Annotated in this window: 47 protein-coding genes, 1 pseudogene and 1 riboswitch (1 of these 49 running past the window's edge); of the genes and pseudogenes, 32 read left to right on the top strand and 16 right to left on the bottom strand. The window is 62.6% G+C overall.

What is annotated here, in order from left to right; genetic code table 11:
• The 12 genes in view from P9M14_06510 to P9M14_06455 are tightly spaced (at most 34 nt apart) and all read left to right on the top strand, a layout consistent with a single transcriptional unit that may run on beyond the window.
• Positions 1–116, top strand: partial view of a cytidine/deoxycytidylate deaminase family protein gene (locus tag P9M14_06510; protein ID MDP8255383.1) — the 3' end only. The gene continues 364 nt to the left of window position 1, outside the view; only the last 116 of its 480 coding nucleotides appear in the window; its start codon lies beyond the left edge, outside the window; it ends in the stop codon at positions 114–116.
• A complete protein-coding gene (gene nrdR, locus P9M14_06505) occupies positions 113–595 on the top strand; it encodes a transcriptional regulator NrdR (protein MDP8255382.1) in 483 nt (160 codons plus the stop codon). The genes P9M14_06510 and nrdR overlap by 4 nt, the downstream gene beginning before the upstream one ends.
• Before the next feature lie 10 nt (positions 596–605).
• Entirely contained in the window at positions 606–1,730 is a 1,125-nt protein-coding gene (gene ribD / locus P9M14_06500) for a bifunctional diaminohydroxyphosphoribosylaminopyrimidine deaminase/5-amino-6-(5-phosphoribosylamino)uracil reductase RibD (protein ID MDP8255381.1), read from the top strand.
• A 4-nt stretch (positions 1,731–1,734) separates the two neighbouring features.
• Positions 1,735–2,385, top strand: coding sequence for a riboflavin synthase (locus P9M14_06495; GenBank protein ID MDP8255380.1), 651 nt, complete (start codon positions 1,735–1,737; stop codon positions 2,383–2,385).
• Positions 2,386–2,397: 12 nt separating this feature from the next.
• Entirely contained in the window at positions 2,398–3,603 is a 1,206-nt protein-coding gene (locus P9M14_06490) for a bifunctional 3,4-dihydroxy-2-butanone-4-phosphate synthase/GTP cyclohydrolase II (protein ID MDP8255379.1), read from the top strand.
• A 34-nt stretch (positions 3,604–3,637) separates the two neighbouring features.
• Complete coding sequence (gene ribE, locus P9M14_06485) at positions 3,638–4,102, top strand: 6,7-dimethyl-8-ribityllumazine synthase (GenBank protein ID MDP8255378.1); 465 nt, start codon at positions 3,638–3,640, stop codon at positions 4,100–4,102.
• A 15-nt stretch (positions 4,103–4,117) separates the two neighbouring features.
• Positions 4,118–4,543: a transcription antitermination factor NusB gene (nusB, locus tag P9M14_06480; GenBank protein MDP8255377.1), complete on the top strand. Its 426-nt coding sequence runs from the start codon at positions 4,118–4,120 to the stop codon at positions 4,541–4,543.
• Positions 4,544–4,559: 16 nt separating this feature from the next.
• Positions 4,560–5,081, top strand: coding sequence for a M17 family peptidase N-terminal domain-containing protein (locus P9M14_06475; protein MDP8255376.1), 522 nt, complete (start codon positions 4,560–4,562; stop codon positions 5,079–5,081).
• Entirely contained in the window at positions 5,078–6,442 is a 1,365-nt protein-coding gene (gene trkA, locus P9M14_06470; GenBank protein MDP8255375.1) for a Trk system potassium transporter TrkA, read from the top strand. Before P9M14_06475 ends, trkA begins: the two co-directional genes overlap by 4 nt.
• A gap of 2 nt (positions 6,443–6,444) precedes the next feature.
• Positions 6,445–7,920: a TrkH family potassium uptake protein gene (locus tag P9M14_06465; GenBank protein ID MDP8255374.1), complete on the top strand. Its 1,476-nt coding sequence runs from the start codon at positions 6,445–6,447 to the stop codon at positions 7,918–7,920.
• The gene (locus tag P9M14_06460; GenBank protein ID MDP8255373.1) at positions 7,917–8,621 is read left to right on the top strand and encodes an HAD hydrolase-like protein; all 705 of its coding nucleotides are present in this window, start codon (positions 7,917–7,919) and stop codon (positions 8,619–8,621) included. The genes P9M14_06465 and P9M14_06460 overlap by 4 nt, the downstream gene beginning before the upstream one ends.
• Positions 8,622–8,629: 8 nt before the next feature.
• Complete coding sequence (locus tag P9M14_06455) at positions 8,630–10,438, top strand: phospho-sugar mutase (GenBank protein MDP8255372.1); 1,809 nt, start codon at positions 8,630–8,632, stop codon at positions 10,436–10,438.
• Between the two features lie 136 nt (positions 10,439–10,574).
• On the opposite strand, the gene P9M14_06450 is transcribed toward P9M14_06455, so the two are convergent.
• From P9M14_06450 to P9M14_06435, 4 genes are all read right to left on the bottom strand, one after another.
• Positions 10,575–11,645: a tetratricopeptide repeat protein gene (locus P9M14_06450; protein MDP8255371.1), complete on the bottom strand. Its 1,071-nt coding sequence runs from the start codon at positions 11,643–11,645 to the stop codon at positions 10,575–10,577.
• A 122-nt stretch (positions 11,646–11,767) separates the two neighbouring features.
• Positions 11,768–13,378 (bottom strand): hypothetical protein, encoded by a 1,611-nt coding sequence (locus P9M14_06445; protein ID MDP8255370.1) that lies wholly within the window; start codon positions 13,376–13,378, stop codon positions 11,768–11,770.
• 9 nt (positions 13,379–13,387) lie between these two features.
• Positions 13,388–14,593, bottom strand: a complete 1,206-nt coding sequence (locus P9M14_06440; protein ID MDP8255369.1) for a neutral/alkaline non-lysosomal ceramidase N-terminal domain-containing protein — start codon at positions 14,591–14,593, stop codon at positions 13,388–13,390.
• A gap of 14 nt (positions 14,594–14,607) precedes the next feature.
• On the bottom strand, positions 14,608–16,005 hold the full coding sequence (locus tag P9M14_06435) for an MFS transporter (protein ID MDP8255368.1): 1,398 nt from the start codon (positions 16,003–16,005) through the stop codon (positions 14,608–14,610).
• A 112-nt stretch (positions 16,006–16,117) separates the two neighbouring features.
• A riboswitch (SAM riboswitch) is annotated at positions 16,118–16,229 on the top strand.
• Positions 16,230–16,331: 102 nt separating this feature from the next.
• Between P9M14_06435 and P9M14_06430 the strand changes: the two genes are divergently transcribed.
• From P9M14_06430 to P9M14_06420, 3 genes are read left to right on the top strand one after another with little or no spacing between them, the layout of a single operon-like run.
• Positions 16,332–17,492 (top strand): homocysteine biosynthesis protein, encoded by a 1,161-nt coding sequence (locus tag P9M14_06430; protein MDP8255367.1) that lies wholly within the window; start codon positions 16,332–16,334, stop codon positions 17,490–17,492.
• The gene (locus P9M14_06425; protein ID MDP8255366.1) at positions 17,492–18,229 is read left to right on the top strand and encodes a UPF0280 family protein; all 738 of its coding nucleotides are present in this window, start codon (positions 17,492–17,494) and stop codon (positions 18,227–18,229) included. Before P9M14_06430 ends, P9M14_06425 begins: the two co-directional genes overlap by 1 nt.
• 3 nt (positions 18,230–18,232) lie before the next feature.
• A complete protein-coding gene (locus P9M14_06420) occupies positions 18,233–18,673 on the top strand; it encodes an NIL domain-containing protein (protein ID MDP8255365.1) in 441 nt (146 codons plus the stop codon).
• 74 nt (positions 18,674–18,747) lie between these two features.
• On the opposite strand, the gene P9M14_06415 is transcribed toward P9M14_06420, so the two are convergent.
• The 7 genes from P9M14_06415 to P9M14_06385 all read right to left on the bottom strand — a co-directional run bounded on the left by P9M14_06415 (position 18,748) and on the right by P9M14_06385 (position 29,172).
• Positions 18,748–20,808: a TonB-dependent receptor gene (locus P9M14_06415; protein MDP8255364.1), complete on the bottom strand. Its 2,061-nt coding sequence runs from the start codon at positions 20,806–20,808 to the stop codon at positions 18,748–18,750.
• A gap of 205 nt (positions 20,809–21,013) precedes the next feature.
• Positions 21,014–21,322 carry an RNA-binding protein gene (locus P9M14_06410; GenBank protein MDP8255363.1) on the bottom strand — a complete coding sequence of 103 codons (309 nt, stop codon included), beginning with the start codon at positions 21,320–21,322 and terminating at the stop codon, positions 21,014–21,016.
• Positions 21,323–21,529: 207 nt separating this feature from the next.
• On the bottom strand, positions 21,530–22,252 hold the full coding sequence (locus P9M14_06405) for a hypothetical protein (GenBank protein ID MDP8255362.1): 723 nt from the start codon (positions 22,250–22,252) through the stop codon (positions 21,530–21,532).
• Positions 22,224–23,705, bottom strand: a complete 1,482-nt coding sequence (locus tag P9M14_06400) for a CoA-binding protein (protein ID MDP8255361.1) — start codon at positions 23,703–23,705, stop codon at positions 22,224–22,226. Before P9M14_06400 ends, P9M14_06405 begins: the two co-directional genes overlap by 29 nt.
• Positions 23,706–23,766: 61 nt before the next feature.
• On the bottom strand, positions 23,767–25,437 hold the full coding sequence (locus P9M14_06395) for a hypothetical protein (GenBank protein MDP8255360.1): 1,671 nt from the start codon (positions 25,435–25,437) through the stop codon (positions 23,767–23,769).
• 331 nt (positions 25,438–25,768) lie between these two features.
• The gene (locus tag P9M14_06390) at positions 25,769–27,292 is read right to left on the bottom strand and encodes an amidohydrolase family protein (GenBank protein MDP8255359.1); all 1,524 of its coding nucleotides are present in this window, start codon (positions 27,290–27,292) and stop codon (positions 25,769–25,771) included.
• Between the two features lie 173 nt (positions 27,293–27,465).
• Complete coding sequence (locus P9M14_06385) at positions 27,466–29,172, bottom strand: hypothetical protein (protein MDP8255358.1); 1,707 nt, start codon at positions 29,170–29,172, stop codon at positions 27,466–27,468.
• Positions 29,173–29,364: 192 nt separating this feature from the next.
• Here P9M14_06385 and P9M14_06380 point away from each other — a divergent pair, with 192 nt between their 5' ends.
• Positions 29,365–30,117: a hypothetical protein gene (locus tag P9M14_06380; GenBank protein ID MDP8255357.1), complete on the top strand. Its 753-nt coding sequence runs from the start codon at positions 29,365–29,367 to the stop codon at positions 30,115–30,117.
• A gap of 16 nt (positions 30,118–30,133) precedes the next feature.
• Positions 30,134–31,324, top strand: a complete 1,191-nt coding sequence (locus tag P9M14_06375; protein MDP8255356.1) for a M28 family peptidase — start codon at positions 30,134–30,136, stop codon at positions 31,322–31,324.
• A gap of 3 nt (positions 31,325–31,327) precedes the next feature.
• On the opposite strand, the pseudogene P9M14_06370 reads toward P9M14_06375, so the two are convergent.
• The 3 genes and pseudogenes from P9M14_06370 to P9M14_06360 form a co-directional block, all read right to left on the bottom strand.
• Positions 31,328–31,939: pseudogene (locus P9M14_06370) on the bottom strand (peptide-methionine (S)-S-oxide reductase).
• 12 nt (positions 31,940–31,951) lie between these two features.
• Positions 31,952–32,182: a hypothetical protein gene (locus P9M14_06365; protein MDP8255355.1), complete on the bottom strand. Its 231-nt coding sequence runs from the start codon at positions 32,180–32,182 to the stop codon at positions 31,952–31,954.
• Positions 32,179–32,433 carry a hypothetical protein gene (locus tag P9M14_06360; protein MDP8255354.1) on the bottom strand — a complete coding sequence of 85 codons (255 nt, stop codon included), beginning with the start codon at positions 32,431–32,433 and terminating at the stop codon, positions 32,179–32,181. The genes P9M14_06365 and P9M14_06360 overlap by 4 nt, the downstream gene beginning before the upstream one ends.
• A 128-nt stretch (positions 32,434–32,561) precedes the next feature.
• Here P9M14_06360 and P9M14_06355 point away from each other — a divergent pair, with 128 nt between their 5' ends.
• Positions 32,562–33,317 carry a nitroreductase gene (locus tag P9M14_06355; protein MDP8255353.1) on the top strand — a complete coding sequence of 252 codons (756 nt, stop codon included), beginning with the start codon at positions 32,562–32,564 and terminating at the stop codon, positions 33,315–33,317.
• On the opposite strand, the gene P9M14_06350 is transcribed toward P9M14_06355, so the two are convergent.
• Positions 33,310–35,592 carry a hypothetical protein gene (locus P9M14_06350; GenBank protein MDP8255352.1) on the bottom strand — a complete coding sequence of 761 codons (2,283 nt, stop codon included), beginning with the start codon at positions 35,590–35,592 and terminating at the stop codon, positions 33,310–33,312. The two genes, P9M14_06355 and P9M14_06350, sit on opposite strands and share 8 nt — an antisense overlap.
• Before the next feature lie 421 nt (positions 35,593–36,013).
• On the opposite strand from P9M14_06350, the gene P9M14_06345 reads away from it, so the two are divergent.
• From P9M14_06345 to P9M14_06285, 13 genes are all read left to right on the top strand, one after another.
• On the top strand, positions 36,014–40,528 hold the full coding sequence (locus tag P9M14_06345) for a PAS domain S-box protein (protein MDP8255351.1): 4,515 nt from the start codon (positions 36,014–36,016) through the stop codon (positions 40,526–40,528).
• Positions 40,529–40,742: 214 nt separating this feature from the next.
• Positions 40,743–42,587 carry a putative metal-binding motif-containing protein gene (locus tag P9M14_06340; GenBank protein MDP8255350.1) on the top strand — a complete coding sequence of 615 codons (1,845 nt, stop codon included), beginning with the start codon at positions 40,743–40,745 and terminating at the stop codon, positions 42,585–42,587.
• Positions 42,588–42,692: 105 nt separating this feature from the next.
• Positions 42,693–43,628 (top strand): hypothetical protein, encoded by a 936-nt coding sequence (locus P9M14_06335; protein MDP8255349.1) that lies wholly within the window; start codon positions 42,693–42,695, stop codon positions 43,626–43,628.
• Between the two features lies 1 nt (position 43,629).
• Complete coding sequence (locus P9M14_06330) at positions 43,630–44,490, top strand: hypothetical protein (protein MDP8255348.1); 861 nt, start codon at positions 43,630–43,632, stop codon at positions 44,488–44,490.
• Positions 44,487–45,479: a hypothetical protein gene (locus P9M14_06325; GenBank protein ID MDP8255347.1), complete on the top strand. Its 993-nt coding sequence runs from the start codon at positions 44,487–44,489 to the stop codon at positions 45,477–45,479. The genes P9M14_06330 and P9M14_06325 overlap by 4 nt, the downstream gene beginning before the upstream one ends.
• A gap of 52 nt (positions 45,480–45,531) precedes the next feature.
• Positions 45,532–46,992, top strand: a complete 1,461-nt coding sequence (locus tag P9M14_06320) for a hypothetical protein (protein ID MDP8255346.1) — start codon at positions 45,532–45,534, stop codon at positions 46,990–46,992.
• Positions 46,989–48,023, top strand: a complete 1,035-nt coding sequence (locus P9M14_06315; GenBank protein MDP8255345.1) for a hypothetical protein — start codon at positions 46,989–46,991, stop codon at positions 48,021–48,023. Before P9M14_06320 ends, P9M14_06315 begins: the two co-directional genes overlap by 4 nt.
• Positions 48,010–48,795 (top strand): MotA/TolQ/ExbB proton channel family protein, encoded by a 786-nt coding sequence (locus P9M14_06310; GenBank protein ID MDP8255344.1) that lies wholly within the window; start codon positions 48,010–48,012, stop codon positions 48,793–48,795. Before P9M14_06315 ends, P9M14_06310 begins: the two co-directional genes overlap by 14 nt.
• A 9-nt stretch (positions 48,796–48,804) precedes the next feature.
• A complete protein-coding gene (locus tag P9M14_06305) occupies positions 48,805–49,416 on the top strand; it encodes a biopolymer transporter ExbD (protein ID MDP8255343.1) in 612 nt (203 codons plus the stop codon).
• A 31-nt stretch (positions 49,417–49,447) separates the two neighbouring features.
• On the top strand, positions 49,448–51,139 hold the full coding sequence (locus tag P9M14_06300; GenBank protein MDP8255342.1) for a PKD domain-containing protein: 1,692 nt from the start codon (positions 49,448–49,450) through the stop codon (positions 51,137–51,139).
• 120 nt (positions 51,140–51,259) lie between these two features.
• On the top strand, positions 51,260–51,982 hold the full coding sequence (locus P9M14_06295) for a carotenoid biosynthesis protein (protein MDP8255341.1): 723 nt from the start codon (positions 51,260–51,262) through the stop codon (positions 51,980–51,982).
• 18 nt (positions 51,983–52,000) lie between these two features.
• Positions 52,001–52,249 carry a hypothetical protein gene (locus P9M14_06290; GenBank protein ID MDP8255340.1) on the top strand — a complete coding sequence of 83 codons (249 nt, stop codon included), beginning with the start codon at positions 52,001–52,003 and terminating at the stop codon, positions 52,247–52,249.
• A 215-nt stretch (positions 52,250–52,464) separates the two neighbouring features.
• Positions 52,465–53,847 carry a DUF2079 domain-containing protein gene (locus tag P9M14_06285; GenBank protein ID MDP8255339.1) on the top strand — a complete coding sequence of 461 codons (1,383 nt, stop codon included), beginning with the start codon at positions 52,465–52,467 and terminating at the stop codon, positions 53,845–53,847.
• Between the two features lie 94 nt (positions 53,848–53,941).
• On the opposite strand, the gene P9M14_06280 is transcribed toward P9M14_06285, so the two are convergent.
• Entirely contained in the window at positions 53,942–55,459 is a 1,518-nt protein-coding gene (locus P9M14_06280; GenBank protein MDP8255338.1) for an ADP-ribosylglycohydrolase family protein, read from the bottom strand.
• A 504-nt stretch (positions 55,460–55,963) separates the two neighbouring features.
• Here P9M14_06280 and P9M14_06275 point away from each other — a divergent pair.
• On the top strand, positions 55,964–57,550 hold the full coding sequence (locus P9M14_06275) for a diguanylate cyclase (protein MDP8255337.1): 1,587 nt from the start codon (positions 55,964–55,966) through the stop codon (positions 57,548–57,550).
• Positions 57,551–57,671: the final 121 nt, after the last annotated feature.

The following is a 57,671-nucleotide window of genomic DNA, read 5'->3' as shown; positions in this document are numbered from 1 at the left end:
GCATTGTTTACGAGGCGCAGTACGCTGACGAGCTGTCCGCGCAGATGTTGCAGCAAAGCGGGATCGAGCTACTGCGCTACCAGCCGTCGGCCGTGGCCCAAAAGGAGGACGCATGAGGTGCCCTTACTGCGGAAGCATGGACAACAAGGTGCTCGACTCTCGCTACCGCCGGGACGGCAACGTGGTGCGTCGCCGCCGCGAGTGCGACAAGTGCCTGCGGCGCTTTACCACCTACGAGCGGGTCGAAGAGGTGCTGCCGCTGGTAATTAAAAAGGACGGCACGCGCCAGGCCTTTGACCGCAAGAAGCTGCTCTCCGGCGTGCGCCGGGCCTGTGAGAAACGGCCGGTGAGCATCGAAGAGATGGAAGGACTGGCCGACAGAGTGGAGCAGCACTTCCAGGATCTGGGCGAGCGCGAGATCGACTCGCAGGCCATCGGCGAACTGGTGATGCAGCGCCTGGCCGAGCTGGACAAGGTGGCCTACGTGCGCTTCGCCTCGGTCTACCGCGACTTCCAGGACGTCAACGAGTTCATGGAGGAGATCCGCGGACTGTTGGGCGAGGGCGGCCGCGGCTCGGACAAGGCCGGGTCCTGAGGCTGCGCAAATGTCCCGAATTGACGAAGCCGATTGCCGCTGGATGCGCCGGGCCCTGAGCCTGGCGCGCCGGGGCGAGGGCACGGTCTCACCCAACCCGTTGGTCGGCGCGCTTGTCGTGCGCGATGGCAAGATCGTGGCCCAGGGCTATCACCGCCGAGCCGGCGAGCCCCACGCCGAGCGCATGGCATTGGAGCGCGCCGGGGAACTGGCGCGCGGCGCAACCGTCGTGGTCAACCTCGAGCCGTGCTGCCATCAGGGCCGCACCCCGCCGTGTACTGAGCTGATCATCCAGAGCGGAATACGACGGGTGGTGGCCGGGATGCGCGATCCCAACCCGCTGGTCGGCGGCTGCGGATTCGACGCGCTGGAGGCCGCCGGCATCGAGGTAGCGCGCAACGTGCTCGAGGCTCAATGCCTGGAGCTCAACGAGGCATTTTCAAAACACGTTGTCAGCGGCATGCCCTTTGGCGTGCTCAAGGCCGCGACGAGCCTCGACGGCAAGATCGCCACGCGCACCGGCAGCAGTCGCTGGATCAGCAACGAGCGCGCGCGGCGCATGGCCCACGGCCTGCGACGGCGTTGCGACGCGGTGCTGGTGGGCATCGGTACGCTGTTGGCCGACGACCCGGAGCTGACCTGCCGCCTGCGCGGAGCGGTCTCGCCGTTGCGGGTGGTGGTCGATTCGCGGCTGCGCATTCCCCTGGACGCAAAGCTGCTGGACCCCAAGCTGCCGTCCCATACGCTGGTGGCCTGTCTGGACGCGGCTGACGAAGATAAGGCCGCGCGCCTGGGCGAGCGCGGCGCGCGCGTGTTGCGCTGCCCGGACGACGGCCGAGGCCGGGTCGATCTGCGCTACTTGTTCCGCGCCCTGGGCTCGGACGGGATCTGCTCGGTACTGGTTGAGGGCGGATCGACGATCCACTATTCTTGCCTCGAGTCCGGCCTGATCGACAGGGTGCATTTTGTGATCGCACCGCTGATTATCGGCGGCCAGGGGGCTCCCACGGCCGTGGGCGGCCAAGGCGTGGCCGAGCTGTCGCAGGCCTTCAGGCTGCGCGATGTCAAACAGCGTCGGCTGGGCGACAACCTGCACCTCAGCGGGCTGATCGCCGACCGTTCGCAAAGGGAGTAGCGCGATGTTCACCGGCTTGATTCAGGATCGCGGAGCGGTGGTCAGGGCCCAGCGCAGCGGCAAGATGCTGCTGCTGGGAGTGCGCAGCTCGCTGCCCGTGCACAGCTTCGAGATCGGCGAATCGATCAGCATCAACGGCGTTTGCCAGACCGTGGTCCGCACCGAGAACGACGTGTTTTTCGTCGAGGTCTCGCCCGAGACTCTGGAGCGCACGACCCTGGGCAAATTCAATATTGGCCGGGAGGTCAACCTCGAGCGGGCGCTGCTCGCCACGGACCGCCTCGGCGGCCACTTTGTCCAGGGGCACGTGGACGGCCGGGGAGTGGTGCGGCGCGTGGACAAGTCCAGCGCATTTATTGTAGTCTCCGTGCAAGTTTCAGCCGAGCTTGCGCCATATCTGGTGGAAAAGGGCTCGGTGGCGGTTGACGGGGTGAGCCTGACCGTCAACGCAGTGGACGAGCAGGGTTTCAGTGTGGGGCTGATTCCGCATACAGCCCAGTCCACTTGCCTTGTAAATCTGGAACCGGGCGACGATGTGAACGTGGAAACGGACCTGATAGCCAAATATATCGAGCGCTTCCTGGCCCTGCGCCAAGGCGGGGAGCCGGGCAAGATCACTATGACGAGCCTGGCCGAGGCCGGGTTCCTCAAATAAAGAAGGGCACGCATGCCGTTTGCCAGCATTGAAATCGCCATCGAGCGCATCCGCGAGGGTCGGATGGTGATCCTCGTCGACGACGAGGACCGCGAGAACGAGGGCGACTTGACCATGGCCGCCGACAAGGTCACCCCCGAGGCGATCAACTTCATGGCCAAACACGGCCGCGGACTGATCTGCCTGACCATCGACGAGCAACGGGCCGAGCAGCTCAACCTGCGGGCGATGGTCCAGGACAACCGCAGCCGTTTCACCACCAACTTCACGGTGAGCGTCGAGGCCCGCACCGGCGTGACCACCGGCATCTCGGCCTACGACCGCTCGCGCACGATCGAGGCCGCGATGGCCGCGGAGGCCACGCCCGACGACCTGGTCAGCCCGGGGCACGTTTTCCCGATCGTGGCCAAGCCCGGCGGTGTGCTGGTGCGCACCGGCCAGACCGAGGGTTCGGTCGACTTGGCGCGCCTGGCCGGATTGACCCCGGCGGGGGTGATCTGCGAGGTGATGAAGGACGACGGCACCATGGCCCGCATGGCCGATCTGGAGCTGGTGGCCGAGGAGCACGATCTGCCGATCGTCTCGATCGCCGACCTGATCGAGTACCGGATGCGCAACGAGCGGCACGTGGAGCGGGTAGCCCAGGCGCACCTGCCCACGAGCTTTGCCGGGGCCTGGGAAGTCATAGCCTACCGTTCGCAGATCGACGGCGCCGAGCACGTGGCGTTGGTCAAGGGCGAGATCGATCCGGAGCGCTCGATGCTGGTGCGGGTACACTCGATGTGCCTCACCGGCGACGTATTGGGCTCCAGCCGTTGCGACTGCGGCAACCAGCTGCACGCGGCCATGCGCCAGATCGACGCCGAGGGCAGCGGAGTGTTGCTCTACATGTTCCAGGAGGGGCGCGGCATCGGACTGGCCAACAAGATCGCTGCCTACCACCTGCAGGACGAGGGGCTGGACACGGTGGAGGCCAACGTCGAGCTCGGGTTCAAGCCCGATTTGCGCGACTACGGCATCGGCGCGCAGATCATGGTCGAGCTGGGGCTGCGCAAGGTGCGGCTGCTGACCAACAACCCGCGCAAGATCGTCGGCGTCCACGGCTACGGCCTGGAAGTGGTCGAGCGTGTTTCGATCGAGATCACGCCCACGGAGAGCAACGTGGACTACCTGCGCACCAAGCGTGATAAAATGGGGCACATTCTAAAGAAAGTCTGAGGCCGGCCGTGTGGGCCGGGCATTGGAGGGGACCATGCCCAGGACGATAGAGGGAAAGATCGACGCCAAGGGGCTGAAGTTCGGCATCATTGTCAGCCGCTTCAACTCGTTCATCACCGAGCGGCTGCTCGAGGGGGCCCTCGACGCCCTGCTGCGCCACGGCGCGGCCGACGACGATGTTACCGTGGTCAAGGTGCCCGGCTCGTTCGAGATCCCGGGAATGGCCCGACGGCTGGCCGACACCGGGCGTTTCAACGCGGTGATCTGTCTGGGCGCGGTGATTCGCGGCGGCACGCCGCACTTCGACTACGTGGCGGCCGAGGTCAGCAAGGGCTTGGGCCAGCTCACGCTCAACCACGAGGTGCCGGTGGCCTTCGGCATTCTGACCTGCGACACGATCGAGCAGGCCATTGAACGCGCCGGCTCCAAGGCCGGCAACAAGGGTTACGACGCCGCGTTGTCGGCGGTTGAGACTGCCAACCTGATACGCTCGCTATAGCTTGGACCGACAACCATGGGTAACCGCCATCGGGCACGCGAATGCGCCTTACAGCTGCTTTACCAGCTGGACTACAACAACTCCGATTCAGAGGAGCAGATCGAGCTGTTCTGGCGCTCGCACAGCGTGCCCACCGAGCTGATGACCTTTGCCAGCTCCGTGGTGCGCGGAGTCGTGCAACGCCGTAGCGAGCTCGACCTGCTGATCGCCGGGACCTCCGAGAACTGGACCCTGGAGCGGATGTCGACGGTGGACCGCAACATCCTGCGGCTGGCGGTGTTCGAGCTGCTGCACGTGCCCGACGTGCCGCGCAACGTCACACTGAACGAGGCCGTGGAACTGGGCAAAAAGTTCGGCACCGAGGACTCCGGCGCGTTCGTCAACGGCATTCTGGACCGCATCGCCAAAGAGCACGTGCGGCCGGACAAGGGGAACAGGTAGGCCGATGGATTTCCGGGTGACCGCGGATCCGATCGACGCTCTGGACGTCGAAACGGTAGTGCTCAGCGCGTTTAGCGAGGAGCGCCCGCTCAAGGGCAGCTCGGGCCTGATCGACTGGCGGATCTGCGGCCGTTTAAGCCGCTTGGTAATGGCAAAACGTTTCTCGGCCGAGCGTTTTGAGACGCTGCTTTTCCCCTCCGAGGGCCGGATCGGTCCAAGCAAGGTGATAATAGTCGGCCTGGGCCCGCTCAAGGAGTACGACTTCGAGGTCTACTGCAAGGTGCTGGGCTACATGATGCAGTCGCTGGTCAAGATGAACATCTACGAATTCGCCCTACCGCTGCCCGGCGTCGGGTTGGCCGGCCTGGAGTACACCATGGCCACCGAGCGGCTGATCGAGGAAGTGATGTTCAAGTACCGCCAGCGCAAGACACGTCTGGAAGACGTCAGCGTGACGATCGTCGCCGGCAGACACCGGCTGCGCGAGGTCGGGGCGGTGCTCAATAAGCACAGCCGGGCGATGAGGGATGCTCCATGAGAGTGATCATCATCGGCGGCGGCGAGGTCGGATTCCACATCGCCGAGCAGCTGGTCGAACACGAGAAAAAAGATGTGGTGCTGATCGACGTCGATCCCGAACGGGTGCGGCGCGCCCAGGAGAGCTTCGACGTCCAGGTGCTGTGCGGCTCGGGCTCGTCGCCGGCGCTGCTCAAAGAGGCCGGCATCGCCGAGGCCGAGATGGTCATCGCGGTCACCGCCTCGGACGAGACCAACATGATCGCCTGCCTGATCGCCCAGGCCGACAGCCCGTCCTCGGTCAAGATCGCCCGCGTGCGCAACCTGGAATACTACAACCTGACCTCGGTGCTCGACCGCGATCACCTGGGGATCGATCTGGCGATCAACCCCGAGCGCGAGAGTGCCGAATACCTGCACAAGCTGTTGCTGATCCCCGCGGCCAAGGCGATCTACGACTTCGCCGAGGGCAAGCTGCGGCTGGTGGGGTTCAACGTCCCCTCGGGCTGCAAGCTCACCGGGCAGGAGCTGCAGCACCTGTCCTCGCTGCAGCCGAGCAACGGCGCGCTGGTGGCGGCGGTCGAGCGCGGCGACGAGCTTTTAATCCCCCGCGGCGACACCACGCTGGAGTCCGGAGACTTCGTTTGGATCTCGACCACCCCCGACCGGGTGCAGGAGATCCTCAGCCTGTTCGGCAAGCCCGCGCAGCCCTGCCGCCGGGTGTTCATCAGCGGCGGCGGACAGGAGGGTTTCTTGCTCGCCCAGCTGTGCGAGGCCACGGGGATGAAGGTCAAGCTGCTCGAGCGCAACTACGAGCGCTGCACCTGGCTGGCTCAACAGCTCAACCAATCGGTGATTTTGCAAGGTGACGTGCTCGATCCGGACCTGCTCTACGACGAGAACATCGACGATGTCGACGCCTTCGTCGCCCTGGGCGAGGACGACGAGGAGAACGTGATCGCCGGGTTGCTGGCCAAACGCATCGGCGTGCCCAAGGTGATCGCGATGCTCGAACGCTCGGCCTACATCAACGTGGTGCCGGTGATCGGCATCGACAACGTGATCAGCAAGCGGCTGCTGGCGGTCAACCGCATCCTGCAGTTCATCCGCCGCGGCAGCGTGATCAGCGACACGCCGCTGACCGAGAACACCGAGGTGCTCGAGTTCAAGGCGCTGGAGACCAGCGACATCGTCGGTCGGCCGCTGTCCAAAATGAACTTTCCCGCAGGCTCGATCGTCGGCGGACTGGTGCGCGGCAATCAGGCGATCATCCCCCAGGGCGGCACCGTGATCGAGGCCGGCGACCGGGTGGTGATCTTCGCCCGCAAGCGGATGATCCCGCGCATCGAGAAGCTGTTCACCGTTAAACTAGATTACTTCTAATCATGCACATCAGGGTCGTACTGCGGACGCTCGGAGCATTCGCCGTGATCCTCGGCTGCTGCATGCTCGCGCCGATGGTTGTCGGGCTGATCTACGGCGAGCTGGACAGCGCCCTGAGCTTTGCGCTCAGCGCGGGGATCGCCGTGGTGCTCGGCGCGGTGTTGATTTTGCCGCTGCGCTCCGCGCCCAAGGAGATCGCTCAGCGCGACGGCATCGCGCTGGTGGCCTTCGCCTGGGTGCTGGCCTGCCTGCTCGGCGCGCTGCCGTTTTACCTCAGCGGTGCGATGACCAGCTGGACCGACGCGGTGTTCGAGTGCGCCTCGGGGTTCACCACCACCGGGGCGAGCATCCTCACCGACGTCGAGACCGTCGATCATGCGATTCTCTTCTGGCGCGCGCTGACCCACTGGCTGGGCGGGATGGGGATCATCGTGCTCTCGATCACGATCCTGCCGCTGCTGGGCATCGGCGGGATGCAGCTCTATCGCGCCGAGGTTCCCGGACCCAGCGCCGATAAACTCACTCCGCGCATCGCCCAGACCGCCAAGGCGTTGTGGGGCGTCTACGCGCTGCTGACGGTGCTCGAGGCCGGACTGCTGATGCTCGGCGGCATGAACCTGTTCGAGGCGATCTGTCACGCCTTTGCCACCATGGCCACCGGCGGCTTCTCCACGCGCAACGGCAGCATCGGTGACTACGGGCCGTTCATCCAGTACGTGGTCAGCGTGTTCATGGTTCTTGCCGGGATCAACTTCGCGCTGCACTACCTGATGCTCAAGGGCAAGTTTCGCCGCGTGTTGCGCGATACCGAGCTGCGGGTCTATTTGGCGATCTTTGCGCTGGCCGTGATTTTCATCTGGGCCGGACTGTGGTTGACCACTACGATCTCGGTGGCCCAGAGCTTTCGCCTGGCCGTGTTCCAGGTGCCGACGATCCTCTCCACCACCGGATTTTCCACCGCAGACTTCGGCACCTGGCCGAGCTTCCTGCAGGTGTTCCTGCTGTTCCTGATGTTCGTCGGCGGCAGCGCGGGCAGCACCGCCGGCGGCATGAAGGTCGCGCGGTTCATCCTGCTGACCAAGCACGCCTACCAGGAGCTGTTTCAACTGCTGCACCCGCGGGCGGTCAACCCGGTCAAGTTCGGCCGGCGCGCAGTGCCCCGCGAGACGATGCGCGGAGTGTGGAATTTCTTCTTCCTCTACGTCGCGCTGTTCGTGGTCTCCACCGTGCTGCTGGGGATAATGCTCGAGCCGCATCTGCAGGGCGAGACGTCCGCCGCGATGACCACGATCTCGGCCGCGGTGGCGAGCATCGGCAACATCGGCCCGGGTTTGGGCCTGGTGGGTCCGGGGCAGAACTACGCCTGGATGCCCTCCGCTGCCAAGTGGCTGCTGATCGCGTTGATGTTGCTGGGCCGCCTTGAGATCTACACGATCCTGATCCTGCTGGTCCCCGCGACCTGGAGACGCTACGTATGAGTGACAATTTTCGGCTGCTGCTGTTCGACCTCGACGCCACGCTGATGCTCTCCGGCGGGGCCGGGATGCGCGGCATGGCCCAGGCGTTTCACGATGTCTACGGCGTGGAGAACGCCTTCGAGGGAATCCATCCCGACGGCAAGGTCGACCCGATGCTGTTCCGCGAGATGGCCGCGTTGCACAATGTGGAACTCGGGCCGGACGAGGCCGCGACGCTTTGCCGGCTGCGCGATCGCTATTACGAGCACCTGGCGTATGAGATGCCGCGCAGCGAACAGGCGTTGCTGATGCCCGGCTTGCCCGCGTTGCTCGACGAGCTCGCAGCGTTGCCCGCGGTGGCGCTGGGGCTGGTTACGGGTAACTACGAGCGCACGGCGCGGATCAAGCTCGCGCGTTTCGAGCTCAACCGTTACTTCGATTTCGGCGCCTTCGGCTCGGACCACGAGGTGCGCGAGAACCTGCCGCCGCTGGCGGTGCAGCGCGCCGAGCGAGCGCTGGGGCGCAGCATCGGCCTGGGACCCCGTGTGGTGATCGTCGGCGACACGCCGCGCGATGTGGACTGCGGCAAGGCCCACGGCATGCGCGTGGTGGGAGTGGCCACGGGCAGCTACAGCGCGGCGCAGCTGATCGCGGCAGGGGCCGACGCGGCGCTGGATGATTTTGGCGACGTGCAACGCGCGATTGCCACGATCATCGGTTAGGAATACTCATGAGCGATTTTCTGCAACAGGCGACTGGGGCGCAGGAGCGCGGTGAGTTGCTGGCGAGCACGCTGGAAAATTTGAAACTATGGCTCGAGCAGCCCGAGTACGAGCAGTACAGGCCGCAGATCGAACAGTTGATCCAGAGCGGCGAGTGGACCGAGCTCGATGACTGCTTCTACATACAGATTCCGTTCGGCACCGGCGGCCGCCGCGGCACTGAGGGCGTGGGGCCCAACCGGATCAACGAGCGCACCATCGGCGAGTCCGCGGCCGGGCTGGCCGACTACCTGCTGAGCAAGGGCGAGCAGGTGCGGGAGCAGGGGGTGGTCGTGGCCTGCGACACTCGCCGCAACAGCCGACTCTATTCCGAGCTGACCGCCGAGGTGCTCGCGGCCCACAAAATTAGAACCTACCTGTTCGATTCTTTTCGGCCCACGCCCGAGCTGAGCTTCGCCGTGCGCGAGCTGCGGGCCGCGGCCGGAGTGGTGATCACCGCCAGCCACAATCCGCCGAGCGACAACGGTTTCAAGGCCTACGGCGCGGACGGCGGCCAGGTTGTGCCGCCGGACGATAATGGGATCATCCAGTGCGTCAGTGCAGTGCGGCAGATCGAACGCATGCCGTTGCAGCAGGCGATCACGGCCGGATTAGTGCGGATCGTGGGCAGCCAGATCGACCAGGCCTACCTCGATCGCGTCTGCGGCCTGAACCTGTGCGACGAGCGCGATCTCGATTTCGTGTATACGCCGCTGCACGGCGCGGGCGCGGTGGCCGTGGTCCCGGCCCTCGAGCGACTGGGCTTTGGTGGCCTGCATTTGGTCGAACGTCAGGCAGTGCCCGATCCGATGTTCAGCAGCGTGCCCGGCGGCAAGCCCAATCCCGAGGAGACCGCGTCGATGGGCTTGGCGGTGGAACAGGCCGATCGCATCGGCGCGGCGCTGGTCATGGCTTCGGACCCTGACGCCGACCGGCTGGGCGTAGCGGTCAAACATCACGGCCAATGGGTATTTCTCAAAGGCAACCAGGTCGGCGCGCTGCTGTGCTGGTTCGTGCTCGACCGCCTCAGCGAGCAAGGCGCGTTAAGGCCCGACGGAGTGGTGATCGAGACTCTGGTTTCCACCGATCTGGTCAAGCGCATTGCCCAGGGTTACGGCCTGGAGGTGATCGACCATTTGCTGGTCGGTTTCAAGTGGATCGGTCGGACCATCGGCAGCCTGGACGACAGTTCGCGTTTTATCTTCGGCTTTGAGGAGAGCCTGGGCTACCTGATGGGCGACTTCGTACGCGACAAGGACGCGGTGATCGCAGCACTGCTGCTGGCCCAGTGCGCCGCGCACCTGCAAGCCCGTGGTCGGGGGCTGGTCGATCAACTCGACGAGCTGATGCGACAGCACGGCGTGTTTGTCGAGCTGCAACGCTCGATTTTCCTTGAGGGCGCCCAGGGCTCGCTGAAGATGCGACGCATCATGGACGCGTTGCGCAACGATCCGCCCACACAGCTCGGCGCGATGCCGGTCCATGCAGTGACCGACCGCCAGACGCTGCTGCGCAAGTTCAGCGGCGGCAGGGTCGAGTCCCACCCGGATTGGGACAGCGGCGACGTGCTGACCTTCCACCTGAGCGAGGATCTGTCCGACCGCATCACCGTGCGCCCCTCGGGCACCGAGCCCAAGATCAAACACTACGCCCAGTTCTCATTGCCCTTTGATAAGGCGGCGGGCATCGAACAGTTGCGGAGCAACGCGACTGAGCGCGCCGAACAGGCGATGCAGGCCCTGCTCGACCTGGAGGCGGCCATCAGCGGCACGGAGTAGTGGTGTGGCTTCGAGCCGCAGCATGACACGCTAGCGAACCTTGCACGCTGCCCTACGATGTTCTTCGCGTTGCGGAGAGGGTCGTTACATTAAGACAGGCATACTGCGCGAGTATTGTGCCGGCTCAAAGCCGGTTTTACTCCTTGCCTTGCTCCAGCTCGGCGACGCGCGTCTTGGCCTGATCAATGGAGGCCAGGTACGCCGAATCCTGAGGCGCGGACTTGATGAAATCGCGATAAGCCTGAAGCGCCTCGTCGCCGCGCTCCAGCTCGTCGCAAATCTGGGCCTTGTTCCAAAGGGCGTCGGCATTGTCCGGGTCGAGGGTCAGCGCCCGCTCGAAATCGGCCAGGGCCTGCTCCTTTTTCTCTTGGTAGTAGCGTGCCGTGCCGCGCATGTTGCATACCTCGGCGTCGTCGGCCTCAAGCGACAGAGCATGGTCCAGGTCGGCCTCGGCCAAGGCGAACTTCTCTTGCGCCAAATAGGCTGCGGCGCGTAAGACGTAGTTCGAACGATCGTTCGGTGCCAGCTCGATCGCCTTGGAGAAGTCTGCTGCGGACTGCTCAAAGCGTCCCAGCTCGAACCAGGCCGTTCCCCGGCCGACGTATCCGGTCGGATCCACCGGTCGCATGGCGATCTGTTTGCCGAAGTCGGCGGCGGCCGGCTCGAAGCTTCCCATCTCGAGGTAGGTTTGTGCGCGGGCGTTGATTGCCTGGACGTTGTTCGGATCGATGCTCAGCGCGTCGCTGTAATCGTTCACCGCGACCTCGTGCGCGCCTTGGGTGTAGTGCGCGCCGCCGCGTGCCACGAGCAGCGCGGCGTCGGTCTCGCCCAGTTGCTGCGCCTTGTTAAAGTCGGCGATCGCTTTGTCGTACTGCTGCAGGTCGTAATAGGCGTAGCCGCGAAAGGCGTAGTTGGCAGCGTCGGAGGGCACGATCTCGATCGCTCTGCTGAAGTCGGCGGCCGCAAGCTGATACTGTCCCTTGGCATAGTAGGCGCTGCCGCGAGCCTGGAACGCGATGAAGTAATGCGGGTTGAGCGCGATCGCCTTATCGAGACTGTCGATCGCTTGGTCGTATTGCCCTTGATCGAGGAACTTATCGCCTTCGAGGAAGTAGATCTCCTCGGGCCCCAGTTCTGCAGCCGAGACGATCTGAGCCGTGGCCAACGCGACCAGCGTCAACAGCACGTAAATAATGCTTCTGTTCATCGTGGACCCTCCTGTCCGGCGAGAGTCGCCCGGGACGTGAGATCTTTTTTATCTTTATCAGAATTGCTTAGCTGTAAATAGCTTATTCGTTCCAGCACTCTTGGCAAGGCTCGATCTGCGGATTAATCGCCGACCCTCAGCGGCGGCCGCGCTGCCAACGTCTCGGGCCGGATTACCTCGGTCAGCACGCGGCCGCTGATTTGCCGGGGGATGGGTAGGCCCAGCAGGTAGAGGATCGTCGGTGCGATATCCTCGACCTTGGCGTCGTCGCGCAGCCGCGCTCCGGGTTCGATCGCCGGGCCCATGGCCAGGAATACGCCATGGGCGCCGGGCTGCTGACCGCCGGCGTTGATCGTCACCATGAACGGGTTTTCCATCCGCTCGGCGCTGCGCGAGTCGGCGATGATCTCGAGCAGCCGCTCTTCGCGCGGCATGATCCAGGCCGTACGCGGACCCCAGCGCATGACCTCGACTTGCTGCGAGAGCGGGCCGAGCTCCTGAGCCAGGCGATCCTCGATCGAGTTGAACCAGACCTTGGACGCCATGCGGGTTCCGCTCAGCGCGATGTACTTGGTGCGCACCAGTACCCGCCGCTGTCGGCCGTCGACGTCGGTCCAGGTCAGCGGCATCCAGGTCCAGCGTATCCGTGCGGAGACGCGGCCCAGTCCCGCGCGTACGGTCAGCTCGTCTTCCTGCAGCTGGGCCGCATCGATCCCCAGGGCGTCGGGCACTATGCGGGAGAAGCGCACCTCGACCCAGTGTTGGCCGTCGAAGCGGAATCCGCGGCTGGAGCAGATCAACAGGTTGGTCCCCGGATCGAGATTGTCGATTATCTCGCCCAGTCGGAGGTCAAAGGCGACTTGCGCTTGGGTCAGCGGCTCGTCGTCCATCTCCCAGACGATGTTCGCGCCGAACGGCCGTAGCTCGCGCGGTGCGCGGAAATCGACCCAGTCGTAGAGCGCCTCGTCCGCCGCGTTGTGCACCGAGCGGAAGACCACGGCCATCAAGTCGTAGGGCAGCACGCGGCTGAGACAGGCCAAGATCGGGTAGTCCTTGGGTTGCACGTCGATCAGTTCATCGTAGCAACGCTGATAGGCTTGCATGAACTCCGGCGGACCGCTCAGCGGCACTTCGATGCGGCGTTCGATCAGCCGGTCGGGCTCAAAGGGCGTGCCGCCGAACGAGAGGTGCGCCAGCGGCGCCACGCGCTTGCCGCCCTGCGCGGCCATCTGCCAGATGTGCGGGCCGGGCCAGTCCACGTAATGCCCGTCGGGCCGCGGCAGTCCGCTCATTGCCGAAACCCAGACCGAGAGGTCGACCACGTTGAGCGTTGATCGCAGGTTGCCCGCGGCACCCGCCGCCAGCATGCGTTCCATGTTCGGCAGCTTGCCCTCGCGCACCTGGGGCGCGAGCAGCCGCCAGTCGCTGCCTTTGAGGCCGAGCATCAGCACGCGCTGCTGGTCGGGGCCGAACTCGATCGGCCGTAGCGGCGGGTTGGGGATCTCGCGCGTGAAGTACGCGTCGAGCCCTGCGAGCTGATCGGGAGAGAGGAAGTGGCCCGCCATGTCGATACGCACCGGGTGATCCTCGGGCGGCCACCAGCGCCCAGGGCCCAACAGGGTATAGGCGAGCAGTCCCAGGAGCACGGCCGCGCACAGGTAGAGCAGCAGACGCTTGCGGTTTATTACCTTGAGTTTCTTTGACTCGGAAGGCTGATTCTGCGATTCGACCATGGGCGGGGTTTAGTCTGCGATCAGACTGGCCAGTGCGCCAAGCAGCTCGGGCGCAGTGTGCGGCCCCACGCTCATCTTGCTCTCGTATTCGTAGAGCCCGTTGCCGAAGTCCGACTCGGGAAGGATGTAGCCCAGCTCGTCGTTGCAAAGCGAGAACAGCATCTTGTGCTTACAGTCGAGCAGCTCCTTGGCCGCGAGCCCCACCGCGGGCAGGGTTTCGCCGGGCATGGTGATTGCGCCCAGCGGTCCCAGGCGGATCGCGGCGACCTCGGTACGCAGCCGTCCCCCCTCGGGCCTGCGCTCGCCGAGCACGCCCATGTTGCTCATGAAGGCCAGCAGCTTGTTCTCAAACGGCAGCAGCAGCTCCGCGCGGCGGTAGTCGATCGACGGCGCGTCGACCTTGCGCGCCTTTTGCAGCGCGTCCACCGCGCACTGTCCCAGGTGTGTGCCCAGCTCGACCGTGAACTCGCGTCTGCGCGCCTGGGACGTGTCTTCGGTCAGCGCCGGGGTGACCATTCCGCCCAGGGCGCCGGAGACGAACAGCCCCACTCCGCCCAGGGCCGACTCGACGGTCGTCAGCAGTTGCGCGGGGTAGTCCGGCGAGAGCAGGTGGTTGCGATCCCACAGCGTCTCGGGATGACAGCCGAAGTTGACCAGCGTGGCGATCGTCCGGCCGGCGAGGTCGTCGAGCCGCAGCAACGTCATCTGCTCGTCGATCAGATTCGGTTCGCGGATGTTCTCGACCCATCCGGCGCGATCCGTGCGATCGACCGCAGTGTAGGCGACTGCCGGTCGGGCGTTGATCCGCGCTTTGTTTACGGCAAAGGCGATCTCGTCGAACAGCGAATCCATGTACTGCGGGTCGATGCCCGAGACCAGCGGCAGCTCGCCCAGGGCCTTGCCCCACAATCCCATGGTGTCCGGCCCGGAGTGCGTGTGTGTGCAGTGGATCAACACGTTGTGCTGGTCGATGCCGCTGATCCGCGAGCGGATCTGTTGCACGAACTGCCAGCTCAGGCCGATCAGGTCGCAGGCCACCAGCGCCAGCTCGGTGCTGCCGTCGCTGATGTAAAGCGCCCGCGCCCAGAGCGGATCGAGCACCCCGCGGCAGATGCGGTTGGGCGCGAACCCCGCCAGGTAGCATTTCCCCAGATCGGTGGGCGTAATCCTGACCGCAGCCGCGCCGGCCCTGAATTCATCTTTGCGCTTTGCCATATTCCTACCAGTCCTCAACTGCGAAACGGATAGAACAAGAAGATAACAAATCCGACGAACAGCGCCAGCCCTGCCACGGGGAATGAGAGCAATATCCCCGTCGGGTTTGCGCTGGTCTGACCCAGTCCGGCCATCAGCTGGGTGTAGATCAACGGAGTCAGCGCCGCGGCCAGCCGATGGCTCATGCCCTCGATGCCGTAGTAGATCGCCTCGCGTCGCAGGCCGGTGAGGCTCTCGTCGTGGTCGATCACCTCGGCGAAGATCGCACGCGGCAGCACGAAGAACGTCGAAATGAAGAACGTGCAACAGGCGAAGACCAGCGTAAAGTGGATCAGCGTTATCTCGCCGCGGGACAGCGGCCCGGAGCCCAGGGCCGCGAGCAGTCCGGCCACGGCGCGTCCGAGGAACGGGTTGCTGCCGCTGAAGTAGATCAGCGGCAGCAGCAATCCGAACCCTAGCAGGCCCGTGCAGTACAACGCCTTTTTACCAAAGCGCGAGGCCAGTCTGCGCACCAGCGGAAACTGCGCGGCCGCGCCCAGAATGATCATCGCCTGCAACGCGCCCGCGGTCCCCGCGCTGTAGCCCGCCACGCGCACTACCAGAAACGGGATCACCGCCACGGTGGTGTCAACGCCGATGCGGAAGAACGAGGCCGCGAGGATGTACGGCGTAAATCCGCGATTGCGGAAGCATTGGGCCATGGAGCGCCACAGGCTGTAGCCCACTTCCTTGCTCGGGCCGTGCGGACTCTCGCGCACCGAGCGCACCGCGACGATCAGCGCCGCGAGGCTGATCAGCCCGGCGACCAAACCGGTGAGCTTGTAGCCGTCGGCCAAACGCAGCGGCCCCAGCTCGATCCCGGCCGAGCCGTGCTGAATCAGCAGGCCGGCGCCTACCCCGGCGAGCACCATGCCCAGGATGTCGAAGTAGCCCATCCAGATCGAGGTCTTTACGCGCTCGTCCGCGTTGCGCACGATCTCGGGCATCAGGCTTAAGTAGGGCGCGGTCACCGCTACATGCGCCACCCAGTAGCAGCTTAGCACCAGGCCCAGGAAGATCGAGTTGGTCCAACTCGGATGGTCGTGCGGCGGGAACCACAGCAGTACGAAGAACAGGCTTAGCAGCGGAGCGCCCAGTGCGATGAACGGCACGCGGCGGCCCCAGGGAGTGCGAATTCGGTCTGAATAAAAACCGATCAGCGGATTGGAGACGACCTCGCCGATGCGCGACAGGAAAACGATCAGCCCCAGCGCCGCGGTGGTGACCAGAGCCCGCGAGGGATTTTCGCCGCCGGTATAGAAGTAGATCAGCCACCCGCCGACCACCGCGGGCGTGAGGGTCAGGCCCAGCTCGCCGCTGGAATACAGCAGCCTGCGGCGCGTTCCGAGCGCGGGCGTTGCGGGCGGTTCCAATTGCTTTCCTCTTTCGTTTCGGTCTGTTTATCACGCGTGCGATGGTGCGGCAAACCGTGAGTGCAGTCCTTGACAATCCTCCCGACCCGGCTTTAGGGTGTGCCGGTATCTGGTCTTATCAAGAGCGGTGGAGGGATTGGCCCTTCGAAGCCGCAGCAACCGGCGGGGCGACCGCGTTCCGCGCTGGTGCTAATTCCAACGGGGTTTATCCCGGGAGATAAGGTTGGGGCAAGCGATCAGACGCGTCCCCTTCCTGCTTTTGGGAAGGGGATTTTTCGTGGCCCGGAACATTGATCGATGACGCGGGCTAGGGAGGTGGTCGGCAGATGAGCGAACAACTGCGAACGATCAAGCAGATCAACGAGCGCATCGCAACGGGCGACGTGGTGGTGCTCACAGCCGAGGAGCTGGCCGCGGCAGTCGAAGAGGACGGGCTGGAGAAGACCGCGCGCCGGGTGGACGTAGTGACCACCGGCACCTTCGGACCGATGTGTTCCAGCGGCGCGTTCATCAACTTCGGCCACGCCACTCCGCGGCTGCGCGCCTCCAAGGCCTGGCTCAACGACGTGCCGGCCTACGCCGGAATCGCTGCGGTCGACGTATTCATCGGCGCCACCGAGCTGGCCGAGGACGACCCGACCAACAAGGTCTTCCCCGGACGTTTCGAGTACGGCGGCGCCCACGTGATCCACGACCTGCTAACCGGCAAAAAGGTCACGTTGCGGGCCGTATCGTACGGCACCGATTGCTACCCCGGCCGCAGCCTGATCAAGGAGTTGACCCTCGATCAGCTGCCCAACGCCTGGCTGTACAACCCGCGCAACTGCTACCAGAACTACCCGGCGGCAGTGAACCTCAGCGCCAAAACGATCTACACCTACATGGGGATCCTCAAGCCCGACGCGGGCAATATCAACTTCTCCAGCGCCGGAGCACTGAGCCCGATGCTCAAGGATCCGGAATACCGCACCATCGGCCTGGGAACCAAGATCTTCCTCGGCGGCGGCGTGGGCTGGGTCGTGGGCCACGGCACCCAGCACAACCCGCAGGTCGAGCGCACGGCCGGAGGGGCGCCCAAGAACGGCGCCGGAACATTGGCGCTGCAAGGCGACCTCAAGGGGATGAGCGCCGATTGGCTGCGGCCGACCAGCCTGTTGGGCTACGGCGTGTCGATGACCATGGGCGTGGGAATTCCGATCCCGATCATCGACCAGGCGATCTGCGGCCAGGCTGCGGCCACGGACAGCGAGCTGCTGACGCAGATCGTCGACTACTCCGAGGACTATCCCAACGGTCAGGCCAAAGACCTGGCCGAGGTCAGCTACGCCGAGCTGTACTCGGGCCAGGTCGAGTTCCGCGAAAAGACGGTCCCCACGGCAAGCATGTCCTCGCGTCCCAAGGCGCGCGAGATCGCGGCGCTGCTCAAGGACTGGATCGCCACGGGTAACTTCACCCTGGGCGAGGCTCAACAGCTTCTGCCGCGCTGATGTACCAGCCGCGCGTCTATCGCCACGAGCTCGAGGCCGACCTGGGTGCGCTGCAACGCTTTGAGTTGCACGCGGGCGAGTCCGACCTGCTGGTGATCGCCTCGCGGCCCATGGAGCGCGAGGCGCTGGAGGCGTTGCTCAAGGCGCGTGACGAGGTGCAGTCGGCCATCGAGCGCGATTCGAAGTTCGCCCAATCGCTGGCGCCGTTGCCGCCGGTTCCCTTTGCGCCGCCCACGGTTCGTCGGATGATCCACGCCGCGGAGCAGTCCGGCACCGGGCCGATGGCAGCAGTGGCCGGGTCGATCGCCCAGTCCGTGGGCGAGCGTTTGGCGCAGGACTGCGCTGTGGTGATCGTGGAGAACGGCGGCGATCTGTACCTTGCGGCCGATTGCGAACTCAGCGTCGGCGTGTTCGCCGGCGGCTCTACGCTGTCGGGCAAAATCGGACTGAAGATTGAGGCCTCGCGCCTGCCCGCGGGCGTAGCCACATCTTCGGCCAGCGTGGGGCACAGCCTGTCGCAAGGAGCGACCGACGCGGCCTGCGTAGTGGCCGACGACGCGGCCCTGGCCGACGCCTGCGCCACGGCACTGGGCAACATGGTGGGCGACGCAGGCGAGGTTGACGCGGCGCTACACAAGATCGTGGGGCTCGAGGGCGTGCGCGGTGCGCTGGTGATTATCAACGACAAGATCGGTGCGTTGGGCGAAATCGAGCTGACGCATCTTCAAGGGGAGTGATCGATGGAGATTCACAAGATCAAAGTGCTCAAGGTCAACAAGGCTAACCTGCAGCGGCCTGTGGTCTGCGAGCTCAGCCGCAAGTTCGACCTGACGTTTTCGATCCTCAAGGCCAAGATTCTGCCGCGCCAGGTGGGATTGATTATCCTCGAGTTCTGGGGCGAGCAGCACAAGTACGAGGAGGCGATGGAGTTCCTCACGTCCCAGGGCGTGCGCGTGGAGGGGATCGAACAGGAGATCGCCTACGACGAGCACAAGTGTACGCAGTGCGGCGCCTGCGTCACATTCTGCCCCTCGGCGGCCCTGCGCATCGACGACCGCAAGACGATGAAGATCGTCTACCATCCCGAGGATTGTGTGGGATGCGAGCTGTGCCTTACCGGCTGTGGGCCGCGGGCAATGAGCGTGGCCAACAACTATGTCGAGTTCGCCGTCAACGCCTGACGGGGTGGGGCGGGGGTAAAGATCGATAAATCGATCTTTGTGTGTAGGGCTCGCCTGGGGCACCGCAAAGGTGCCTAAAACTTGAAAGCCACCGACCCTTTGAAGTTGCGTCCGGGCTCGAGCAGGCCCGAGCCGTGATATTTGTACGGCTCGTCGAACACGTTCTCAATGGCGGCCCGCAGCTCGATGTGCTTGCTCGGGTTATAGCCCGAGCGCAGGTGGAACACGCTGAACCCCTCGGTGCCCTTCGGACCGATGCGCGAGTCGGATTCGTCGCCCGCGCTCAGCCGGTCCTGCTTGGCCGACCAATCGATCGCGGTCTCAAACCAGGCGTGCTGTTCGCTGAAGTTCAGCCGTAAATATCCCGAGCCCATCAGCGGCGGAATGCGACGCATCGGTTCATCGTCGGTATCGTTCTGGCCGTAGGTATAGGAGACGCTTGCGCCGCCGAAGAGGAAGTCGCGCATCATTTCGGCGTTGGCCGCGAACTCGCCGCCGTAGATGTACGACTCGCCGACGTTCTCGTTGCGGTTGACGCGGTCATCGCCGATGTACTCCTGACCCTGATAGGTCGCGGGCTTACGCGCGATCAGATCCTCGATCTGCGAGTAGAAACCGAACAGCGAGAGCCTGCCGCGCGCGCCGCTCAGCCGGTAGCCCAGCTCATACTGGATCATGGTCTCGGGTTCCAAGTCGGGATTGGGCACGTCGTAGCGCCCGTCTTCGCTGCCCAGCTTGGTCAGGTCGTCGATGCTGGGCACGCGGAAGCCGCGCGACGCGCCGAGGATGATCCCGTGCCCCTGTGCCGGAATGAACATTGCGTGCGCCGACCAGGTTAGATCGTCGATCGGATCGTCGATCGCCACCTTGCCCAGTTCCGGGTCGTCGATCTCGCAAGCGGGTTGGAAATAGCTGTAGCGCATGCCGGGCACGAGCTTGAGCCAGTCGACCGGTGTCACCCGCAGTTCGAGGTATCCGGCGGCGTTTAGAAACGAGGAGCCATCGGGGAACTGCGGCGCGGCCTCGGCCTGGGTCGCGCCCTGATGGATCTTGCGCTGCGACGAGATCTCGTCGTTGTAGACCTCGCCGCCGTATATCAATCGCACCCAGCGACCGATGGGCGTCTCGAGTTGCAATCCGCCGCCCAGGGTATCGACCTGGTCCAGATCGCGCGTCTCGAGATCGGGCGTGTCGGCCTTGATCTTCTGCCGTCCCTCGAGCTGGGTTTGGTACGAGGCGAACAGCTCGGCGTGGTCCAGGAAGGTCAGCGCACCGTGGCTGATCAGCTTGGTATAAAACAGGCTGCGGCGCTGGGGCTCGAACACGTTTTTGATGTTGTCCGGGTCGTAGTTGGGCACCTCGTCGAGGTTGGCGTTCTGCGCCGAGAGCTGCCAGGAGAAGTGCTCGCCAAAGTGCAAATCGACGTTGCCCGCGAAGTCCTGTTCCTCGTAGGCCGCGGGCGCCTGCAGCGGCTGGGTGCCGCCGGGATCGACGTCGTCGAACTGGCGGAACGAGCCCGAGGCGGTGATGCCCAGCACTGTGCGTACGTTGCCCGAGAGGTTGAGGTTGGCGGTCTGCTCGCGCTCGGCCGAAGTGGCGCGCACCATGGCGCGGGAATTGAGACCCAGGCGCTTACTGAAGTCGTGGCGGCGCTTGGTGATCACGTTGATCGTGCCGCCCAGCGCGTCGGTGCCGTAGAGCACCGAGCCCGGACCGCGCACGACCTCGATGCGCTCGATGAACAGCGGGTCGATGGTGTTCAGATATTGGTTGGGCCCGCCGCGGAATGTCGAGTTGTTGACGCGCACGCCGTCGACCAGCAGCAACACCTGGTTGCCCGCCAGGCCGCGGATGAACGGCGCGCCGCCGCCCTGGTTGGTGCGCTGCACCAGGATTCCGGCCTGGGAACGCAGAGCCTCGGGCACGCTGCGCGATACGCGGTCGTCGATCATCTTCGAGCTGACGATCGACATTGCGCGTGCGGTGCGCGACAGGTCCGCGGGGCTGCGTTCGGCCGTGACCACGTACTCGTCCAGCGCGGTCGGCGGCTGCTTGGCAAAAGCGGGCGCAGCGTTGGCTGTGATCAGCGCCAGGGCAATGCAAATGATGGTCATCATCGACGGCAAGCGATACATCGGCTGTTCCTCGTCTATTGATTCGGTCGGAAGACGCTGGTGACGTCGAGGCATTATATCCGCATAGCGCAGGTTTCAAAGGGTGTTCTCGCCGCGGCCGAACGGAGCCAAATAAAAAACCGGGAACGGAAGGTCCGTCCCCGGGTCATTTTCGATCTCTATTCATACCGCTCCGCAAAGTCTGCGGATGCGGTGGTAGATCATACTACCAGCGGTTGCGTCCGCCGCCGCCGCCGCCGCCGCCGCCATCGCGGTCGTTACGCGGGCTCTTCTCACGCGCTTCGCTCACCTGAATCGTGCGACCGTCCAGGGAGGTGCCGTTGAGTGCGGAGACAGCCGACTTTGCGCTGTCGTCGTCGGCCATCGTTACAAAGCCGAATCCACGGGAGCGTCCCGAGTCGCGGTCCTTGATGACCACGGCGTCGGTTACTTCGCCGTGCGATGCGAACGCGTCGCGCAACGACTCGTCGGTCGTATTCCAGCTTAGTCCACCAGCATACAGTTTCTTCGCCATTCTCTTGTCTCACTTTCCTCTTGTGCCTTCTTCTTTGAAAGGCACGTCATAAGTGGCGGGGTCCAGTGCCCGCCTTCACATACGCCGCCCACTATGGTCGGCCTCGATTCCCTAACGTACAGACAGCTTGATGGATACTCCAAGGTGTGGCATGCAGGGAAGGCGCGTTATGTACCACATTTAAAGAATAAAATACAACCCCAAATATTACGCGAGCATAATTATCCGCGGATTGAGTACCGCGAGCAGCCCCAGCAGGTTGTCCGGCTCACCGGGGATGATGTGGCGCCAGCCGCCGATATGCGTTATGCGACCCGGACCCGAGGCCAGCAGCTCGCCGATACGCGCGGCCATCAGTCGGTCGCGCTGGAACAGGTCCGGCGGGGGTTCGCCCGCAGTGCTCTCGCCGTTAAGGGCTGACAGTGCCAGCTTGGTCTGCTGCCGCACGGCGTCGGCCAGGTTGTAATGTTCGGTCTGGAGCAGGCGCGCGATGTTCGCGGGGCAGGTCAGCTCGCTCCAGTTCGCGGTCTCGCGCCGGCTGTGCTCGTCGCTGTCGATCGGCTCCCAGTTCGCGCCGATGCGACGGCAGTAGTCGCGCACCGCGCGCACCTCAAAGGGGATGCGCATTTGACGGCGGATCGACTCGATGGCGCCGTGGCCGAGCATTCGCGTGATTGTCGCGGCCTGCTCGTCGCTGCCCGCTACGGCGTCCGGGACCACGGCCAGCTTGTTGATGGTGCGGCCGACCTCGTTGAGCATTCCCTGGCCGTTGCTGACGCGAAAGTCCAGGCCGTGGCGGCTGGCCTCGACCGTCACCGCGTCGGGCTGGATTCGCGCCAGCAGATCGCCGAGCCTGCGAAAGCCCTCGGGATCGAGGTGGACCAGGCCGACCAGGATTAATCTACTGTCTGCGGGCCCTGAAACGTGCATACTCGTAAAGTTTGGCAATGGCCAGCACGGCCTTTTCCGGGGTGGTGAAGACCACTACCTTGCCGCCGTTTTCGATGGTGTAGGCCTTGGTCGCGCCGCCGGAAAGGCTGACCGGAATGATCGGAATCCCGGTGCGCTTGGTCAGTTTGTAGGCGTCGTTGAGAAACACGAACTCGCGATTGGCCATGTCCTGGCTGATGAACTCGGCCATTTGCTCGTCGATCTGCGGGCTGTATTTTGCACCGAGCTTGACCGAGCGGTCGACGATCAGGTCGGTGCCGACCACGCCGAGCACGATCATCGAGGAGAAGCCGCCGGACTTTGCCATGCCGCGCATCGCGGTGGTGAACACCTCGAGGTCGAGCTTGCCCACCAGGTCGATCGGGTTGGAGCGGCTCCAGTACGGCGGGAGCAGCGCGTCCATCTGGGCGATCAGTTCGTCGGGAAGCTCTGGCAGGCGCAGGCCGGTTTCCACACACTCGTCGGCGGTGACCACGCCCCAGCCGCCGCCGAGGGTGATTACGCCCACGCCGTCGCCGCTGGGAAGCGGCAGGTAGGCAAAGGCGCAGGCCAGGTCGATCATCTCGCTGGGGCTGCGCGCCTCGACCAGGCCCGCCTGGCGCACCACCGCCCGGAACACCTCGCTGGAGCCGCTCATCGCGCCGGTATGGCTCGATGCCGCGGTCTGGCCCGCGCGGGTGCGTCCGGCCTTGAGCACGATCACCGGTTTGATCGACGCCGCGCGTTTGGCCGAAGCCAGGAAGCGCCGGCCCTCGTCGATCCCCTCCATATACATGATGATCACGCTGGTGCTCGGATCGTCGGCCAGGTAGTCCAGCAGCTCGCAGGTATCGACGTCGCCCTCGTTGCCCGTGCCGATGAACTTGTTGATCCCCAGACCCTGCTCCTCGGCGAACGCCATCATCTGGGTGCCCAGGTTGCCGCTCTGGCTGATCATGCTGATTCCGCCGTTCTTGGGGAAGACCGGCGCGCCGCTGGTGTAAAGCTTGACCTCGGTCGAGAGGATGCCCATGGTGTTCGGCCCGATGACCCGGATTCCGCCCTCGCGCGCGCGTTGCATCAGCCGCTGCTCCAGGCCGGTCCCTTCGTCGCCGGTCTCGGAGAACCCCGAGGTGATCATCACCACCGCCGGAACGCCCTTGGCGATGCAGTCCTCGATTACCGCGCCGACCGCCTTGGCCGGCACCGTGATCAGCACCAGGTCGACCGGCCCCTCGATATCGAGCAGGCTGGCGTAGCAGCGGCGCCCGATGATCTCGCTCTCTTTGGGATTGACCGGGTAGATCTCGCCCTGATATCCGCCATGGACCATGTTGACCATCAGGAACGAGCCCCACTTGATGATCTGTGAGGAGGCTCCGACCACCGCCACCGAACGGGGCTTGAAAAAATAGTCGAGTTGATTCACGTGTTGTTTAGTCTGGGCGCTCATGGTTTGATTCCTCTCAAATGCGCGCGAAGATTAGCAGAAGCTTTACGGATCGTCCAGGGCGTCAATCCACGCGCCGCAGCACGTAAAGCAGCTTGCCGTCGCGGTCGTGGGTGGTGTTGACCGCGCGGTATTGGGGCAGGGCCGCGCACAGCTCGTCGAGCCGGCCGGGCTCGATATTGCTAAAGATCGTCCGCCTGGTCTGCGGCCCGCAGACCTCGCGCTCCGGCCCGAGCATCAGCTCGGGGCGCTGGTCGACCAGGTCGGCCAGCTGGCCGTCGGGTTGCTCGGCCTGCTCGTCGAGGAACACGCTGAACACGTCCATCCCGCGGTAGAGCGTGCGCATTCGTATCTGTAAAAACGGCACGTTCACGCTCTCAAACACGCCGACCCGCGAGTGGGCGGGCCAGTCGCCGTATTTCAGCAGCGCCGCCGCCGCGTTCGTGACCTCCGGCCGGTCGGATCGCGGAACACTGGGCACGTCCTTTTCCAGCTGGAACCGCCGACCTTCGCCCGCCTGAGGGATGAAGCTCAGCTCAAAACAGCGCCAGCCGACGTTGGCCAGCAGCAGGCAGATCGCCAGGGTGGCCAGCGGCTTTAGCGACCCCAGCCGCAGGCGCAGTGTGTTGAGCCCCACGGCGATCAGCACCGAGAGCGCGGGGACCAGCAGCAGCAGCCGACGGGCCTCCTTATTCTCCAGGTAGCTGAACATCGCAAAGCCGGACAGGGCGGTCAGCGCCACGTGAGCCACAGCTCGACGGTCGCCCCCGGGTCTGAACCAGGCAATCGCCAATCCCAGCAGCGCCAGCTTGCTCAGGGTCGGCTCGAGAAACACGTTGTACAGCTCGCTGGGCACGATCAGCAGCTTGCGGCCGATGAACTCGGGACGAATGCTGTACTCCGAGAACACCGGGCCGTAACGCCAGCCGTACTTGATCATCTCCAACGCGCCGCGCGGCAGCTCGTCGAGCCACAGCCGAGCTACAACGGCGAACGCGATTCCGGCCGCCATCAGCGAGAGCAGCATGCCGCGCAGCAGCGGACCGCGAGTGTCCTCGACGCGTCCGGGCCGCAGCGCCAACAACCAATACAACGCCGGGCCGAAAAGCGCGGGCACGGCGTAGATCGGGAACTCGTAGCGCACGAACAGCCCGGCGGCGGCCAATAGGCCAAGCAGTGCGGCCCCCATCCAGTTGCCCGGACGTCGCGCGGCCCAGGCCACGGCGGGGATCCAGGCGGCGATCGCCATTGCCGGAACCTCGAGATGCGTAACGCGCGAAAACCCGATTACCCCGGGGATGCACAACGCAATCAGCCCGGCGAGCACCCCCTCGGCCGGGCCGAACGTGACCCAGCCCAGGGCCGCGGCCCCCAACACCAGCAGCACCAGAAACGGCGCCATCGCCAGCACCTCGGAGGGTCGATCCGGCCCCTTGGCCGTGACCAGCGCCGCAGGCAGCAGGGCGTAGACGTTCCAGGAGAGCACCGGGTATTTGCGCCAGGCGTGGATCAGCTGCCGGAACTCCAGCGGTCGCTGGTTCAGCAGCAGCTCGGCCGCAATGTCGTGGGCGTTGAATACGTACTTGGCGCAGTCCTCCTCCGGCGGCAGGGGGAACTGGTCGAGCTTGGACCACTGCCAGTTGAGCCAGGACCAGAGCCCGCAGCATGTCAGCAACAGCAGCACGCCGAGCAACGCCACACTGCGGCGTCCGAGGGAGCGACCAAGTAAACGCATTGAGCCTAGCCTGAAAGATTCCCGATCCTTCGTCAACGCCCGGCTTTGAGCCGGGCACCTTAGAGGTGCAGCAAAACTCGCGTAGTACGCTGGTCGTAATCCAATGTGCCACCCCGCCCCCGGCTCGAAGCCGGGCGACAGCTCGCTCAGCGCGGTCTCAAAGACCCTTTGTGCATCGAGACAATCTGTTTACTACGATCATCAATCAGCGGTCGCGGCGTGGCGCGTTGCATAACAACCAGGGTCCGCTCGCGTGCCATGCGGGCACCTCAAAGGTGCCCCCGCGTTTACTCAAATATTGTCTTCACAATCTTTCCCATCCCAACCCGGATTACCCCAGCTGCAGGTCGAGGCCCGGGGCGAGGTGGGTCAGGTTGCCGCCCTTGAAAACCGCCTGGACCGAGCTAAGCGCGTCCGCGTTTTCCAGCGGGTCGTGCTTGAGCAGCACCACGTCGGCGTACTTGCCCGGCTCGAGGGTGCCGCAACGATTATCAATCCCGCAGATGCGGGCGTTGACCGCCGTGGCCGCACGCAGGGCGATGGAGGGCGGCATGCCGTTTTTACAAAGCAGCTCGACCTCGTGGTGCAGTGCGCCGGGGAAGGTCAGCGGAATCCCCGAGTCGTTGCCCACGCCGATGGTCGCGCCCGCGCGGAACAGCCGACGCAGGTTGCGCGCACCGTTGACCACCAGGCGCGTGTAAATTTGTGGGTTGAACGAGCTGGGCAGTTCGCGCTTGGGATCGCGGTAGCCCTCGCTGGAATAGTACTCCACCGTATCGCCCACCAGCTGCGCGACCTTGGGCACACAGTGGCGCGGGATCTCGGGCAGCACGCGCTCGTCGCGCCATGCCAGCAAGTCGAGCAGCTCCTCCTCGTCCGAGAACGGATCGCCCTGCGAACGGTAGGCGTTGTTGATCCCGGCGCTGGCTGTGGGTACGAACGGAACTTTCGACTCGGCAAGCAGTGCCACCTGCTTGTCGCTGAGCTCCACGTCGCCCGCCACGTGCTCCAGCGAATCGACGCTGAATTGCACGCCGCGTTCCATGCCCTGGGCGTAGAGGTGATGCGCGGCCAGCGGCAGGCCGAGTTTTAGCGACTCGTCGCGGATCGCCTCGAGTTGCGCATCGCTGAACACGTTGAGGTCGCCGTGCCCCCACATCAGCGAACGATGGTCCAATGCGATTTTGATCAGGTCCGCGCCCAGGTCGTGGTAACGCTTGACCAGGTCTCGCGCCTGGGCAGCATCGCTGGCCAACAACGAGGGCCGTCCGACCATCGCACGCACCATCCACGGCAGCTTCTCGGCAAAGTCGGGGTACCCGCCGGGCACGGCGAGGAACCCGATCGGTGTCAGAATTCGCGGGCCGGCCAGCTCGTCGGTGTCGATCTTGATTTTGTCGCGCGCCATCACCTTGGGCAGCGAACCCATGTCGCGCACCGTGGTCACGCCCCAGGCCAGGCTGTCGGTGTAATTACGCTCGATCTGCTCCATCACCTTGGAGGTCTGCCAGACGCTGAAGTGGGCGATGCCCGGCTGGGTGATGTGGCAATGGGCGTTGATCAGGCCGGGGATCGCGTAGCATCCGCCGCAGTCAAGCGGACGCGCCGTGGCAATGCGTTCATCGTAGGGATCGACCAGCGCTTCGATCAGACCGTTGCGCACCAGCAGCACTCGATCGGGCACGATCGCTCCGGCCTCGACGTCGATCACCCGGCAGTTGACCAACGCCAGCAGCTCGTTCGATTGCGGCCGGAACACGTGCACCGGCGCGGGCTTGGCGCAGCCCACGAGCGAAAGCGAACCCAGCGCGGCCGTGGCCGCTGCGCCCTTAACGATGAAGCTTCTGCGATCCATCACAAAACCCTCCGGATGATAATGCCAAATGTTAGCCTGTCGCGCCGATGGTTGCCAGAGAAAGGTAGGGAGGTGGTGTGGTGTTTTGGAGCGGCACGCCGCACCGGGCCAAGCCGGTGCGAACGACGTTTGTGTCGGCTGCGGCACGACGTGCCGGAATCGAATCTCTGTTATCAATCCTGCCAGGCGAGCTTGAACCCTTGGCCGGTGACGATCTCGTTGCTGATCAGCGGGATCTCGCCCGGCGGGATGATCACCTTCATCGTGCAGGAATCGAGGATGTCGCGCTGGACGTCCACGCCGGGCATCAGCTGTATCAGGGTCATGCCCTGCTGCGTGAGCTGGAACACGCCGACGTTGGTGACGTAGAAAATCTGTTTGCCCTTGGCCAGCATCTGTTTGCCGTTGAACGTGACTTCGCTGACGTGCTGTTTGAACTTGTGCTCGCCGGGTTTGACGATCTTGAGCTTGCCCTCGCTGATTTCCATTTGGGCGTGGGCCATCCAGGTTCCGACGAACAGCACTTTATTGGCCGCGCGGGTCAGGTCGGGGAACCCGCCCGGGCCTACGTAGTTGATTGCGCCTTCGCCGCGGCGCGAGACGTTGACGTTCCCATCGGAATCCGCCTCGAGCAGGCCGAGGATCGTCAGGTCGAGCTTGTCGTCGCAGAGGTGGAAGACCTTGGACGAGTTCATAATTTGCTCGGGGTTGATCGCCGCGCCGAAGAAGATCCCCGGGGCCGATAGTCCGCCGACCACGCCGGTCTCGACAATCAGGTGGATTTGCTGCACCAGCCCGCCCTCGTACACGTAGCGGCAGACCTCCTCGGGCAGTCCGACTCCGAGGTTGACGTATTCGCCGGGCTTGGTCAGCCCGGTGAACATCGTGGCGCCGACCCGGGCCAAGGCGTTGTCCACATCGTTGCGCACCGGCGTGATCTTCAGCACGCCGTTGGCGAACTTGAGCGTCTCCACCGCCTCCTGGAAGTCGACCTTGTGTTCGACGGTGAACATCGGCCAATAGCGGCGCTGGGGGACCGAGCCGGTCTGCTCGTTGTAGGGATTGACGATGATCGCGTCGACCTGATCGGCGCGTAAAAAAATATTCTGCTCGTCTTTTTCGATGATGTCCGACACGGCGGCCAGCACCAGTCCGCCGTTGCGGCGGGCGGCCAGGGCCGAGTCGTACGACTCGGTGACCATCGGCGCGTACTTGTTGTAAAGGTTGCCCTCGGAATCGGCGTAGGTCGCGGTAAACATCGCCACGTCGATCTTGGGCATGGTGTAGCGCAGCTTGTCGCCGTGCGGTTCGACGTAGCAACGATCGGTGGTGCCGGGCAAAATCGCGGTGCCGGTGCCCACGCGCGGATCGATGAACGTGCCCACGCCGGTGTCGCTGTCCACGTGGTACACGCCCTTACCTTGGTTCTCCACCAGATAGGACTGCACGCCCTGGGGCATGGTGTGGATCTCGATCTGCCCTTTGTCGGCCAGCCGCAGGAGGGTCTTAACAGTCTCGACGTGGCCGCCGATGAACTGTGTGACCAGTCCCGGTTTGTCCAGCTCCTCGAGGGTTCCGGGTACGCGGCCGCGGCTGCCCTGGGCGCCGACGGTAATCCAGGTCAAATTCCGCGGATGGCCGGTCAGCTCATTGAGCTCGCGAATGCCGTAGAAAAAGACCGAGCAGCGGGTGTTGCCCGCCATGCCCGAGGAGAAGCAGCAGGCGTCGTCCGGGATCATCTTTACCGCTTCCCAGGCGTTGACGAACTTGGGATTCTGCTGCTTAAGCTTCTTGGGCACGTAGTTCAGATCGCGTCTGCTCCAGGTGGCGCGCCACCTGGCGATGTGCACCAGAATTTTTGCCTTATCAAACAGGTTCATCCTCGCACCTCCTACTGAAAACAGCGCGACGATTGCCGGTGGAATGCGGATGAATGGGCTCAAGGGCGGGTGACCCTGAAGATCGAATAGATGATAACCGATTGGTACGGTTTTGCACAGCGGGTTTCAAACTTGCCCCGGTCGGCGGCCGAAGGGTAGCCTGTGGCATTCATCGACGTTCGGAGGAAATGGATGAGCAGCAGGTCGATATTAGCCCTGAGCGTACTGTGCCTGGCAGCGGCCATTATCTTATGGTCGATGGCCGAACCGCTGCAGGCGGCCGACGCCTCGACGTTGTTCCAATGCGCGCGGCAGCAGTGGCAGCGCAATCAGGCCGCGTACTCCGACTACCAGTGCACCATGACCTCCGATCGTAAGGTCTGGCACCTTAACGGCGAGCTGGAGCGGCACAACGTGTTGGTCAAGCGCGTCTACTTCAAGCCGCCGAATATGCGGCGCGAGGTCTTTATCTCGGGCACGATGAACGACGAACCAGCGCAGAAGAAGGACTTCATTTTCGAGCGCCTCGGTCTGGACAACAGCCTGTCGGTGGGCGATCTGGAGCTGTTCCGGATTGGGGCCGAGCAGCAGTTCGCCTACGAGGCGCCGGGGATCAAGACGCGCGCGGGCGAGCAATTCGAAGTCTTGAAGTTTCGCAGTCTGCAACCTAAAAAGACCGAGCTGCAACAGGGACGGCTGTTCCTCGACCCGGATACTTGCATGCTGCGCAGGATCGAGGGCGAGGTGATCAACCGTCTGGTGCAGACCAATCGGATGAAGTTCTCGATGGACTTCAGCCAGGTGCGGCCCGACGTCTGGCTGCCCTCGCAGATGACCATCGAGGGCGTGGTTAAAATGGTGCTGATGAAGCGCAAGACTTTTACGCGCAACGTGTTTAGCGACTATCGCCTGGACTTGGGTTTGTCCGACGAGCTATTCGATTGATAGACCGAGGTCAAAGATGATCAAGCCCGAGCAATACGTCCGCCGGATCGTCGAGTCGCTGGCGAGGATTCCGCGGCGCGGCGCGACCCTGCGCGGCGAGCGCGAAGCGGCCAAGCTGGTTGCGGATGAACTGGACGCCCTGGGCTACGAGGTCAGCGAACACGAGTTTCGCGCGCCGGCGCGTTTCGGGTCCTTGGCGATCGGTGTGTTCGCCCTGGGTTTGGTCGGCCTGCTGCTGGGGTTTGAATATCCGCTGATCGGGCTGTTGATCGGCGGCGCGGCGCTGCTGCTGGTGCTCAAGCTCAACGACTACCGCTCGGATCTGTTGACGCGACTGCTGAGTTCGGGGAGCTCGCGCAACGTGGTCGGCGCGCGCGAGGTCGAGAACCCCACGATCAACCTGGTGCTCAGCGCGCACATCGACGCGGCACAATCCGGGTTGATGTTTCACCCACGGGTCAAGCGGTTGTTCGCCAAGCTCAACGCCCAAAACAGTCGTCCGCACGGACCGCTGTACATCCCGACGATCATGCTCGGCGCTGGATTGGCAATGGTGCTGATGCGGCTGTTCAACGCCTCGGGCTGGCTGCCCGACGCGATCCAGGGCGCGGCTGCCGCGGCCTGCGGACTGACGATGTTGGTCTGCGTGCAGTGGTCGCTATCGCCCTACGTGCCCGGCGCCATCGACAACGCCTCGGGAGTGGCCGCGATGCTGCTGGCGGCCCGCGAGTTGGGCAGCGCGATGCCCAAAAACTGCAACGTCTACGTGGCGGCCACGGGCGCGGAGGAGGCCGGGTTGCTGGGCATGCGGGCGTTCATGCGCCAACAGCGCGAGATGATCGCAGCGCGACCGACCTACTTTATCAACCTCGAGTCAGTGGGCGGCGGCGAGCTGCGGGCCGTAACCAGCGAGGGCTTGCTCGGCACGCTGTACTACCGATCGGAGCTTAACGGTCTGGCGCGCCACGTGGCCAGGCGCGAGGGGTACGGCGAGTTGGAGCTGGTCTCGCTGATGGCCGGCACCGACTCGGCAGTGCCCGTGCAGCACGGCCATCAGGCGCTGTGCCTGATCGCATTGGACGAGCAGGGCATGCCGCCGAACTACCACGAGATGGCCGATACGCCCGACGGAGTCGACTACGCGCTGGTAGCCAAGACCGCGAACCTGGGCTGCGCGGTCTGCCGCGAGCTCGACGCCCAGGGTTAGGCGTTAGTGGCCCACGCCGCTTACCGGACAGACGTTGGGCTGCGGCGCGATCTGCATTCCCAAGATCGACTCGAGCCGCGCACGGGCTGCCGGAGATAGGTCGTAGAGCTCGATCTCGCGCTGCGCGGTTACGGTCGAACCGTTGCCGCCCACGTAGCCGTTGAGTCGCGCAGCCAAGGTCGAGTCGACGAACTGCTGAACGGTCTGGTACTTGTCGCTGATCTGACCCATCAACGCGCTGTCCTGTTGCAGCTTGTATTTCTGGTGATAATCCTCGGCCTGATAAAAGCGATCGAGCTGGCGAATTTCGGTGCGTACCTTGTGGCCCAGAGCCTCCTCCAGCGCGGCCTTGGAACGTTGGGCCGCGGCGAACTGCTCGTCGTTTTGTACGAACAGAATCGTCTTGTACTGAGTAAACCACGAGCGGCTGGTTGGATTGTGCATCGACCAGAAGATCTGCAACAGCTCGTCAAAGCTGATGCGCTGTGGGTCGAACTCGATCTGGATCGACTCGGTATGATCGCCCAGGCTGCGATACGTCGGATCGGCCTTGGAGCCGCCGGCATAGCCCACCCGCGTGCTGATTACGCCTGCCTCACTCCCGAACCGGGAGTCGGGTCCCCAAAATCAGCCGAGGGCGAAGGTGGCGATCTGAGTGTTCTGCGGTCGCGATTGGTCGATGGGCGGAAGTTCCGCCGAGCCCCGCGAATTGGCCTGTGAGTCCATAGTTGCCTCGTGTTCCAGGTTCAGCCCTTGCGGCCGTTGATCCTCGATTCCGGCAAAGGCCGCCGCTACAAGCGCAACGATCAGCACCAAGCCGGTCAACAGCAGGTAGTGTTGCGATATTAACTTTGTCATCTGCGCCTCGCGCCGGGTTGTTTTCGATCGCCATTATCAATTTCGCGGCCAAGCGACGGTATGAGCTGACTCATAGGGAACTTGATCGGAGCGGGGCCGTGAATGTCCGACAAGCCGCTTGACAGTTTATGACGCAGCGTGTTAACGAATATCAAAAGGACGGAAAAACCGTTCGTGATTTGAAGGAAATCAATGAGAACAACCCGGATCACCACCTCGGCCGATAAGTTCGGCCCCCCAAGCGCGATCATTATTATCGCCTCGGGAGGCGGGTCCGTGTAGTTCGCACTGATAAAGCAATTGCACGTACAGCCCGCCGGCAGACAGCCGGCGGGCTTTTTTTTGTCCGATCGCAGGATAGAGATAAGGGAGATTCAAAATGAAAACACTCGATGCGATCCGCAGCCGCAGCAGTGTGCGCGCCTTTGATCCACGCCAAGTCCAGCCTGAACTGATCGAGCGGATCATCGAGATTTCGCTGCAAGCCCCCAGCGCCTGCAACATCCAGCCCTACCGCCTGGCGCTGGCCACGGGCGAGACCTGGGACGCTCTGCGCGTGCAGCTGGTGCGCTCGGCGCAAAGCGAGCCCAACGCCCACGAGATCCCGTGGTCGATCCGCTACCCGGAGCGCTACAGCCAACGTCAGCGCGAGGCGGGTTTCGGCCTGTACAAAACCCTGGGAATCGGACGCGAAGACCACGAGTCGCGGCAGCGGCAGTTTTTGCACAACTACCGCGGGTTCGACGCACCGGCAGTGTTGTTCCTGTTCAGCGACCGCGAGCTGGGCGCCTACGCCGCATTGGACCTGGGAATTTGGATGCAGACCTTTATGCTCGCGGCCCACAGCCACGGCCTGGGCAGCGTGGCCCAGACCTCGCTGGCCGCGTATCCCGACTTGGTGCGTAGCTGTTTCGACGTGCCGGACTACATGCTGCTGGCCTGCGCCATCTCGTTTGGCTATCCCAAGCAAGACGCGAAGGTCAACGGTTTCAGTCCGCGCAGAGTCGGGGTCGAGCAGATGATGCTGCAACCGCAAGAGAGGTTGGAGCGGGATGTACGCTTGGATCCGACGCAGGGTCCGCGAATGCGCCGCAAGGCCACGACGCTTGTTGAAAAGGCGCTTTGCTCTACCTGACGCAGCCCTGGGCGGCCTGGATATAGCCCTGGTCGTCGGCGTCGAGCACGCCGTTTTGATCGAGGTCCGCGTGATCGCACCAGTCGTTGGATGACGAGCACTGCGCGCCGTTGCCGTACTGGGCCCAGGCCGCCTCGAACAGAATCAAGTCGTCTCCGTCCGCGGTTCCGCTGTTGTCCAGGTCGGCCGGTGCACAGCCCAGGGCCGCCCAGTAGCAGTCCAGTGTGTGGTTGACGTCCATTGCGCACAGCGGCGCCTCGTACCACAGCTTGCCCGGGCCGAACCAACGATGACGGTCGTTTTCAGTGGCCTGCCACTGGCCGTCGATGCCGATCGCCTCGTAGCCCTCGCCAGCGCGGCGCACGGGCACGGTGTAGCCGAAGCGCTCGAGGTAGCGCTCCTGTATCCAGGGCTCCCGGTTCCACAGGTAGCCGGTCTCGGAATCGAGCATCGTGTCCCACATCTGTTGGTCGGTCATCAGCGGTTTGGGCGCGGTGTCGCCGTAGCTCAGGTGCGCCTCGACCGAGGCGATGCGCGAATTGGCGATGGCAAAGCCGCCGAGGTGTTCAAAGTCGGTGTCGATGTTGAACATCCGGCCCCAGAGTGTGGCCAGGTAGTACAGCTCCTCGGCGCGCGAGTATTTCTCGTCCGCCGCCTTTTGACCCATTGCAGCGACCACGCGCTGGTCGAGCTCCGCATTGGATTTAACGCCGTAGACCAGGTCGGTGAGGATGTAGGTCACCTCGACCAGGTGGGCCAGGGTGTCGCGCGATTGCAGGTAGAGCTTTTCGTCGCCCGAGATCTGCGAGAAGTAGCACAGGCAGACCGCGCCGAGCATCAGCTCCTGAAAGTCGTCGGCCGTGGAGCCGATCAGGTCGGTCAAAAGCTCGGGATTGATCAGCGAGATCAGCTCGGCGAATTCGTACCAGGGCATGCCCAGCACCTCGGCCTCGAGCAGCCCCTTCCAGGTGAAGCCGATGAACGCGTCGTCCACGGTCACGCACTCGGGAATCGGCGCCAGGGCCGGAATACCGAGCAGATTGAACAGATGCTGCAGCGCCTGGGAGACCGGGTCGCCGGGCATCGGCAGCGGGGGCACCGGGTGGCTCAGGCCGTTGCCGCTGATCGCCTGGGCGGTGAAGACCATCGTGCACGAGGCCAGCGAGCCCAGGTCCTGCCACTCGATCTCGCGATGGCCGTCGGGACGGTTGAATCCGCCGGGGATCAGGAAGTCGTAGTCGTGGTGCTCGTCCACGGTGAGCTGGACCATCCCGGCCTCGACGATCCGATTGCAGGTGCGCGTGCCTGCGTCCAGCGCGTGTTGAGCGGCCTGGGCCAGATCGTCGGGCAGCCCGGGCGTGTTCACCGCCTCCATCGCCGCCAGATAGCCCATGGCGTAGTCGGTGAAGTTGTCGCGCGAGTTGTGGTTGCCCCAAAACGCCCCCTCCCACAAATAGCCCTCGGGGGTCTTCATCAACGATGAGCAGCAGTCGGAGGCGCGTAGGAACATCGGCAGCTCGTGGAACACGAACTTGTGGGCGAACGACGTGAACTCGTTGATCGGCTTGAAGTTGAAGTAGTACTCCTCGGGATTCTCACGATAGGTGAAGTGCACGCCCTCGAAGAACGTGTCGAGCACCTCTTGCTCGAGCGCCGCCGGGTAGGGGACCGGTGTGTCGAAATCTTCGCCGTTGCGCGTGCGCAGCACCTCGTCGTTGACGCCGTCCATCACCCGCGTCCAGCCCGGCAGCGCCTCGCGGTTGGTCAGGCCCCAATGGCCCGAGACCTGCTCGGCGAACAGCAGCCCCTCGAATAGCCGGATCAATGTCAGTTCCAGCTCGCGGCCGCCTAGCGATTGGTAAAGCTCCCAGGTGGTGTAGGTGATCATGCCGAACGGGTTGTTGTCGTTGGGTCCGGGCACGACCTCGTACGCGTCGCCGTCCTTGGCGTAGTAGTTCTTGCCATTGGCCTCGGCGAACACCGCGTCGCCGGACAGGCCGAAGCGGTTGAGCGCCAGCAGCGCGCGCAGGCTGCGCTCGCGGTAGAACAGCCCAAAGGCATCGGCCCGCGCCTGGGGGTTGGGGAAGATCGTGGAGGCCGGGTCGTTGGCCGGGCCGTCGTGTGAATCGTCGTCGTCCAGATCGTCGTCATCTGCGTCGTCGTCATCGTTCAGATCATCGTCGTCATCGTCGTTGTCCGACGCGCATCCGGCGAACAGCAGCGATACGACGAGCATCGCCGCTAGGAAGACCCGGGCCCTACGCCAATCAAGCATTTTTTCCCCTGCACTGAAAAGTTGCGATGTAGCCGATTGATTGTGCAATAGCGCTCGAAGAACTGTCAATCAACAGCCGTGTTTGCAGCGCAAAACACGCGGTAGCTTGGAGCTGGCACAAAACACGCGAGCGTACCATGCTCTTAGTTCAACGATGCTTTCCGCGATGGAAGATTGGGAAGGGGAAGGTAAAGATCAAGAGTCTGAAACCTTGCCACGCTCTCCTATGCGTGGACGGGCGGAAGCTTACCAAATAATGTTATCCAACATTATTTATTACCTCACTCAGTCCCGGAAGCTTCAAACGGGCAAAACGCCGTGATCTTGATTTCCGTGCGCAACTGGCGGATAATTAAAAATAAATACTGATAGAAATGGTTAATATTAAAAGTAAAACTTTACTTGCGGGGGGCTGTCAGGGGTGAACGATGCGTCGGTTATCCAGGCATTGGAGCTGCTCGATGATGCGGCTGCAACAGTTGATGCCGACCTGCGCGTAATCGGTTGGAACGCCGCCGCCCATCGCATCTATCAAATACCCGCTGACCGGGCCCGAGGAAAATTGCTGTTCGAGCTGATCTCGCTCAAGGACGGCTCGCCGTCCCTGCAGGAGATTCTCGCGACGGTCAAGTCTCAGGGCGGCTGGCGCGGCGATGCTCTGCACGCGTCAAAGGCCGGGGTCGAGATCTGGGTCGACTGGTCTTTGATCCTCATCGATCACGACGGGGACGAGTCCGGCACGATAATCAGCCTGGCGCGGGACATCAGCAAACGCAAAGGGATCGAACTCGAACTGGGATTCGCCGACAGCGCCTACACTACTTTGGCCGAGTCGTCGACATACGGCGTCTGTTTTTTACGCGACCGCAAAATCGTCTACGCCAATACCGAGTTGGCCAAGATGATCGGCCATTCCCAGGAACAGATGATCGGTTCGTTCTTCGACGACTACATCGATACTGAAGATGCGCCGCGGATGCTCGAGGCTTACGAGCGCTACATGTCCGGCGAGCGCGAGATGGGCTTGTTCGAGACCGTGGCCGTGCATGCCGACGGCTCGCGTTTTCCAGTGGAGCTGACCGGCAGCATCATCCCCGGTCAGCAACGGCCCACGATGCTGATCGGAGTCACCGACGTCAGCGAGCATAAGCGCGTGCGCGCCACCTTAAAGGAGACCGAGGAGCTGTATCGGTTGTTGGCGCTCAACGTGCGGGACGTGATCTGGACCTCGGACCTCGATCTGAACATAACCTACATCAGCCCGTCGGTGGAGCAGCTGCGCGGGTTCCCGGTGGAGCAGGCTCTGGAGCAGACCCTTGACGAACGCTTCACGCCCGGATCCAAGCGCATCGCGCTCGACGCGTTGGAAGAGGCCCTGGAAAGGGTCATGGAAAAAGGGGTTGAGCCGTTCATCTCGCGGGTGCTCGAGCTGGAACAGTTGTGCCGGAACGGCGGCACGGTCTGGGTCGAGCTCAAGGTCAGTTTCCTGCTCGACGATCAGGGCATGCCGGTGGGCCTGCTCGGCGTAACGCGCGACATCACCGAACGTAGGCGGGCCGAGGAGGGGATGCGTCGCAGCGAGGATTACTTCCGCACGCTGATCGAGAATATCTCCGACCTGATCACGATCATCGACGCCGACGGCACAATCCGTTTTGAGAGCGCGTCGATCAAGCGCATCACCGGCTACGAGCCGGCGGAGCTGGTCGGGCTCAAGGTATTCGATTTCATGCACCCCGACGATCTGCCGCGGGCGATCAAAATTTTTGAGGGGTTGCTTGAGACGCCCGGAGCCCAGAGTCCCGTGCAGCTGAGCTTCATCCACAAGGATGGCTCGACGATTCACCTCGACGGCCGGCTGCAAAACATGCTCGACAACCCGCAGGTGCGCGGGCTGGTGATTAACGCCCGCGACGTCACCGAACAACAGCGGGCACAGCAGGAGTTGAGCGAAAGCGAGGAGCGCTACCGCGCACTTTTCAAGTATTCCAGCGACGCGATCATGCTGCTGAGCCGGGCCGAGTTCATCGACGCCAATCCGGCGACGCTGGCGATGTTCGAATTCGAGGACAAACAGCAGTTCATCGGGCTGCTTCCCTGGCAGATCTCGCCGCCCAGGCAGCCGGACGGCCGTGATTCGTTGACCGCGGCCAACTTGTACATCGAGCAGGCCCGGGAAAAAGGACAGGCCAAGTTCGAGTGGACCCACCAGCGAAAAAACGGCGAGATTTTCGACGCCGAGGTCTGGTTGACCGCGCTGACGCTACGCGACGGTAAAGTGGTGCAGGCCACGGTGCGCGACATCACCGAGCAGAAACAGGCCCGGGAACAGCTGCGGCTCAACGAACAGCGGATGCGGCGGATCTACAATTCGCTGCCCCTGCCCACCTTCACCTGGCGCTGGGCCGGCGATGAGTTCGTGCTGACCGACTTCAACGAGGCCGCCCGTGAGGCGACGCAGGGCAAGATCGCCGAGTACATCGGAATCACCGCCGACAAGCTCTACGAGGATCTGCCCGAGCTGGTGCGGGAGATGCACGCCTGCCTCGCCCAGAACCGTACGATCAAGCGCGAGATGGAATATACCTATAAATCGACCGGACTGACCCGGCGGCTGTCGGTAATCTACGCCAAGGTGCCGCCGGATATGGTGATGGTCCATACCGAGGACGTCACCGAGCGGCGGCAGCAAGAGGAGCAGCTGGTGGCTGCGGTCTCGCAAAGCCCGATCCCCACGGTTGTGGCGGCCCAGGACGGCAGAGTCATCTCCTGCAACCCGGCCCATTGCGAGCTCACTGGCTATAAGTGCGAGGAGCTCGTCGACGTCGAGGATTGGAACGCCAAGCTCTACCCGGACGAGGCCTACCGCAATTGGGTGGTCGGCAAGGTTCAGCAGCTGCTCGAGGGCGGCAGCAAAGAGCGGGTCGAATGCAACATCGCCTGCCGAGACGGATCGACTAAGCTGGTCGACCTGCGCATTTCAGCGTTCGAGGGGGGATATATCGCGCAACTGATCGACGTCACCGACCGCCGCCGGACCGAGGAGGCCCTGCGCGAGAGCGAGGACCGCTACCGCGGACTGGTCGAGAGCCTACAGGACATCATCTACCAGACCGACGAGTGGGGCCGCTTCACCTACGTCAACAAGGTTTCCGAGCGCCTGACCGGCTACGCCCTGGACGAGCTGATCGGCAAGAACTACCTCGACCTGGTGCGGTCCGATGCGCGCAAGCAGACCGACCAATTCTACCGGCGACAGTTACGCAAGCGCATTTCCACGACCTACTACGAATTCCCGATCCTGACCAAGGACGGACGCGAGATGTGGATCGGCCAGAACGTACAGCTGACGATGGTCGAAGGCCGCATCAAGGGATTCCAGGCTGTGGCGCGCGACGTCACGGTACTTAAAAACGCCGAGCAATCAATCCGCGCCAGCGAGAAACGCTACCGTTTGCTTGCCGACAACGTGACCGACGTGATTTGGACCACCAATTTGGACCTTAAATTTACCTACGTCAGCCCCTCGATCAGCAAGCTGGTCGGCTACACGCCCGAGGAGGCGATAGAGATCTCGATGGCCGATCTGCTGACCGCCGAATCCTTCGAATTCGTAATGGAGAAGCAGCGTGCGGAGATGGAGCGGGAGCGCGGCGGCCAGAGGCGGATCGGCGAGCCGACGGTAATCGAGGCCGAGGCGATCAAGAGCGACGGCAACCACGTGTGGATCGAGTCGCGCAATACTTTCCTGCGCAACGCTCTGGGCGAGCCGGTGGGCGTGCTGGGAATGACCCGCGACATCAGCGAGCGCAGGCGGGTTTCCGATGAACTTAGGCAGAGTGAACAGATCGCTCGGACGCTGATCAACGCCACCTCCGAGCAGGCGCTGTTGATCGACGCCGACGGTCGGATCATCGCCCACAACAAGGTCTTTGCCGCCCACGTGGAGCATCCCGGCGAGGAGCTAGCCGGTTTATCGCTATACGAACTGTTGCACGGCGAGGTCGCAAAGGGCAGACGCAAAATGGTGAACAAGGCGCTCTCGAGCGGCGAACCGCAGGTCATCGAGGAAAACGGCCCTTGCGGCACGTTCGAAAACACCTTCTATCCGGTGATGGACGCGCACGGCGCGGTCGGCAGGGTGGCGATTTTCTCCCACGACATTACGAAGCTCAAACGGGCCGGGCAGGAGCTGCAAAATTCGTTGCGCAAAGCGCAGGAGGCCGAACTGCTCAAGGGGCGTTTCCTGGGCAACATGAGCCACGAGTTCCGCACTCCGCTCAACGCGATCATCGGCTTCAGCTCGCTGCTGGCGATGATGCCCGCGATGCCGGCCGAGGATCGGCAAAAATATCTGGATCAGATCAAAATTAACGGCGAGACCCTGCTGGATATGACCGAACGGGTGCTCGACATGGCCAGCTTCGAGGCCGGCAGGATCGAGCCCAAGCCGATCGACTTCGAACTGATCAATGTGCTCCATCGACTGTTCAAGGGGTTCGAGATGCGGGCGCGGATCAAGGGATTGGACTTCAGCAGCTCGATCGGCGCGGACGTACCGCACCTGGTTCACGGCGATCCGTTGTTCGTCGAACGGGTGCTCAACAACCTCGTGGACAACGCGATCAAATTCACCTCCAGGGGTTCGGTGGATGTCGAGGTCCGGCTCGGCGGGGTCGACGATGGCAAGCAGGAACTGCACTTCAGCGTGCGCGATACGGGGATCGGCATCGCGCAGGACCAGCACGAATACATTTTCCAATCCTTTTATCAGGTCGACGATTCGATGACCCGCGAATACGAGGGCACGGGGATCGGCCTGACGATCGCTCGCGAACTGGTGCAGTTGATGGGCGGCGCCATCTGGCTCGAGAGCAATCCGGGCCAGGGCAGCGTTTTCCACTTTACCTGCCGCATGTTGAGGGCCGGCCTCTGAGCTGTGCGGCCCTCCGGCCTTGGTTTCTACGACCCGGACGCCGGTTCAAGAGCCGGAGCAGGACCGTGGTAAGCAGGCTGATTTGATTGGATAATGCCCGCGAACTAATGTATTCGCACTTGACAGGGTTTTTTGCACAATTAAGAATCAACATTCTGGTGCAGCCCAATTTTCTTGAGCAAAAAACCAGGATCGCTGATTACCGGAGATGCCGATGAAATTGAACGGCAACGGACATAGGCTGGTTTTTCCGATTGCGCTGTTGTTGTGCCTGATGTTGCTTTGCATCGGATGCAACAACGACGGGGACGACGATGACGATGGGGGCGCCGACCCTTGCGACCTGGACGGGGACGGTTATTACGACATCGAGTGCGGCGGGTTCGACTGCGACGACACGCGGCCCGAGGTGCATCCGGGCGCCGATGAGATCTGCGACGGCCTGGACAACGACTGCACGGGCGAGCTTGAGCCCGATGAGCTGGACTTCGATAAAGACGGCCTGATGATCTGCGAGGGCGACTGCAACGACGACAACGCCTTTGTTTATCCCGGCGCGGTCGAGCTCTGCGACGGAATCGACAACAACTGCTCGGGCGAGGTCGATCCCGAGGAGCAGGACTGGGACGGCGACGGCGTGTACCAGTGCGACGGCGACTGCGATGACCACGACTCGGCGATCCACCCCGACGCCACCGAGGTCTGCGACGGATTGGACAACGATTGCGACGGCACGCTGCTCGCCGGCGAGGAGGACGCGGACGGCGATAACGTGCTGGGTTGCAGCGACGATTGCGACGATAACAACGCCGCGATTTACCCCGGCGCTCCGGAGCTGTGCGACGGCCTGGATAACGATTGCGACGGCGCAATCCCGGTCGACGAGCAGGATTCGGATGGCGACGGCTATCTACAGTGCGACGGCGACTGCGACGACGGCGACCGCACGGTCCATCCCAACGCGCCCGAGGGCTGCAACGGGATCGACAACGACTGCGACGGCGCGGTCGACCCCACCGAGAAAGACCTTGACGACGACGGGTTCATGATCTGCCAGGGCGACTGCGACGACAACGATCCCGACGCCTATCCCGGAGCGCCCGAGACCTGCAACGGCAAGGACGACAACTGCGACGGCGCACCGGGCGACGACGAGGCCGACTTCGACATCGACGGCTGGATGGTTTGCGAAGACGATTGCGACGACCGCGATCCGAACACCCATCCGGGTGCCGACGAGGTCTGCGACGGCAAGGACAACGACTGCGACGGCGAGTTGCGCTACGACGAGGACGACGAGGACAACGACGGTTACCTCGCCTGCGAAGACGACTGCGACGACACGGACCCCGATATCCATCCCAACGCGGCCGAGGGCTGCAACGGCATTGACAACGACTGCGACGGCGAAGTCGCTCCGTGGGAGCTCGACGAGGACGGCGACGACTACATGCTGTGCGAGGACGACTGCGACGACACCAATCCCGATACATATCCCGGTGCGCCCGAGATCTGCGATGGCGAGGACAACGACTGCGACGGAGAACTGCCCGACGACGAGCTCGACGAGGACGAGGACGGCTGGATGGTCTGCGAGAACGACTGCGACGACGAGAACCCGCAGGTCAATCCCGGACGCTTTGAGAACTGCTACAACGGCATTGACGACGACTGCAACGGTTGGACCGACTTCGAGGACCCCTGGTGCTGGCTGGACCACGAGGGCCTGCACGAGCTGGGCGACAACGCCGAGGTCGGGATCGATTGCAGTCGCCTAAGCGTTACATATTCTTACAGCGACGAGCCGCGGCTGGACGAGGTGGCCCCAGGCGACGTGATCTTCGGCCTCTGCGAGGGTCCGTTCATCGGTCGCGTGCTCTGGATCGAGTCCGACGGCTTCGAGGCGACCTTCAGCATCGAGCCGCTTGGCGCGGCCGAACTGCTGTGGCAGCTCCAGTGGGACGACGATCCCTGGTGGGTCGAGCAGGCGTTGCCCAAATTGATTTATCACAGCATAGGAAAGCCAAGCGAGCGTAACGGCTCGTGCCAAGGGCGTTGAGCCGGCTGCTCAGCCGATTGCGCGGCCGCGGGCTGCCGCGGGACCATCGGGCAGCTTGAGAAAGGAATGGACACAACCGTGCTAAGCAGGTCACACGGAATTAAAATGCACAAAAAGACGATAGGCGCCTGGGTGCTGGCGATCTTGATCGTGCTCGCCCTGAGTCTGGTCGCAGCTCCCGACGCCGCGGCCGAGGGGTTCGCCGTCAAGAACTTTCACTACTTTCGGCCTGCGGCCGACGGCAGCGGGATTTTGTTCACCCACGGCTCGGAATCGCTGTCCTGGCTGGGCATGCACTACGGCGGATACATCGACGACTCGATCGACCCGCTGCAGGTCAACTTCGACAACGGCGACGAGGAGCGGCTGGTCGAGAACCAGGTCGCGGTCAACGCCCTGTACTCGATCGGCCTGACGCGCTTCGCCAACCTGGGAGTGGCCGTGCCGGTGGTGGCCTATCGCACCATCAACAGCGAGTTCGACGACGAGGACATTCCGACCACACTGGTCGAGGATCTTCGCTTCGAGGCCAAGGGGATCCTCTTCGATCGCCGCCGCCGCTGCTACGGTCTGGCGCTGAACCTCACCGGGACCGTGCCGGTCGACGCCCGCGACAACAGCTTCGCCACGGACGGCGAGTTCGGCCTGACCGCGCGGCTGATCGCCGACCTGGGACGCACCTGGTGGACCGTGGCGCTCAACAGCGGCTACGTGTACAACCCCGGCGCGGACTCCGGCGAGCTCAAGATGGAGACCGGCGACGAGCTGCTCACGAGCCTGGGCGCGACCTTCCGCCTGCGTCAGTACGGCTCGATCTTGGTCGACACGGCCTTCCGCTCGCCGCTCGACGGGCTGTTCACCAACGAGAACACCAGCTACGGCGAGGCCGCGGTGGCCTACCGCTACTTCTTGGGCAACTTCACGCCGGTGGCGCTGACCGTGGGCGGAGCTGCCGGATTGATCGACGGCGCGGGCAGCCCGCTGGCCCGGGTCTTCATCGGCGTTACGGTCTACGAGAACCGGCTCAAGAGGGGACGCTGAGATGACTGGCCACAACAACAACTCGACATTGGCAAAGCAACGGCTGATCTCGATCGTCCTGACGTTGACCTTGATCGCAACGCTGGCTCTGGCAGTGGGTTGCGCCAACAAGAACCTCGACCAAGAGGACGTGCTGGCCACTAAGAAGCTGAGCAGTCCGCCGAGCTACAAGCTGCTGGCGCGCTCGCTGGGCTATTACGAGCGTAAACTCAACGTCGATTTCTATCGCAACGACAACGGTGTCTACACGCCGTTTTCCATCGCCTCGTGGGACAACTTCACCATCAGCGACCGGTTGGGGGCCTGCTTATTCGACGTGCAGGTGATCGGGCTGCGCAATTTTCGTAACCTCGACGGCCGGCGTCAGGTGCTGCTCGATCTCGAGATCACCGAGGGTCCGTGCAACCTGCAATATCCTGATACCGACTTGGCGGCAAGCGACCTGGTCAGCTCGATGGAGGGCACGGTGATTTCGCCGCGGCTGATCGACAAGCTGGACTCCCACGGCATGTGCTCCGACCGGCACTTCCTCGAAGAAGTCTTGCAGATGCCCTACAAGCTGCAGATAGCCGGCGACGACGTCGAGGGCTCAATCGTTCGCGTGGCCCAGCGCGTTGAAAATCCGCTGGACCTGCGCTTCGGCGACGTGATTTTCTTCTCGCCCTATCCCGAGGAGACCACCTCGGGGATCTATGTGGGCTACGGGCTGCTGGTCTACAACAGCTGTTTCGGCGGCCGCTCGCACAAGCTGCAAGAGGGCGAGGAATACCGCATCTACCGGATGGTGATTGGCTTTGACTGGACCCGCTACCGCATGCACCAAGAGAAGTTCCTCGACCAGTTCGTAGGAATACCTGAATGACCGACGATACTCCGCAGACCCAGAACGACACGGCAGCGCCCGAGCGGCTCGACCGCGCGCGCCTCGATCTGGATGATCGCGAAGTCGCCGAGCTGTTCTTCGGCCTGGACATCACCGCCGAGGCGTTCATTTTCGAGCGCCAGGACGAGGGGCGCGGGTCCCTGGCTGCGGTTCAGATGCGACGCCCCGAGAGCCAGAGCGACCTGGCGTTCATCAGCACGGCGATCAGCGCCATGCTGCGTGAGTGGACCTCGCGGCCGCGCAACCTGGCCTACGTGGGTCTGGCCGCGCTGCTGTTGCTGCTGATCTGGAACTTCGAGCCGTTCTCCGAGAATGCCCGCGAGCGGTTGATCGCGATGATTCCGCCCGAGATCGACCTGCCCAAGCCGCCGCCACCGCCGCCGCCCGAGCCCACGCCGCCGCCGCCCGAGCCCGAGCCGACCCCCGAGTCTACGCCGGAGCCGATTCCCGACGAACAGCTCGACCGGCTGCAGGATCAGCAGGATCGCCAGCTCGAGGATCTGCGTCAGCAGATGGAGATCGAGCGACGAGAGGACGAACAGCGCGCCGGGGTCAAGGTCGACGCGGCGCGGCGCGACGACGTGGTCGCCGACCTGCCCAGCGCTTTTGGCAACACCGATCGCAACGACGACGACGCGCGGCCGCTGAGCCTGTCCAACATCGGCACGCGCCGTACCGGACCCGGAGACGGAGCCGGCGGCGGGCCGTTGAAGGTCGGCACCCCGGGCCGCGGACGTTCGGGAACCGGCGACGGCGAGGAGCTGGCGCCGGTGAGTACGCGCAAGAAGACGCCGCCGCGCGCCAACGAGACGGTCAGCGGACGCTGGGTGCGGGTAAGTAACCTCGGTCCACTGGCGCACCTCAACGCGCGTTGCTACGGCAAATTCGCCGGTTCGATCGTCTTAGCCGGCAGCTATAAACTCAGATGTTCCGACAACCAGATTATCGAGGCATGGAAGAAGGAATGAGTCACATACCGAAAATTAAAACGGACACAACGGCCCTTGATGGGAGTCGGCGATGAGGACGCGGGCGCTGTTGGCGCTGGCGGCGTTGTCGCTCGCACTGCCGCTCTCGGCCCTGGCGATTGACGCGGAACAGTGCCGCACATTGTTCATGGCCGAGGACTACCAGGGGCTGGTTGCGCTGTGCGAGGCTGAATCCGAGCGGATTCTACAGACCGAGTATCCCGACCGCATCCTCTATTACTGCGGACAGGCGCGCTCCAAGCTGTATGACGAAAACGGATCGGTCGCAGACCTCACCGGCGTGATCGAGGATCTCGAACGCTCGCTGCACCTGTACTACATGCCCTCGACGTCGTTTGCCCTGGGGCAGGCGCGGGTCGAGGCGCTTGAGGAGGTCAGCAGCCGCGAGGAGAAGCGGGCCTTGATCTGGCGCGGCACGGACGAGATGTGGGATGCGGTGATCAATCGCCACGCCGAGGAGGGCTTCTCGCCGCAGGTGATGTCCGACACCCTGCTGAGCTGGGCCCTGCAGTATCAGCAGTCGCTGACCGAGCTGATGATCAAGGAGCAGGAGGACCTGGCCCTGGTCTATTGGCTCACGGCGCGTCTGCGGATGCTCTCCGACCGCTTCGTCGATATCGACCCGTCGCTGGGCGAGAACGAGGTGCGTCAGGCCAACCTCGAGACGATCTCGGGCTGGATGGGCGACCTGTACGTGGCGACCTACTTCGACCGCAACCCGGTGGTCGGGATGTACAAGTACCTCGGCGATCGGCGCGAGGGCGAGTACATGCAGGACGATGAGACCCAGGAGATGTTCCACAAGTCCCTCTACTACTATAAGGAGGGACTGAGCCGCGCGCGCACGCCCAAGGCCAAGTCCGTGCTCAACGAGCGCATCGCCTATTTGTGCTCGCTGTACCAAAGCGAGGACAAGGACAAGAAACTCGAGTTCTACAAGCTGGGGTTCCACAACGCGGCCGACGGTTTGGTGATCATGGATCGCATTGCCGCCAAGAAGCCCGAGCGCGAGGACCGCACCTACCGCTTCGAGCCGGACAACGCCGACCTGACCGCCCAGTTGCAAAAGCATTACGGCCGCAACCTCTCGGGCCTGATCTACTTCCTCTGGGAGCGCGAGGACTACCAAGCGGTGGTCGCCCTGCGCGAAAACGCGTTCGACATCGGCTTTGATTGGGAGAGCAAGCCCGACGATCTGCTGCGCATCGCGGACGCGGCCTCCAAGCTCGCCAGCCAGTCGGTGGGCGATCCGCTGATGTTCGACAAGTACCGCGAGATGTGCCTGACCTCAGCCTCGCGGGCCTTCAAGTTCACGCTAAACAAGTTCAACGGCCGACCGCCGTCGAGCTACGACGAGCCGTTCTGCACGGCTCAGGCGGCCTACGTCGGGTTCCTGTTGCGCTTTGGCGAAACGGTCGAGGCGGTGAGCATCGAGCGCAGCTACGGCACGGTCTGTTCCGAGGCCCCGGCCGCGGCGGAGGTGAGCCAATGAGCGCCCGGTCCAAATTGAAAAAAATGTGTTGCCTGCTGCTGGTCCTGGGACTGCTGCTGCCCGCGCTGGCCCTGGGTCAGGACGAGGCCGCGGCGGTCGAGGCGCCGCAGCCGGCCGAGCCCGACCTGATGTTTCTCAAGCTGCAGTGGGTGCTCTCGGACATGGTGCGCTGCATCGAGCAGCTGCGCGTGGCCCGCGACAACCGCTCCAAGCGGCTGCTGGTCGAACAGATCGAGGAGCTGCTCTATGAGGAAGTCGAGTTCCCGCTGTTCTACATGCAGGCCGACAGCGCCGATCCGCTGGACGCCTCGAACATCGGCAACATTTCCGACGTGGTCGACGGCGGAGTAGCCAGTCCGCTGGCCCCGCTCTACGGCGAGTCCTTTGCCCTGATGGGCATTGCCAAGGGCTTCGAGGGCTATCAGGCCGCGGCCAACGACTACATTCAGCGCGCCGAGGCGATCTACCCCGACGTGCTCTCGCTCAAGGTGCAGGACGACAGCTCGCGGGTGCCCCACGAGCTGGGGCAGTGGCTTTCGGACTCCAAGGGGAGTTGGGGCGCGACCTCCTCGATCCGCCTGACGTTCTACGGCAAGGCGCTGAGCCAGGACGTGATCGACGCGATAACCCTCGACACCGTACGCGTCAGCTCCGAGCAGCCCGGCCGCAAGGATCTGGACTACAAGCTGCTGGTGGCCGAGCACGACCTGTTGCGCGGACTGCGGCGCTACGTGATCACCGACGACATGCTGACTCACCGTCGCAGCAACCGCTTCTACCTCTATCTGCCGCCGGGGACCTACCGCCTGACCAGCGGAGTCTCGATGGATTACGGCACAACGATCCAGGTCCACACCAACCCCAACAACAACCACTTTATGGTCGAGACGCTCGAAAGCGGCATCGCGGTTTACCCGGTGCCCAATATGCGCGAGCTCGGCCAGCGGCGTCCGGCGATCGCCAACCAGCCTCTCTGGACGGTCGACGATCAACAACAGCCGGACGGCGGAGGGACGAATGAGGCGCAGTGAACAGTTAAAGGTAAAGATCAAACAGCTCAACGTTTGGGTGATCGCCGTGTCGGTGGCGGTGCTGATTATCGTCAGCCTGTTCAAACAGCAGATTCTCGACTCGACGTTCCTCGCCGAGTACATCGTGCCCGGCGTGCACAAGCTGGGCCTGCTGACGATCTTCGCGCTGTACGTGATGGTGATCATCATGATCGTCGACTGGGCCTACCTGAGCCTGTTTAAGCTCACCCGGCCGCGCTACTACGATCCGGAGCAACGCGACGAGCTGATCAAGGTGCTGCGCGATCCCTCGGTAATGGGCGACATCGACGCGTTCCGCAAGCGGACCGCCGACCTGGTGACGCACTACGGCAACTACCTCTCCGAGATCATCAGCGCGGTGCTGCCCAGCGCGATCAAGCAGCCGTTCATGCTCGAGCAGTACTTCCGCGTCAAGGTCGAGAACATCAACGGCCGCCACGCCGACGGCATCAACATGATCACCCTGCTCAGCGGCCTGGGCCCGATCGTCGGATTTTTCGGCACACTGCTGGGTCTGATCCAGGCGTTCCACGTCTCCTCGGTGGCGATGCTCAGCGAGGGGCAGATGACCCCCGATACTTTCGCCCAACTTCAGACCTCACTGATGATCGCGATCATCACCAGCGCCTTCGGCATCGTTATTCGCATCATGGGCTCGATCATGCGCCATCATTTGTTGTCCAAGATGAACAACATCAGCGACGAGATCCACGGCATTCCCATGGCGGTGATGTACGAGAGCGGGGCCTAGGAGGACGGCATGGGCAGATTGATCGAGGAAGAGGATCTTAATCTACAGGACTTGATCTTCATCCTGCTGTTCTTTTTCATCATCTCGCAGACCCTGATCGTGTTTAAGGTCCAGAAGGACCTGATCGTACCGCCCAAGGTCGACAAAGACCCCGAGCTGGTGATCAACGAGCAGGAGCCCGAGCTGATCACGCTGATCATCGACGACAAGTCCACTGTGGCGATACTTGCCGGACACGAAAGGCGCGAGGTGCTACGCGGCTTTGACTCCAAAGAGCTCGAGGTCCCTTACCAGGAGTATTGCGACCCTGCCAAAAACAAAGACCTCTTTCTGCCGACCGAGGAGGCTCAGGCCTATAAGAAGGTGATCGAAGAGATCAACCAGATGAAGCAGGACCATCGGTTTACATTGCCGCATGTGGGGCTGATCGCCGACCACCGCGCGCGCTATGGAACGATCTTCCAGGTCAACATCGCGGTGCAGGAGCTGATCAAGGACGAGCTGATCGACCCCTCGGTCAAGTGGAAGGTCTACGTGGACAAGACCGGCGGGGACGAGAATATCTACGACCAGCTGCCCGAACACGAGCTGACCCAGCCCGCCGCGCCCGAGGAGCAATAGCGCAAGGGCGCGGGGACGCAAGGAGCAGAGGATGCGAAGAATCAAGCTGTTGATCGGGCTGTCGCTTCTCGCACTGCTGCTCGCCTCCGCCTGGGTTCCCGCGAGCGACGAGAAAGCGGCTCTGCTCGTGGAAGACGCGTTGATCGTCGAGTCCGAGGGCTTCGAGTTCGACCCGCTGGCCGATGACGACGACGAGGACGATGACGACGACGCGATGATCGTCGAGGCCGACCCGGACGACCTGGAGGACATCGACCAGGATCCCAACGACCAGGCGCCTGACGACGACAGCGATGACGCCGCGCCGCTAAGCTTTGAATCGCTGGGCGGCGGCTGTTTGGGCGAGGGCATGTCCTGCTCGGGCTGCGGGGACGATGACGACGACGATGTCAACGACCGCGAGCGCTGCCAGCCGGCCAAGGTGCGGATGTACATCAGCAATGTCCACGGCCCGGCCGAGCACACCGTCGAGTTTCGCGACCTGACCCGACTTAAAAACGGCTGCGGTCCGCAGGGGCGGCTCTGGATCTGGGGCGACGGCAAGCAGGAATACGGCGACGAGATCATCGAGCACATTTACAGCGACGTGGGCCTGTACGAGGTCTCGCTGACGATCTTCAACAGGGCCGGCGCGTTCACCGTCACCGGCCCGGTTGTCGTGCAATGCCCCGTGCCCCAGGCCGACTTCGAGCCCGAGTCCCAGACTGCCGAGCCCGGCGAGCTGTTGCAGTTCTTCGATCGCTCCGTGCCGTATCCCGAGTGCCCGATCGAGACCTGGGAGTGGGACTTCGGCGACGGCGAAGAGCTGTCCTTTGATTCCGACCCCACGCACGCATTCGCCAAGTCGGGGATCTACACCGTGTCGTTGACCGTCACCAACGAGGGCGGATCGGACACCATGGTGCGCAACAGCCTGATCCACGTGATGTGCGGTCCGGCCGCGCCGGACTTCTCGGCCTCGCAGGTCGCGGGAGTCTCGCCGCTGACCGTCTACTTCACCGACATGACGACCTACGATCCGCGCTGCCCGATCGTCAGCTGGTACTGGGATTTCGGCGACGGCGGCAACAGCACGCTGCAAAACCCGGTGCACGTTTTTCACGGCGGCCGCGAATACGACGTGACCCTGACCGTGGTCACTGAGGACGGTTTGGAATATCGCGTGACCAAGTCGGCCTTGATCCAAACCGCCTGTGCGCCGCCCGCGCCGGACTTCATCACCGACGTCAACTCCGGCCCGGCTCCGCTGACCGTGAGTTTCTACGACCGCACGCAGACCGACGAGGGTTGCCCGGTAACCGATCGGCTGTGGATGTTCGGCGACGGGGCCAGCGTGCGCGACGTGGTCGATCCGGTCCACACCTACCAGACCGTAGGACCAAAGGCCGTGGTGCTCGCCGCGTCCAACGCCGGCGGCACGGCCTCGGTGAGCAAACCCGGATTCATCGTGGTCAATTGTCCCAAGCCCGAGGCCAATTTCGAGGCCTACGACACCCATGGCCCGGCGCCGCTCGAGGTCCAGTTCTACGACGACAGCTGGACGATGATCGGCTGCGAAATCTACGAGTACGAGTGGGACTTCGGCGACGGCGAGACCAGCTACGAGATGAACCCGAGTTACATCTACGAGGATCCGGGCCTCTACAGCGTCTCGCTCAAAATCACCAGCCTCGGAGGGTTCGACGTGGAGGTCAAATACGGCCTGGTGATCGTCGTCGACTAGCCCAAATAGACAACGGAGCTTGGTACGACGATCTTCGGCATTGATACGGCGGCATTCTTCAAGGCGGCTTTCGAGGTCTGCCTGATCGGTCTGTTCGTCGTCTGCCTAATCCATTCCTGGCTGACCCACGGAGCCGCGCGCACTCTGCGCGAGTTCTCGGCCGGATTCTTTATGACCGCCTGCTGCGAATCGACCGGCGTACTCTCCGGCGCCTACGTCTACCCCGGTTTCCACTGGTACGTGCTGGCCACGCCCGTGGCCAATCCCGCGTCGTGGATCGCCACGGTCTACATCATCATCGAGGTTACCAACCGCATCGTCTACGGCCGCCGCAGCTTCGAGACCTACGAGCGCGACGGCGGACAACTCGATACCGAGCGCTTTCGCCTGTTCCGCGGCTCGTTCTTCAAGACCCTGGTGTGCTTGGCGCTGATCGACGCGCTGCTGGCGTTGGTGGTCGACGTGGTGATGGACCCGCTGGCCACGGTCTACAACTGGTGGGTCTGGGTGCCATACCTGCCGGACGTGACCTCCATTGGACCGGGAGTGGTCGACGCGTACAACTTCGACAACCTGCGTTTCCTGACAACGCCGGAAAACCCGGTCCACGATTTCTTCGCCGGGTTTTTTCCCCACGGCCTGCGCTATCCCACGCGCGTGCTGGGCATTCCCCTGATCAACTTCATCGCCTGGTTCGTGTTCGTCTTCACGTTCACAATCGAGTTCCGTTACGTTGAATTTAAAAATCACTGGAGCCAGTGGCGCAAAACCGCGGTGCTCTGGGCGCTGGTGTTGCTCGATATCCCGATATTGGCACTGTTGCTGATAGTGCCCAATATCTAGTTTGAACTAGGAGGTGGTTTGGCGGATCAATCAGGGCAGGGCGCAATCAACTCCATTGGGCGTTTTTTAAAGTACCATCTGCACGTGGCGCTCTATACCTATTTTTGGTTCGGGCTGTTCGTCTGCGGGCTGCTCGCGCCCGATGATCGGATTCGCGCCCTGGACACCAATCTGATCTCACACGGCTGGCACCTCTCGCTGCTAAGCATGCTGCTGGTGCTGCCCGTGCCGATCATCTATCTTTTGCGCATGCGCCGCCCGGCTTAGAGCCGGGGGCATGGCCTCGGGGTTGCAATCCGCGGTTGTTGCGAGTCGATTGCGCGCCGCAGCAGAACCATAATGAGTGAACCGGCTGGATTCGTGTTTCAGGAACCATGAAAAGTAAGACTCGTTGTACGGTTGTCATACTTGTGTTGGCGTGCATCGGCTACACCTGCATCTTTTCCGCAGAGATGAGCAGGCGGTACGATCATTACACGCCAATGAACGACCTGGCGATTTTCGAGCAGACTCTGTACATGAGCCTGCAAGGGCAGCAACAGGCCAATGATATTGAGGGAAGACATTTCTTCGTCCACTTGTCGCCGTTCCTTTACATCCTTCTCCTCCCTTACTGGCTGGCGCCCGGCGCCAAGACTTTACTGATTGCCACCGTGGTCATGGTGACAGTGGCGGCCGGGATTTTTTACTGGTTTGCTCTGATCAGGCTCAAGGACCCTTGGCTTGCTCTGCTGCTGTCCATCTCCTTTCTGGTATATCCGGCCACCCAAGGGTTGGCTTTGTCGAACTTTCATGACCTGGTATTTTGCCTGCCGTTTCTTTTATTGCTCTTTGTCTTCCAAAGCAGGCAGAAGATGCTGCTGTTACTGGCAGCCTTAATCGCGGCCTTGTCAGTGCGCGAGGACGTTGCCCTGACCACTTTCATGCTGAGCCTCTACTGGCTTTTACAGAAGGAGAGTCGTCGGGCAGGGTTGATCGTGGCGGCGACATCAATTGTCTGGTTTGTCGTGGCAGTTTACGTTGTCATGCCTTTTCTCCAAAACCAGCATTCCTGGGTATCGCCTGAGGGGGGCGTCTATGCTTGGCGATATAGAGAGTTTGGGGGAAGCATTGGGGAAATTCTGAAGACCATGGCGATCAGGCCGGTTTTCACTTTGACAAGGATATTTGAAACAACCGATAAGATGGCCTATCTTCCTCAGCTGTTTTTCCCCCTTCTTATCCTGCTGCCGCTCGGCCGACAACTGCCACGCCTGCTGTTGATTCTGTTGATGGCCCTTCCCACCGTCGTGATGAACAGCCTCTCTGTGTATTTTGCCCAACAGTCGTTGGTCAGCCACTACCAAGTTGCTGTTATAGCGGCCGTTGCACTGTTACTCGTTGAAGGGTTGAGGAGGTTTGAGGGGAATAAACACCAGGCGGCATTGGCACTGTTGGGACTGATGATCGTCGGAAACCTAGTTGCCGGCTTGGTCTATCCGGCAATTTATGATCCTTACTTGGCGATTAGTAAAAATTACTCATTGCATTACCCGCCGTTCTCTGAGGATGATCTCGAAATTCTTCAGAATATCGAGGGGTTTATCCTCGAAGAGGATTCGATAGTGGCAGCTTACTCGATTGCCAGCCATTATGGCGGCAGAAAGCGCATCAAACACCGGGACTTCAGGACCGTCACGGCGATTAATGGATATGATTTCATTCTCCTTGATACGGCGTCCTACCTGCGCATCAGGGAGCGTTGGGAGGGCGAGTTCTCGCAATTCGTGGATGACCAGTATCGGCCGATCCATGAGTTTGAGGGTAAGAGAATGAGTAGTCAGAGGGTTAAGATCTTTTTCCGAAAGGACTTGGTCCGTCGATAAAAACTTGGTTTTCGCCGTCTCAAGCGGCCTTCATGGGCGGCAGTCCATTGCATCGCCTGTCGTCATTTCCCGCTATGGCTGTAATAATCAGTGGTTAGGGCGCGACGCTGATCTCAAGGGCCTGCCATGAGGTGTTGCCCACGCCATCGGTGACATAGGCAATGGCCTGATAGGTTCCCGCCGCAGCGTATGCGTGCTCAACCTGCTCGCCCTGCGCACGGGTCAGGTCGCCGAAGTACCACTGGAAGTTCAGCACGCCGTCGTCGTCCTCGGCCTGTGCCTTGAGCGTCACGCGCAGCCCGTTCTGGGAAGCAATCGCGGCGCTGAGTGCGGGCGGCGCGTTGGATTCGACCGGCCACTGCTCGAGGATCGGCGGGACGGTCTGCTCGGCAGGCGGGATCAGCCAGACCTCGGATTGGCCATCGCCTTGGACAGTGCATCCCGAGGCGAGCATCACCTCGCGCGCCAGCTCGAGGTTGGCCTCGATCGCCTGGTCAAGTGTGTAGTCGGTGAACATGAAGACCTCGGTGCTGCGCAGGCCGGACTTGTATTGATCTGGGATCGCGCCGTAGCCCAGCCAGTTGCCAATGATCGCGCCCACGGATGAGGGGTTGCAGTCGCTGTCCTGGCCGCAGCGCATGCTGATCAGCATCGAGCGTTCCAGATCGCCCTCGCCGTAGAGCAGACCGAGCAGCACGTAGGCGCCGTTGAGCTTGGCGTCGATGTTGTGCGCGTCCATGATCGGGTTTTGGAAATCGGGGCAGCGGTCGTCGTGACCCCATTTATCCTGCAGCAGTTGCCACGACTGCTCCCAGGTTTGGCCTTGTTCGTGCCAATCCAACATATCTTCGACTACGGCGCGATACTTCGAGCCTGGGGGCAGGGCCTGGCGTCCAGCCTCGATGATCTGCGCCAGATCTTGGGCAAAGAACGACTCGGCGTGCATCGCGGCCATAAAAACTCCGCCCAGCACCCCGTCGCCGTAGTTCATCACGTGGCCCGCGCGCCAGGCGATCTCGATCGCCTGGTTGTTCAGACCCGGACAAAGCGTGCCGACGAAGTCGGACTCGATCTGCCAGTCGATGTCGTCGCAGTGCTCGTTGTTCGCGTAGTGGCCCGAGTCCGGGGCCGGGATGCCGTTGCGCAGATTCTTGCGCGCCGCCAGGTTGGCGTGGGCCAGGGGGAAGTTCGTGTCGCGGAAAGCCTCGCCGAACAGCAACCAGTTCGCGGTGACTCCGTGCTCGCGCATTACGTCGATGAACGGGATCTCGACGTACACGTCGTCTTGAATGAATCCGTAGTTGATCATCCCCGGATTCCACTGCGGCACCTCGTTCTCGGGGATGATCACGCCGGGGTAGAGGAACTCGGTTGACGCGCCCCAGGTTACGCCGGCCATCTGGCCGACCCACGAGCCGAGGATTTTATCCTGGAGCGTGCCATGGGAGATCGCCCGTTGCTGCTGCTCGTCGTCGTCGTCCGTATCGTCATCATCGTCGTCCACCGGCTGCTCGTCGTCGTCATCGTCCTCATCGGCCGGCTCATCACAGGCTGGAATAATCAGGACCAGAGCCGCGAGGAGCAACAGGATCACGATCAATTGCTTGTCCATCTGATTACGCTCCAGCATTGTCCGATGTTCCATTATCCGACCAAGAATGAATATAAATTATTGAACTCAACATTGCGAGGCAATCCCGCTGCAGATTGAGTTTAAAATAGTTCAATGCGCCGTCAACACATAATAATTATCAAAAACAAGTATATAAACTAATATACATGATAGTATGCTTGAGGTAGTGTTGTAATTGGAAATGATACTTAAGCAAAAAGCAAGATTATTTTTTACGGCAGGAGTTGGGTTAGATATTCCGATAGGGCACTTATCAATATAACTAAACCAATTTTCAATGATCCATTGCTCGAATCAATGATCAGGATCTTACTCCCGGTTAAAAGATTTTCTTATTCTCGATCATGTTTCCGGGGGTAATGAACAATGCGCGGTATACTGATTTTTCAACGGATAATCATCTTGATTTAATGGCTGCACACGGCTATCGTACATAAGTTAATTTCATATTTGATCATGCCGACCGATCAACAGGAGCGCTAGATGGCCAAGGCTGACGTGCAATCCGGGAAGCCGGAGGGCAGCATGCTGGACCTAAAGAACCAGGTCGCATTTCTATCCTCCTTGGTTGATGCGGCCAAACAGCTGGGCAATATCATCGAGCCCGACGAGATGTTTCAGGCCCTGGCCTTGATCGTCAAGAAGGCCCTGAACTGTGATGCTCCCGCGCTTTTCGTGCTCGACGCCGACACGTTCAAGCTGCGGTTGGCCTACTGCGAAAGCCTGAATAATCAGGAGGTAACCCTTCCTGTCGGCCGCCAACACATCCCGCGCGCGCTGCACGATGGCGAACACCTGCTGACCGAGGGCGGCGATGAGCAGACCAAGCAGTTCAGCGAGCTGATCCAGATGGCGATGCAGGGACGCTGCGCGTTTGATCTGTGGGTGCCGATTCTCTACGAGAAGCAGTTAATCGCCCTGCTGGCCATTGATAAAAACATCGACGATGCAGACCTCAATTTCGTCAACCTGCTGGCCAAGCTCGCCGCAGTCAACATCCACAACAGCCTGATGCTTCAACGCAACCGCCGGGAGAAACGCGAACAGTCGAAGATCATCCACAACCTGTCCCTGCTTTACAACATCGGCCGTGCGCTGAACCACATCGACGACCTGAAGAAGCTGCTGCGCTACATCCTGCGCCAGGCGCTGGCCGTATCCCACGCGGAAAAGGGCTCGATCATGCTCTACGACTCGGACAGCGATCTGCTGCAGATCCGAGTGATCGAGGGGTTGGCCGACAAAGACCTGCTGGAGAAGATCAACAACGGCGAGGTCGAGACCAAAGCTTTCAAGCCCGGCGAGGGTGTCGCCGGCAGTGTTTTTAAAACCGGTAAATCGTTGATGATCAATAAAACCAATATGGATCAGCGTTTCGTCGGTGCCAATAATTCCTTTGCCAATTCAATCGCCTGTATCCCAATGGTCGTCTACAAGGACGTGATCGGCGTTATTAACGTCACCAATAAGCTCGACGACTCGGACTTCGAAGACGACGATTTAAACCTGTTGAAAATGGTCGCCGACCAGGCAGCGGTGGCTATCAACAAGGCCCAACTATGGGAGATGGCGGTCACCGACTCGCTGACCGGGCTGTACATCAGGCGCTACTTCATGGTCCGCTTTGCCGACGAAATCAAGCGCGCCAAGCGCTACAACAAGATTTTCTCGGTGGTAATGGCCGACATCGATTACTTCAAGAACGTCAACGACACCTACGGCCATCCGGCTGGCGATAAAGTCCTGCGTAGCGTGGCCAAGGTGCTCAGCGACCAGATCCGCGAGGTCGATATCGTTGCGCGCTACGGCGGCGAGGAGTTCGTGCTGCTGCTGCCCGAGACCCCCAAAGAGGGCGCGTTGGTCAGCGCCGAGCGGCTGCGCGAGAGCGTCAGCCAAGTCGAGTTCGACGGCATGTCCAGCGTGACGATCAGTTTGGGTGTCTCGACATTCCCCGATGATGCCGGTGAGATCGACGAACTGATCAAACGGGCCGACACGGCCCTCTATCAGGCCAAGCGCGATGGCCGCAACCGTTGTGTACCTTACAGCGAGGGTCTGGAAAAGGACTGATCCGCCGCGTCGCTCTCTGAGCTTTTTTGCTTTATTTGGCAGTAGAACTTGGGGGGGGGGGGGGGGGGAAAAAGCCGAAGGGGGGGCGCGGGGGGAAAGTCCCTTTCGCCGCCCCGCCCGG

The organism is Candidatus Alcyoniella australis (assembly GCA_030765605.1).
In the GTDB taxonomy this organism is placed as follows: Bacteria; Lernaellota; Lernaellaia; order JAVCCG01; family Alcyoniellaceae; genus Alcyoniella; species Alcyoniella australis.
The sequence above is the reverse complement of the archived record's forward strand: the minus strand, read 5'-3'. Positions and strand labels throughout refer to the sequence as shown.

What these genes read in the sequence shown, in the direction of transcription:
- P9M14_06425 (MDP8255366.1), top strand. Translation starts at nt 17,492, where the DNA reads ATGTACCAGCCGCGCGTCTATCGCCACGAGCTCGAGGCCGACCTGGGT.
- P9M14_06310 (MDP8255344.1), top strand. Translation starts at nt 48,010, where the DNA reads ATGAGGCGCAGTGAACAGTTAAAGGTAAAGATCAAACAGCTCAACGTT.
- P9M14_06380 (MDP8255357.1), top strand. Translation starts at nt 29,365, where the DNA reads ATGAGCAGCAGGTCGATATTAGCCCTGAGCGTACTGTGCCTGGCAGCG.
- P9M14_06275 (MDP8255337.1), top strand. Translation starts at nt 55,964, where the DNA reads ATGGCCAAGGCTGACGTGCAATCCGGGAAGCCGGAGGGCAGCATGCTG.
- P9M14_06465 (MDP8255374.1), top strand. Translation starts at nt 6,445, where the DNA reads ATGCACATCAGGGTCGTACTGCGGACGCTCGGAGCATTCGCCGTGATC.
- trkA (MDP8255375.1), top strand. Translation starts at nt 5,078, where the DNA reads ATGAGAGTGATCATCATCGGCGGCGGCGAGGTCGGATTCCACATCGCC.
- P9M14_06445 (MDP8255370.1), bottom strand. Translation starts at nt 13,378, where the DNA reads ATGGTCGAATCGCAGAATCAGCCTTCCGAGTCAAAGAAACTCAAGGTA.
- P9M14_06415 (MDP8255364.1), bottom strand. Translation starts at nt 20,808, where the DNA reads ATGTATCGCTTGCCGTCGATGATGACCATCATTTGCATTGCCCTGGCG.
- nrdR (MDP8255382.1), top strand. Translation starts at nt 113, where the DNA reads ATGAGGTGCCCTTACTGCGGAAGCATGGACAACAAGGTGCTCGACTCT.
- P9M14_06320 (MDP8255346.1), top strand. Translation starts at nt 45,532, where the DNA reads ATGAGGACGCGGGCGCTGTTGGCGCTGGCGGCGTTGTCGCTCGCACTG.
- P9M14_06460 (MDP8255373.1), top strand. Translation starts at nt 7,917, where the DNA reads ATGAGTGACAATTTTCGGCTGCTGCTGTTCGACCTCGACGCCACGCTG.
- P9M14_06455 (MDP8255372.1), top strand. Translation starts at nt 8,630, where the DNA reads ATGAGCGATTTTCTGCAACAGGCGACTGGGGCGCAGGAGCGCGGTGAG.
- P9M14_06385 (MDP8255358.1), bottom strand. Translation starts at nt 29,172, where the DNA reads ATGAACCTGTTTGATAAGGCAAAAATTCTGGTGCACATCGCCAGGTGG.
- P9M14_06390 (MDP8255359.1), bottom strand. Translation starts at nt 27,292, where the DNA reads ATGGATCGCAGAAGCTTCATCGTTAAGGGCGCAGCGGCCACGGCCGCG.
- P9M14_06490 (MDP8255379.1), top strand. Translation starts at nt 2,398, where the DNA reads ATGCCGTTTGCCAGCATTGAAATCGCCATCGAGCGCATCCGCGAGGGT.
- P9M14_06350 (MDP8255352.1), bottom strand. Translation starts at nt 35,592, where the DNA reads ATGCTTGATTGGCGTAGGGCCCGGGTCTTCCTAGCGGCGATGCTCGTC.
- P9M14_06330 (MDP8255348.1), top strand. Translation starts at nt 43,630, where the DNA reads ATGACTGGCCACAACAACAACTCGACATTGGCAAAGCAACGGCTGATC.
- P9M14_06285 (MDP8255339.1), top strand. Translation starts at nt 52,465, where the DNA reads ATGAACGACCTGGCGATTTTCGAGCAGACTCTGTACATGAGCCTGCAA.
- P9M14_06325 (MDP8255347.1), top strand. Translation starts at nt 44,487, where the DNA reads ATGACCGACGATACTCCGCAGACCCAGAACGACACGGCAGCGCCCGAG.
- P9M14_06355 (MDP8255353.1), top strand. Translation starts at nt 32,562, where the DNA reads ATGAAAACACTCGATGCGATCCGCAGCCGCAGCAGTGTGCGCGCCTTT.
- nusB (MDP8255377.1), top strand. Translation starts at nt 4,118, where the DNA reads ATGGGTAACCGCCATCGGGCACGCGAATGCGCCTTACAGCTGCTTTAC.
- P9M14_06280 (MDP8255338.1), bottom strand. Translation starts at nt 55,459, where the DNA reads ATGGACAAGCAATTGATCGTGATCCTGTTGCTCCTCGCGGCTCTGGTC.
- P9M14_06375 (MDP8255356.1), top strand. Translation starts at nt 30,134, where the DNA reads ATGATCAAGCCCGAGCAATACGTCCGCCGGATCGTCGAGTCGCTGGCG.
- P9M14_06395 (MDP8255360.1), bottom strand. Translation starts at nt 25,437, where the DNA reads ATGCGTTTACTTGGTCGCTCCCTCGGACGCCGCAGTGTGGCGTTGCTC.
- P9M14_06300 (MDP8255342.1), top strand. Translation starts at nt 49,448, where the DNA reads ATGCGAAGAATCAAGCTGTTGATCGGGCTGTCGCTTCTCGCACTGCTG.
- ribE (MDP8255378.1), top strand. Translation starts at nt 3,638, where the DNA reads ATGCCCAGGACGATAGAGGGAAAGATCGACGCCAAGGGGCTGAAGTTC.
- P9M14_06360 (MDP8255354.1), bottom strand. Translation starts at nt 32,433, where the DNA reads ATGATCGCGCTTGGGGGGCCGAACTTATCGGCCGAGGTGGTGATCCGG.
- P9M14_06410 (MDP8255363.1), bottom strand. Translation starts at nt 21,322, where the DNA reads ATGGCGAAGAAACTGTATGCTGGTGGACTAAGCTGGAATACGACCGAC.
- P9M14_06340 (MDP8255350.1), top strand. Translation starts at nt 40,743, where the DNA reads ATGAAATTGAACGGCAACGGACATAGGCTGGTTTTTCCGATTGCGCTG.
- P9M14_06315 (MDP8255345.1), top strand. Translation starts at nt 46,989, where the DNA reads ATGAGCGCCCGGTCCAAATTGAAAAAAATGTGTTGCCTGCTGCTGGTC.
- P9M14_06420 (MDP8255365.1), top strand. Translation starts at nt 18,233, where the DNA reads ATGGAGATTCACAAGATCAAAGTGCTCAAGGTCAACAAGGCTAACCTG.
- P9M14_06405 (MDP8255362.1), bottom strand. Translation starts at nt 22,252, where the DNA reads ATGCACGTTTCAGGGCCCGCAGACAGTAGATTAATCCTGGTCGGCCTG.
- P9M14_06430 (MDP8255367.1), top strand. Translation starts at nt 16,332, where the DNA reads ATGAGCGAACAACTGCGAACGATCAAGCAGATCAACGAGCGCATCGCA.
- P9M14_06335 (MDP8255349.1), top strand. Translation starts at nt 42,693, where the DNA reads ATGCACAAAAAGACGATAGGCGCCTGGGTGCTGGCGATCTTGATCGTG.
- P9M14_06305 (MDP8255343.1), top strand. Translation starts at nt 48,805, where the DNA reads ATGGGCAGATTGATCGAGGAAGAGGATCTTAATCTACAGGACTTGATC.
- P9M14_06440 (MDP8255369.1), bottom strand. Translation starts at nt 14,593, where the DNA reads ATGGCAAAGCGCAAAGATGAATTCAGGGCCGGCGCGGCTGCGGTCAGG.
- P9M14_06495 (MDP8255380.1), top strand. Translation starts at nt 1,735, where the DNA reads ATGTTCACCGGCTTGATTCAGGATCGCGGAGCGGTGGTCAGGGCCCAG.
- P9M14_06365 (MDP8255355.1), bottom strand. Translation starts at nt 32,182, where the DNA reads ATGACAAAGTTAATATCGCAACACTACCTGCTGTTGACCGGCTTGGTG.
- P9M14_06450 (MDP8255371.1), bottom strand. Translation starts at nt 11,645, where the DNA reads ATGAACAGAAGCATTATTTACGTGCTGTTGACGCTGGTCGCGTTGGCC.
- P9M14_06400 (MDP8255361.1), bottom strand. Translation starts at nt 23,705, where the DNA reads ATGAGCGCCCAGACTAAACAACACGTGAATCAACTCGACTATTTTTTC.
- ribD (MDP8255381.1), top strand. Translation starts at nt 606, where the DNA reads ATGTCCCGAATTGACGAAGCCGATTGCCGCTGGATGCGCCGGGCCCTG.